Source organism: Bacillus sp. EB106-04-02-XG92 (assembly GCF_058791995.1).
Map to the genome: position 1 here is coordinate 115344 of NZ_JBYTEA010000009.1, position 48954 is coordinate 164297.

The 48954-nt window shown below is 31.9% G+C and carries 33 protein-coding genes and 10 pseudogenes; 25 read left to right on the forward strand and 18 right to left on the reverse strand.

Going from position 1 to position 48954, the window contains the following annotated elements; genetic code table 11:
- Positions 1–197 precede the first annotated feature (197 nt).
- Positions 198–1142, reverse strand: coding sequence for an acetyl-CoA carboxylase carboxyltransferase subunit alpha (locus tag AC3WVA_RS20900; protein WP_000050726.1), 945 nt, complete (start codon positions 1140–1142; stop codon positions 198–200).
- A gap of 32 nt (positions 1143–1174) precedes the next feature.
- On the reverse strand, positions 1175–1621 hold the full coding sequence (locus AC3WVA_RS20905; RefSeq protein ID WP_429604145.1) for a MarR family winged helix-turn-helix transcriptional regulator: 447 nt from the start codon (positions 1619–1621) through the stop codon (positions 1175–1177).
- 616 nt (positions 1622–2237) lie between these two features.
- Here AC3WVA_RS20905 and AC3WVA_RS20910 point away from each other — a divergent pair.
- From AC3WVA_RS20910 to AC3WVA_RS20935, 6 genes are all read left to right on the forward strand, one after another.
- Positions 2238–2447, forward strand: a complete 210-nt coding sequence (locus AC3WVA_RS20910) for a hypothetical protein (RefSeq protein ID WP_306174536.1) — start codon at positions 2238–2240, stop codon at positions 2445–2447.
- Positions 2448–2774: 327 nt separating this feature from the next.
- Complete coding sequence (locus AC3WVA_RS20915) at positions 2775–4121, forward strand: FAD-binding oxidoreductase (RefSeq protein WP_429604146.1); 1347 nt, start codon at positions 2775–2777, stop codon at positions 4119–4121.
- A 710-nt stretch (positions 4122–4831) separates the two neighbouring features.
- Positions 4832–5599 carry an ABC transporter ATP-binding protein gene (locus AC3WVA_RS20920; protein WP_429604147.1) on the forward strand — a complete coding sequence of 256 codons (768 nt, stop codon included), beginning with the start codon at positions 4832–4834 and terminating at the stop codon, positions 5597–5599.
- A complete protein-coding gene (locus AC3WVA_RS20925; protein ID WP_492322152.1) occupies positions 5589–7577 on the forward strand; it encodes an FtsX-like permease family protein in 1989 nt (662 codons plus the stop codon). The genes AC3WVA_RS20920 and AC3WVA_RS20925 overlap by 11 nt, the downstream gene beginning before the upstream one ends.
- Before the next feature lie 81 nt (positions 7578–7658).
- Positions 7659–8330, forward strand: a complete 672-nt coding sequence (locus tag AC3WVA_RS20930) for a response regulator transcription factor (protein WP_098096903.1) — start codon at positions 7659–7661, stop codon at positions 8328–8330.
- Positions 8327–9349 carry a sensor histidine kinase gene (locus tag AC3WVA_RS20935; protein WP_429604149.1) on the forward strand — a complete coding sequence of 341 codons (1023 nt, stop codon included), beginning with the start codon at positions 8327–8329 and terminating at the stop codon, positions 9347–9349. The genes AC3WVA_RS20930 and AC3WVA_RS20935 overlap by 4 nt, the downstream gene beginning before the upstream one ends.
- A gap of 353 nt (positions 9350–9702) precedes the next feature.
- Here the strand turns inward: AC3WVA_RS20935 and AC3WVA_RS20940 are convergent, their stop codons facing one another.
- Both AC3WVA_RS20940 and AC3WVA_RS20945 read right to left on the reverse strand, forming a co-directional pair.
- On the reverse strand, positions 9703–10653 hold the full coding sequence (locus AC3WVA_RS20940) for a nucleoside hydrolase (RefSeq protein ID WP_429604150.1): 951 nt from the start codon (positions 10651–10653) through the stop codon (positions 9703–9705).
- Positions 10654–11036: 383 nt separating this feature from the next.
- Positions 11037–12254, reverse strand: coding sequence for a macrolide family glycosyltransferase (locus tag AC3WVA_RS20945; protein ID WP_429604151.1), 1218 nt, complete (start codon positions 12252–12254; stop codon positions 11037–11039).
- 447 nt (positions 12255–12701) lie between these two features.
- Between AC3WVA_RS20945 and AC3WVA_RS20950 the strand changes: the two genes are divergently transcribed.
- The 5 genes and pseudogenes from AC3WVA_RS20950 (at position 12702) to AC3WVA_RS20970 (ending at position 19301) form a co-directional block, all read left to right on the forward strand.
- Positions 12702–14078 carry an alpha/beta hydrolase gene (locus AC3WVA_RS20950; protein ID WP_492322153.1) on the forward strand — a complete coding sequence of 459 codons (1377 nt, stop codon included), beginning with the start codon at positions 12702–12704 and terminating at the stop codon, positions 14076–14078.
- Positions 14079–14367: 289 nt separating this feature from the next.
- Complete coding sequence (locus AC3WVA_RS20955) at positions 14368–16584, forward strand: binary toxin-like calcium binding domain-containing protein (RefSeq protein WP_492322154.1); 2217 nt, start codon at positions 14368–14370, stop codon at positions 16582–16584.
- Between the two features lie 352 nt (positions 16585–16936).
- Positions 16937–17650: a response regulator transcription factor gene (locus AC3WVA_RS20960; RefSeq protein ID WP_098520987.1), complete on the forward strand. Its 714-nt coding sequence runs from the start codon at positions 16937–16939 to the stop codon at positions 17648–17650.
- Positions 17647–18727: pseudogene (locus AC3WVA_RS20965) on the forward strand (sensor histidine kinase). Before AC3WVA_RS20960 ends, AC3WVA_RS20965 begins: the two are co-directional and overlap by 4 nt.
- Positions 18728–18803: 76 nt before the next feature.
- A complete protein-coding gene (locus AC3WVA_RS20970) occupies positions 18804–19301 on the forward strand; it encodes a DM13 domain-containing protein (protein WP_097842119.1) in 498 nt (165 codons plus the stop codon).
- Between the two features lie 368 nt (positions 19302–19669).
- Here the strand turns inward: AC3WVA_RS20970 and AC3WVA_RS20975 are convergent.
- Positions 19670–19840 (reverse strand): annotated as a pseudogene (locus AC3WVA_RS20975) (IS4 family transposase); the annotation flags it as partial.
- 246 nt (positions 19841–20086) lie between these two features.
- Here AC3WVA_RS20975 and AC3WVA_RS20980 point away from each other — a divergent pair.
- From AC3WVA_RS20980 to AC3WVA_RS20990, 3 genes and pseudogenes are all read left to right on the forward strand, one after another.
- Positions 20087–20641 (forward strand): annotated as a pseudogene (locus AC3WVA_RS20980) (hypothetical protein); the annotation flags it as partial.
- Positions 20642–20818: 177 nt separating this feature from the next.
- Entirely contained in the window at positions 20819–21217 is a 399-nt protein-coding gene (gene tnpA / locus AC3WVA_RS20985) for an IS200/IS605 family transposase (RefSeq protein WP_492322155.1), read from the forward strand.
- 5 nt (positions 21218–21222) lie between these two features.
- A pseudogene (locus AC3WVA_RS20990) lies at positions 21223–21483 on the forward strand (RNA-guided endonuclease TnpB family protein); the annotation flags it as partial.
- On the opposite strand, the pseudogene AC3WVA_RS20995 reads toward AC3WVA_RS20990, so the two are convergent.
- Together AC3WVA_RS20995 and AC3WVA_RS21000 are read right to left on the reverse strand one after the other, a co-directional pair.
- Positions 21443–21541 (reverse strand): annotated as a pseudogene (locus AC3WVA_RS20995) (DUF5065 family protein); the annotation flags it as partial. The pseudogenes AC3WVA_RS20990 and AC3WVA_RS20995 sit on opposite strands and share 41 nt — an antisense overlap.
- Positions 21542–21696: 155 nt before the next feature.
- The gene (locus tag AC3WVA_RS21000) at positions 21697–22641 is read right to left on the reverse strand and encodes a nucleoside hydrolase (protein ID WP_097841950.1); all 945 of its coding nucleotides are present in this window, start codon (positions 22639–22641) and stop codon (positions 21697–21699) included.
- A 375-nt stretch (positions 22642–23016) separates the two neighbouring features.
- Between AC3WVA_RS21000 and AC3WVA_RS21005 the strand changes: the two are divergent.
- The 3 genes and pseudogenes from AC3WVA_RS21005 to AC3WVA_RS21015 form a co-directional block, all read left to right on the forward strand.
- Positions 23017–23184 (forward strand): annotated as a pseudogene (locus tag AC3WVA_RS21005) (DUF1963 domain-containing protein); the annotation flags it as partial.
- Between the two features lie 437 nt (positions 23185–23621).
- Positions 23622–25022 (forward strand): zinc dependent phospholipase C family protein, encoded by a 1401-nt coding sequence (locus tag AC3WVA_RS21010; RefSeq protein WP_098520983.1) that lies wholly within the window; start codon positions 23622–23624, stop codon positions 25020–25022.
- Positions 25023–25582: 560 nt separating this feature from the next.
- Positions 25583–27397 (forward strand): acyltransferase family protein, encoded by a 1815-nt coding sequence (locus AC3WVA_RS21015; protein WP_492322156.1) that lies wholly within the window; start codon positions 25583–25585, stop codon positions 27395–27397.
- A gap of 1293 nt (positions 27398–28690) precedes the next feature.
- On the opposite strand, the gene AC3WVA_RS21020 is transcribed toward AC3WVA_RS21015, so the two are convergent.
- The 4 genes and pseudogenes from AC3WVA_RS21020 to AC3WVA_RS21035 all read right to left on the reverse strand — a co-directional run.
- The gene (locus tag AC3WVA_RS21020) at positions 28691–29323 is read right to left on the reverse strand and encodes a sterol desaturase family protein (RefSeq protein WP_048528524.1); all 633 of its coding nucleotides are present in this window, start codon (positions 29321–29323) and stop codon (positions 28691–28693) included.
- A gap of 21 nt (positions 29324–29344) precedes the next feature.
- On the reverse strand, positions 29345–30028 hold the full coding sequence (locus tag AC3WVA_RS21025) for a GntR family transcriptional regulator (RefSeq protein ID WP_429604160.1): 684 nt from the start codon (positions 30026–30028) through the stop codon (positions 29345–29347).
- A gap of 157 nt (positions 30029–30185) precedes the next feature.
- Positions 30186–30384: pseudogene (locus AC3WVA_RS21030) on the reverse strand (DDE-type integrase/transposase/recombinase); the annotation flags it as partial.
- A 223-nt stretch (positions 30385–30607) separates the two neighbouring features.
- A pseudogene (locus AC3WVA_RS21035) lies at positions 30608–31275 on the reverse strand (transposase); the annotation flags it as partial.
- An 804-nt stretch (positions 31276–32079) separates the two neighbouring features.
- On the opposite strand from AC3WVA_RS21035, the gene nheA reads away from it, so the two are divergent.
- From nheA to nheC, 3 genes are all read left to right on the forward strand, one after another.
- Positions 32080–33240, forward strand: a complete 1161-nt coding sequence (gene nheA / locus AC3WVA_RS21040; protein WP_492322157.1) for a non-hemolytic enterotoxin subunit A — start codon at positions 32080–32082, stop codon at positions 33238–33240.
- Positions 33241–33299: 59 nt separating this feature from the next.
- Entirely contained in the window at positions 33300–34430 is a 1131-nt protein-coding gene (gene nheB / locus AC3WVA_RS21045; protein ID WP_492322171.1) for a non-hemolytic enterotoxin subunit B, read from the forward strand.
- A 273-nt stretch (positions 34431–34703) separates the two neighbouring features.
- Entirely contained in the window at positions 34704–35798 is a 1095-nt protein-coding gene (gene nheC / locus AC3WVA_RS21050) for a non-hemolytic enterotoxin subunit C (RefSeq protein WP_492322158.1), read from the forward strand.
- A 303-nt stretch (positions 35799–36101) separates the two neighbouring features.
- On the opposite strand, the gene AC3WVA_RS21055 is transcribed toward nheC, so the two are convergent.
- Positions 36102–37577 (reverse strand): FAD-dependent oxidoreductase, encoded by a 1476-nt coding sequence (locus AC3WVA_RS21055; protein WP_492322159.1) that lies wholly within the window; start codon positions 37575–37577, stop codon positions 36102–36104.
- Positions 37578–38189: 612 nt separating this feature from the next.
- On the opposite strand from AC3WVA_RS21055, the gene AC3WVA_RS21060 reads away from it, so the two are divergent.
- The gene (locus AC3WVA_RS21060; protein ID WP_341014097.1) at positions 38190–38768 is read left to right on the forward strand and encodes a GNAT family N-acetyltransferase; all 579 of its coding nucleotides are present in this window, start codon (positions 38190–38192) and stop codon (positions 38766–38768) included.
- A 301-nt stretch (positions 38769–39069) separates the two neighbouring features.
- Here the strand turns inward: AC3WVA_RS21060 and AC3WVA_RS21065 are convergent, their stop codons facing one another.
- On the reverse strand, positions 39070–39387 hold the full coding sequence (locus tag AC3WVA_RS21065; protein WP_341014098.1) for a hypothetical protein: 318 nt from the start codon (positions 39385–39387) through the stop codon (positions 39070–39072).
- A 278-nt stretch (positions 39388–39665) separates the two neighbouring features.
- Between AC3WVA_RS21065 and AC3WVA_RS21070 the strand changes: the two are divergent.
- Both AC3WVA_RS21070 and AC3WVA_RS21075 read left to right on the forward strand, forming a co-directional pair.
- A pseudogene (locus AC3WVA_RS21070) lies at positions 39666–40043 on the forward strand (transposase); the annotation flags it as partial.
- A 378-nt stretch (positions 40044–40421) separates the two neighbouring features.
- Entirely contained in the window at positions 40422–40994 is a 573-nt protein-coding gene (locus tag AC3WVA_RS21075) for a TetR/AcrR family transcriptional regulator (protein WP_098520981.1), read from the forward strand.
- Between the two features lie 1137 nt (positions 40995–42131).
- Here AC3WVA_RS21075 and AC3WVA_RS21080 read toward each other — a convergent pair.
- A complete protein-coding gene (locus tag AC3WVA_RS21080) occupies positions 42132–43205 on the reverse strand; it encodes a DUF5105 domain-containing protein (RefSeq protein WP_492322160.1) in 1074 nt (357 codons plus the stop codon).
- A gap of 640 nt (positions 43206–43845) precedes the next feature.
- On the reverse strand, positions 43846–44019 hold the full coding sequence (locus AC3WVA_RS21085) for a hypothetical protein (protein WP_000395068.1): 174 nt from the start codon (positions 44017–44019) through the stop codon (positions 43846–43848).
- Between the two features lie 224 nt (positions 44020–44243).
- Here AC3WVA_RS21085 and AC3WVA_RS21090 point away from each other — a divergent pair.
- A pseudogene (locus AC3WVA_RS21090) lies at positions 44244–44411 on the forward strand (WD40/YVTN/BNR-like repeat-containing protein); the annotation flags it as partial.
- Between the two features lie 574 nt (positions 44412–44985).
- On the opposite strand, the gene AC3WVA_RS21095 reads toward AC3WVA_RS21090, so the two are convergent.
- The 3 genes from AC3WVA_RS21095 to AC3WVA_RS21105 form a co-directional block, all read right to left on the reverse strand.
- Complete coding sequence (locus AC3WVA_RS21095; protein WP_097841937.1) at positions 44986–45795, reverse strand: lipid II flippase family protein; 810 nt, start codon at positions 45793–45795, stop codon at positions 44986–44988.
- Positions 45796–46490: 695 nt separating this feature from the next.
- Positions 46491–47432, reverse strand: a complete 942-nt coding sequence (locus AC3WVA_RS21100) for an ABC transporter permease (RefSeq protein WP_492322161.1) — start codon at positions 47430–47432, stop codon at positions 46491–46493.
- Positions 47413–48318, reverse strand: a complete 906-nt coding sequence (locus AC3WVA_RS21105) for an ABC transporter permease subunit (protein ID WP_098520975.1) — start codon at positions 48316–48318, stop codon at positions 47413–47415. The genes AC3WVA_RS21100 and AC3WVA_RS21105 overlap by 20 nt, the downstream gene beginning before the upstream one ends.
- Before the next feature lie 231 nt (positions 48319–48549).
- Here AC3WVA_RS21105 and AC3WVA_RS21110 point away from each other — a divergent pair, with 231 nt between their 5' ends.
- The gene (locus AC3WVA_RS21110; RefSeq protein ID WP_492322162.1) at positions 48550–48738 is read left to right on the forward strand and encodes a hypothetical protein; all 189 of its coding nucleotides are present in this window, start codon (positions 48550–48552) and stop codon (positions 48736–48738) included.
- Positions 48739–48954: the final 216 nt, after the last annotated feature.

Sequence of the window (48954 nt, forward strand, 5' to 3'; positions counted from 1 at the left end):
TTGGGGAACAATCAATTTCTTAAGTTGATGGGTATGTGATAATGCTTCCATTTAAACAAATTTTCCTTTTCCATACCGATCACACACCTTTTGTAGAGTAATAGTATCAACATATCCCAGTTTAAGAGGTTACTTACAAAATATTTGGAATTTTTTTGTGAGAATCCTCCGAAATGTAATACGGACTTTAAATATTTTCATTTATAATTCTCTATTTGTCTATACTTTTCATACCGCTGTTGTATAAGCTCTTCCGAGGATAATAGTATCAATTTTTTTAGAGATGATTCGATTACAGATTCAATCACTTTTGCCTGTGATTTTATATCATTTTGTGCTCCACCTTTAATTTCAGGAATGATTTCATCAATAATTCCTAAATGTTTTAAATCTTTTGCTGAAATTTTCATATGTTCAGCAGCTTCTGGAGCATACTTAGCGTCCTTCCATAGGATAGATGCTGCTCCTTCTGGCGAAATTACCGAGTACCATGAATACTCTAACATATGGATATGGTTACCGACACTAATGCCAAGAGCTCCACCACTTGATGCCTCTCCAATTACAATACAAACAATTGGCACTTTAAGTGTAGCCATTTCAAATAGATTTCGAGCTATCGCTTCAGAAATTCCACGTTCTTCAGACCCTTTCCCTGGATAGGCGCCTATTGTATCAATAAATGTAATAATAGGGCGATTAAATTTATCAGCTTGTTTCATAAGTCTTAGCGCTTTTCTATAACCTTCTGGATGTGCCATTCCAAAATTTCTTTCTATATTTTCCTTTGTATTTCTACCTCTTTGATGACCAATAACCGTAACGGGCATCCCTTTAAATTTTGCAATACCACCTATCATTGCTTTATCATCACCATATAATCGATCGCCATGAAGTTCGAGAAAGTTTGTAAACAATAAAGGTATATAGTCCAATGTCGTGGGCCGGTTACGTAGCCTTGCAATTTGAACTCGTTGAAAAGGTGTAATATTAGAATAAATTTTATCTTGCATTTTATTTAAACGTTTTTCTAATACATGAATTTCTGGCGATAAATCTACATTATTTTCTTTCATAATTTTCTTTAATTCATCAAATTTCTCTTTTAATTCAATAATAGGACGTTCAAAATCCAAACTCATTTTACCCTCCAAATGTTATGATTTACCTCACTCTAATCAAAAGGCTTAGAAATAGAATCAATAAATAATTCAAAACCATCCAAAACTATTTTTTGTTCTGATTCTGATAAATTATTGAGAATACTTTGATAAAATGTAATGGATTGCTCTCTTAAGCAATTAACAGTTATGTGACCTTTTTCTGTGAGGTGCAGAAAAAGTTCTCTTCTATTTTTTTCATTTACTTCACGATAAATAAGCCCCTTTTTTACTAACTTATCTACCAATCTACTTACAGTTGAAGTCTCTAATCTAAGTTTATTGGATAGTTGCCAAACAGTTAATTTTTCCACCTCTAGTTCCTCTAACGCCATCATTTGAGAAGTTGGTAAAGGTTTTTCAAATGGTCCATTGGGCAAATTTTGAGATTCAAAAACCCCAGTTATTATAATCATTTTCTTAATATCTGTTCTTAGTTTTAAGGCATCTTCTCTTTTCAAATAGGTCACCCTCCTACAACTAATGTATCATACATCAATTGTATTATACATGAATATGTTTTTTCACAAGCTTAACGTAAGCCAATATTACAACATGGAAGAGATATTTCTTCTTGTTAAAATGGTATAAGTGGATTGTTTTCTACAAATGGCAGAACATCAATTATGTATCGGGGGCCTTTATGGGGTACCGCTCATCGCAATCAAGCTAAGAAAATACAAATACCCAAAAAACGATAATTTTCTGATAACTTGTAACGAAAAACTCATAATTTTTGGGGGGAGTTCTAAATTCTTAAGTTTATGGGCATGGGGTACAGCCAGTATTTCGGAAAAATCTAAGCTAAGAACATGCAAGATTTTATACAATTATTCGGATAATCCAGTAACAAAAGAAAACCTTAAAATCGCGCCAGGATAGGAATGTATAAATAAATGAATAGAGTCATAGAAAAATATAAAGGTGTATTCCTTGTGAAAGTAGTATTCTGCCTTTTTCTTTCTATCGATAATGTTACGTTATGTTAACCCAACATGTATATCATATATAACAAAAATCACACAATGTATTACTCTTACCTAGTGGTATAATAAGGAAAAAACGGAGGGGATTTCAATGAATTTCATACAAGTTTTTGATGCTATATTCAGTATACTGCATGACTTTTTCTCAAAGGGAATTTGGGTAGTTCTGTTCTTTTTTTTCTTGAATAAGCTGTACGAGAGCCAAAGATTGGCAGCAACATCACGTATAATTACTGCCGTTCTTCTTGGACTTTATCTCTTATACATCATTATTTTAAGACCACTATACTACTCTTTCTGATAGGGAGGGATTCGCAATAACCATAAGTATGTAAAAAAGCTGTCTATATGGGCGGCTTTTTGTATTTTTTTGGCTTAGCGTGGTTTTCAAAATGCTGGTGGTACCAAAACGCCAACAAGTGAAAATTTTATATTACTCTTAGAACGACCTTTTTGGGTATTTCTGAATTCTTAGTTTGATAGGAATGCGTCACTAGTCTATATATTAAAAATAGAGGCTCAAAAATGGATTTTGTCGATTTAAAAGCTGAACGGAATTATTTTTTTTTACATACATACTATTCATATTATAGCATTAAAATTCTTGCACGGAGAGTGAGGTTTCTATATGCACTATGATGAAAATATAAGTTTAACAGGGCGTATTGTGTCACCTGGTGAAGCACAATATGATTCAGCACGTCAATCGTTTAACACATTTTTTAATAGATTTCCTTTTGTTATTGTTTTTGCACAAAATACTCAAGACGTTGTGAAAGCAGTACGATGGTCATTACATTATAACGTACCTATGCGAGTACGTTCAGGAGGTCACAATTATGAAGGCTTGTCAGTTTTAGATGGTGGTATTGTAATTGATGTCAGTGAAATAAATCAAATAATAATAGATCCAACATCAAAAACTGTTACAGTAGGAGCTGGTTGTAAAAATCTCCAATTAGCTGAGTTTCTTGGGAAAGAAGGATTAGCTATTCCTAATGGGGTTTGTCCTAAACCAGCTATCTCAGGAATAGCTTTAGGTGGCGGGCAAGGTGTTCTTTCTAGACCATTAGGACTACTACTTGATCATGTAGTAGAAATAGAAATGGTTGATGCTAACGGCTGTGTATTGCAGGTTAATGATCAGAAGCATCCTGATTTATTTTGGGCTTTACGTGGTGGAGGCGGAAGTTTCGGTATTTGTACATCTTTTCGCTTTCGTACTCATGAAATTAAGACAGTTGGTTTTGCTGAAGTTAGTTGGGGGCACCAGGATTTAAAAGCCGTTATACAGGAATGGCAAAAGTATACTCTACCTACTTCTGATAAACGCTTTACCCCTACATTATTATTGTCGTCAGAAAAGACAGCCCCCTTGTTGATGCATGGGATTTTTCATGGATCAGTTACAGACTTACAGAAATTGATACAACCACTTCTCCAAATTGGATCACCTATAAAGGTAGATATAAAAGAACTGTCTTATTTAGAAGCTATAACGTTAATTTCCAATTATCAGCCTGCAACTCCTTTTCCATTTAAAAGCGTAGCACCTTTTATGGACACTTTATTACCTGAAGAAGGTATTGCTACGATTCAACATTTTATAAATCAAGCTCCATCTAATTTTACTGTTTCTGTATTTTTCCAGGGGTTAGGTGGGACTGTTTCTGAAGTATCCGAGGAAGCTACTGCTTATTTTTACCGAAAAGCTCTAATGAATATGGTGTTATTTTCCACTTGGGACAAACCTGAGGGAGCTGCACAAGGGATTCGCTGGGTAGAAGATTTTCGTCACGCATTGATTCCTTTTACAAAAGGAGTCTACGTTAACACACCAGATCTTTTAATGAAAGATTGGTCAGATTTATATTATGGTGAAAACTTCAAACGATTGACTCAATTGAAAGCTAAATACGATCCAGAAGATGTTTTCAATTTTCCACAAAGCATTCCACCTGTTCATAAAAAATAGTATTCCTTTACCGTTATTAAATTTTGCAATTTATAAAAAACACGTTCTAGTTTAAAAAGTATTCAGTTTCATGTCTTTCTTCAAAATTTCTATATTATTAAACAAGATTGATTTAGTTATATAAAACTGTATCTTAAACTTTTTGTCTAAATAGTTAGTCATTCATCGTCCTTGTTGGTGCTACCCCTTGTTGTAGAAAGACGTGAAAGTAGGAACTAATTTTATAGTTTAAAATGCCGAATTTCCGACGGAGACTCTCCATTTAGTACCCATTTCCTTGTCCTCATATGGAGACAAGGGAATGGGTACTTTTTAAACGGAGACAACAAAGTGGATATTTTTTAAAACGTCTTTATCATGCATGAAAATACTAGTGTAAAAAATAATTTCTATTGAAATGACTATGAATCCATGTCTTTTAAATAGAGCTGTTGTTACGCTGTAACCAGTTTGTTTATTTCTATTAATTACATAATTCTTATCGTTTTTGCACCAAAATCGATACCCCTACATTTTTTTGCTTCTTTGGTAAAGCACCGAATAATCCTTACTTATACCATCGCGATTTCTCATAACTTACATGGAGAGGTATCACTCAATATAACAAAAATGTAATGTTAATGAAATGTAATTCCACCGATACTAGTAATGAAATTATATAAAATGAAGGGGAGTTAAAGAATTTTTATAATGAAAAAGGAGAAGTATTAATGCGAAATATATTAAGTGTAGAAAAAATTGAAAAATATTATGGTAATAAAGATAACGTAACAAAGGCTATAGATAATATTAGTTTTAAGGTAGATGAGGGGGAATTTGTTGGGATAATGGGGCCCTCAGGAAGTGGAAAAACTACACTACTTAACTGTATATCAACGATTGATCATGTTACGACGGGAAAAATAATAATCAATAATAGTGACATTACTCGGTTAAAATCAAAGTCACTAGATAAGTTTAGAAAAAATGAATTAGGGTTTGTATTTCAGGATTTTAATTTATTAGATACTCTTACTGCTTATGAAAATATCGCCCTAGCGTTAACTATAAAAGGTGAGGAAAGTTCAAAAATTGATGGCAAAATACAAGCGGTTGCAAAATATTTAGACATTGAAGAAGTATTAAGCAAATACCCTTATCAAATATCGGGCGGACAAAAACAAAGGGTTGCTTCGGCAAGAGCTATCGTAACAGATCCATCTTTGGTACTTGCAGATGAACCAACAGGATCGTTAGATTCTAAATCAGCTAGATTATTACTCGAAAGATTTGAAAGGCTTAATAAGGATTTAAAAGCTACCATACTTATGGTTACTCATGATGCATTTACAGCAAGCTATGCTCGTAGAATTCTTTTTATTAATGATGGCAAAATATTTATCGAGTTGGTAAGAGGAAATGATTCCAGAAAAGAATTCTTTACTAAAATTATTGAAGTTATAACTCTTCTTGGAGGTGACGATAATAATGTACTCTAAGCTTGCTATTGGGAATGTAAAGAAAAGTTTTAAAGATTATGCAATATATTTCTTAACACTAACACTGGCTGTTTGTATATTTTATAGCTTTAACTCAATAGAATCACAAAAGGCACTTATGGAAATTAACGCTTCAGATAGAAAGTATGTGCCTACAGTAATAAACGCTATCTCAGATGTGTCAGTATTTGTAACCGTAATATTAGGTGGTTTAATATTGTATGCAAATAATTTCTTAATTAAAAAACGTAAAAAAGAATTAGGGATATACATGACTTTAGGGATGGGAAGAAGAAACATATCTAGAATATTAGTAGCAGAGACATTTCTAGTTGGTGTTATCTCTTTAGTGAGTGGACTTATAATAGGTATTGGAGTATCGCAGGGATTATCGACATTTGCATTAAAGTTATTTGAATTGCCCATCAATAAATATAAATTTATAATTTCAATAAGTGCTATAGGTAAAAGCGTATTGTACTTTGGAATCATGTTTTTTCTTGTTATGTTATTTAATGTATATGTTGTTTCTAAATACAAAATAATTGATTTGTTAACAGCAGGTAGAAAAAATGAAGATGTAAAATTTAGAAATCCTCTTATCTATGTAATCACATTTATTATGTGTGTAGCATCACTTGGATATGCATATGTGACTGTACTAAGAATTGGATTGAATTATCAAAATCCTATGCTCGTGGTATCAATCCTTCTTGGCATATTAGGTACATTTCTGTTTTTCTTTAGTTTATCTGGATTTATATTATATGTTGTAAAGAAGAATAAAAAAGTCTATTTTAAGGGTTTAAATATATTTATCATCAAACAAATAAATAGTAAGGTTAATACAAATTTTATATCCATGTCTGTAATCTGTTTAATGTTATTCCTTACAATGGTGACTTTATCTACAGGAATTAGCTTTAACAGAATGATGGGCGCAACAATAAAAGAAACAACACCATTTGATGCCAGTATTGTGTTGGTGAATAGGGATGAAAGTTACGCTATAGAAGATGTATTAAATAAATCAAATTTTAAACTAAGTAATAACGAAAAATATGTATCTTATAATGTATATTCCACAGAGATGAAAGTGGGGGACTTAATACCAGAAGCATTTAAAGATTATAGGGATAGCGGTGTGAATATCATTAAAGTATCTGATTATAATAAAATTTTAAATCTCAAAGGTGAAAAGAAAATTACTTTAAATAACAATGAAGTTGTACTTTTATCAAATATTAACCGGTTGGTTAATCCGATAAATAAAAGATTAAAAAATAGTAATAAAGTGAATATTAAAGAAAAAGAATATCTGGTAAAAAACACTAAAGTTATACAAGAGAATCTTTACACTTCTGATGCGCAACTTAATTTCTTCGCAATCGTTATAAATGATGAGTTTGTATCAGACCACAAAATTAGTACATCCGTACTTAATGTAAATTATATAGATGGAAATAGGGAAGAATATAATAAAAAATATGATAACGTTGCAAAGGGCTTTTTTGACGAAAATGGCCCGAAATTAAATATTGTATATATATCAGGCAAATCAAAGGATGAAGTTCGTGCAGAAAGTAAGGGGTTAAAAACGATCATAATGTTTATTGGGATATATATAGGAATTGTATTTCTAATAACGAGTATGGCTGTATTAGCTCTTCAACAATTATCAGAAGCCAGTGATAGCATAGGTCGATATAAATCTTTGAAGAGAATTGGTTCAAACGGAACCATGATTGACAAAACGATTTTTATTCAAACTTTCGTATACTTTAGTCTACCAGTTATTCTTGCCCTAATTCATTCTATAGTTGGAATTTATGTAATCAATAATTTTATTAACGCAATTCAACCAACAGACATTACTTTACCAGCATTGATGACTGGCTTAGTATTTCTTGTAGTTTATGTAGGATACTTCTACACGACATATGTCGGGTATAAAAATATTGTAAAAAGTAATACTTGATTTTATAATGCTCATTAGGGCTATTACACCTTGTTTCTCAAGATGTAATAGCCTTATATTCTGTATAGGGAGGGAAAAGTCATGAAAAAGATCATTCTGATTGAAGATGATGAAATCATCAGAGAAGAATTACAACATTTTTTTATAAAGTATGGATATGAAGTAAATGCTCCCACAGATTTTAATCATATTATCGAATATATAGAAAGTGAGAATGCAGACCTTATATTACTAGACATAAATCTTCCTGTGTTCGATGGCTATTATATATGCAGAGAAATACGTAAAACTTCAGATGTTCCAATTTTCATGGTTACAAGCAGAGATAGTGATGTAGATGAACTAATAAGTATGAATTTAGGAGCAGACGATTTTATAACAAAGCCGTATAATACAGAAATACTATTAGCAAGAGTAACAAACATTTTAAGAAGAACTTCTGGAGATTTCAAGACGAATCATATCTTAATTTATAGAGATTTTAATTTAAATCTTTCAAATGCAACAGTTACTTATCAAGACAAGTCGGTAGAGTTAACTAAAAATGAAGTGAAAATTCTCTCATGCTTAATAAATAATCGCGGAAATATTGTAAAAAGAGATTCACTCATAGAAACCTTATGGAAATCTGATTATTTTGTGGATGATAGCACTTTAACTGTTAATATAAATAGATTAAGAAAAAAGCTTGAAGAGATAGGTATAGAAAATCCCATTGCAACAAGAAGAAGTTTAGGGTATATAATGCCATGAATATAGGTGAATTTATTAAAGATAAAATAGTAGTAATACTATCTAATGTACTAGTATTTATTTTATTAGCAGGTATATTGCTGACTGCAAATGTTCAGTTCATTATAATATTCTTTGTCTTTTGCATTTGGTTTTTTCCATTGATATCATATATGGCTATAGAATTTATAAAATGTAAAAATTATTATAATGAGATTAATGGCATATTAGAAAACTTGGAGAAAAAATATCTACTTCCAGAGGTAGTAAAGGAAGCAACCTTTATACATGGGGAAAAGCTTAACGCTATACTGAAAGAAGTAAGTAGAGATATGCATGAAAATGTAAAGTATTATAGAGATATGCAATTGGATTACAGAGAATATATAGAGACATGGGTGCATGAAATTAAGACACCAATAGCTTCTACAAAGCTTATAATTGAAAATAATCAAAATGAAGTAACTAATAAAATTGACTCTCAAATGGATCGGATTGATGGGTTTGTAGAACAGGTTCTGTATTATTCTCGAAGTAGTAACGTTAATAAAGATTACATTATCAAGCCAATCAACCTTGATAATGTAGTAAGGAATGTAATTAAAAGAAACTATAGGGATTTTATTCATAAGAAAATAAAATTAGATATACAGGATATTGATGAAATCGTATATAGTGATGGGAAATGGGTTGAATTTATTATTAATCAAATAATAGGAAATTCTATAAAATACTCAAATAATAAAGAACAAATGATACGTATATACTCAATTAAGAAAACTAACTCAGTAATACTAACTATAGAGGATAATGGAGTAGGGATACTAACTAAAGATATAAATAGAGTTTTTGAGAAAGGGTTTACTGGAGAGAATGGAAGAAGATTTAGCAAAAGTACAGGAATGGGCTTGTATCTATGTGAAAAACTGTGTTCAAAATTAGGATTGAAAATTGGCATTGAATCTGAAATGGATAAAGGAACTAGAGTTACATTAATATTTCCTTTATCAGGTATGGTAACTTTTGAGTCTTACTTATAAAAGAAATGCTACATCTTCCCACAACATAAGGGGTAGCACCACATCGCTATCAAGCTAATATTTTAAAGCACTCCCAAAATAAAATTGTTATCTCTCTACAGTTATTTATGTGAATTCAGCTCGTTTTTTTGTTTTGAGTGAAAAATATTTTTTAACTTGATGGCAATGTGGTGCTCCCCCCATGCGAATGAATTTAAGAATTCTCACTATCTCCAAGTAAAAAAAACGTTATTCTTTCTAAACCAGCTACATTATGTTTCATAAAACCCAAAGTATTACAACAACTTTAACAATCCTTTCAGAAGTACTGAAGGGACTTCCCATTCAAATAAACTGTATTATCTGAAGTTATGTTACACTCTCTTATTTAAGAACGTTTCCATAATATCCTTTTTGAATCTTTCATAATCAAACTGAAAAGCTACATTATGCATTTTATAGCCTGGATTAGTTGCAAAACGAAAATCTGCAATGCTTTGACCAAATCCTTCTCCTTGATCAGGAATTACTTTAATGGGTACTCTTGAAAGGCTAACAGCTTCTTGATTCAGCAAATACCACACTGTTACAAAATCATGCATAGGACTTCCGCTTATACCCGGATTAGACTTGGAGTAGAAATTATAATAATAGTCTAACATAGGTTTGATGATGAGCCCTGCAAGATCCTGTGTATTCCGATGAAATGCATCGATTTGCTGGACCATTTCGGGTGTAACAATTGCATGTTGAGTTATATTTAATGGAATAATTGTCAAGTTCTTTGCATGCTGCAAAATTAAGTTTGCTGCATAAGGGTCTGCGTAAAAGTTAGCTTCAGCTACGGCAGTCACGTTACCTGGATAGAAAAAAGCTCCCCCCATGCAAATACATTCTCTTACGCTTCGCATTGTTTCTAAATTCAATACAAAAGTCGTAGCTAGCGAAGAAAGTCTTCCTAAATTGATAATTGTAAGATCTTCTAGATTTGAATGTATAATTTGATAAATATCATTTAAGGGGTAAACTGGATAAGAAATCTCAGGTGGAATAATAGGTCCTAATCCGACTTTCCCATGTACCTCAGGGAAATACTGAACCAATATCCCTGTTAACGGTACAGAAGCCCCAAGGAATACAGGTATCTCTTTTTTTCCCGCAATGTACTTCAAATAGTTAATATTTCTGATAACATTCTCTCTTGATACATTTCCATAATCGGCGACAATGCCTACAAGTTGAATATCTTTACGAAAAAAGGTATACAGAATAGCAAACGCATCATCAATTCCCAAATCTGTAAACAGGAGCACTTTTTTCGACATATATCTTCCTCCAAAATATTTTCACTAAGGATGTAGTGAGTAGGCTACTAAGCTTGTACGTATATATTTTATATATTCCTAAAAAGTGAATTCTATTCATATGTAGTTATCATAAAAAAACTTAATACTATAAAAATGTAACTTACATATCAATCATTATCATAGTAGACAAAAAAGCTCACTTCTTATCTTTTTAAAATAAGAAGCGAGCTTTGTCGTTTTGGGGATGACTTGATTTTTTAAGTTGGTGGATGTGGGGTATTTAATTTCTTAGCTTGATGAGTATGGAATACTGCCAGCATTTCTTCTATCTTCTATATTCTTGTTGTAGGGTGTTATAAAATTCTTAAGTTAATAGGCCTTGAGTGGCATACATAGCAGAATTAACGAGTAAATGTAATAATCTCATTAACAGCTTTGATATAACCACCTGCCTCACGGAATGATTGACTAATTTTTTTTGCATTCTCTTTGTAAATCGAGTGCTGTAACACTTCATTAACGGCATGTTTTAAATCCTCGGCCGATAATTGCTGGGTATTTAACATAAATCCTGCGCCAAGTTCGTATACTCGCTCAGCAATCGTATGCTGATCATTTATAAATGGGAGCATAACTAGAGGTACTTCAAAATAAAGTGATTCACTTGTGCTATTCATTCCACAATGACTAATAAATACATCCGCTTGACGCAGTATATCTAATTGTGGAAGATAGTTACCAACAATAAAATTATCAGGTATATCTCCTAGCTGCTCCACTGTTAATTGTTTGCCTATACTAAGTACTACTTTCGCATTGAGATCTTTTAGACCGACGAAACATTTTTGATAGAATTCAGGTTGATTATTAATTATGGTTCCCATAGAAATATAAATCACACGATCTCCTTTTAATTCATCAACCGAAAAATCATTTAGAGTTTCATTTTCAGCAATGGAAGGACCGATAAAAATATAGCCATCCTTAAAATCCTTGCTGTTTCTTTGGAAATAACGGGAAGTAAAGACAATATTCAAATCACCTGAACCCGGACAAAGTAAAAAATTATCAGATAGGGATACTTCATATTTTCCTTCTAAATATTGTTTCATTTTTGCTATTTCTTCTAATTGCAAAAATGCTTGTAGCATGGCTAAACGTTCCTGTTTTTGTTCTATGTTTCTTGTTCCTGTCAGGTTCATATTTTCTTTTTGTTCTTGTGAAAAAGCAAACGTGGTCCAAGTTGCAATAGATGCTAAACCTCTATGGTGAGCGATCCATTTTCCAGGTAAAGACTGTGCATCGTAGAGGATGTAATCGTATGTTTCTTTAGAGATTTCTTCAAAAATGGAATCAGTAATTCTTTCCATAGCATGAAGGAAGTGTAATAAGTACTCTTGAGGATGGGAAGTCATAAGATTCATATTTTCCGAAAGCTCTCTTTGTGCCTCTTGATTGATGGGACGGAATTGTGCACCTGCTTTTTTGATTTTTTCTTTAAAATCATTTGATGAATAATAGACGATGTTGTCTCCACGTTGTACTAAATCCTGTACTAATCCTAACGTTGGATTTAAGTGTCCTTCTCCACCTATATTGATGTAAAGTGCTTTTTTCATCTTTATCCCCTCCAGTAAATTTGATATCGTTAAATGAAAAATATAAACGTTTTTTTATTTTGTTTGAATTATAACAAACAAATTTAATAAATGTCTATTTATATTTTTAGGTGTTCTTAACTTTTAGAGGGTGTTTTATTTAGATAACTTGATGGATATGGGGTACAGACCCATATCCATCAAGCTAAGGTTTTTAACACTTAAGGAATTTGTAAGTATCAAGTAAGAAAAACGAGAGCTTTGTTTCTTATGCTTAAAATATAAAGTGAAGGAAGGTTGTTTCTGGGGTTAATATGCATGTGGAAAAAGGAGAAATCTATGGTTTTTTAGAGTAATAATATCAGTATGTCAAAGTTTTGGAGATTACTTGCAAATATTTTGAAGTTTTTGCACCAGAACCCTAATTACCATACCTGTTTTTTACCATCACATATTGGAGGTTAAAACATGAATAAAAAAAAGAAAATACAAAAATCAGTATTTACCTTTACCCTACTCTTTTCTTTAGGTGTTTCATCTTTCCCGCTTACAACAGTTATTCACGCAGATACACGTGAGGAGAAATCTGCAGAAAAGAAACAAATCTCTTTAACGGAGCGTACATCATTATTTTTTGAATATCTTCAGCAAGGTAAGTATGCAGAGGCACTTCAGTTGACGTCTGCTGCTTTTCAATCCAAGTTTACAGCAAACACATTACAAAACTGGTGGACACAAAGTGGGATAAAAATCATGGGAACACCTGTAATAAAAGAACGAAACTTGGTCCATCAGACGGTGGAAATTCCAGGAGCTATTGAAGGAACTACCATACCGCTACTCATTAAATTCACACCTGGCGGGAAAGTAGATGAAGTTGGGGAAAGGCCGCCCCAGGAATCTTACATTCCGCATCCTAGATATGACCAACCTGCTTCCTATCAAGAACGTGAAATCGTCATTGGAAATTCTACTTATCCGTTACCAGCCACATTAACAGTTCCGAAACATAAGCCTGGTGAAAAGGTACCCGTCGTTGTTCTTGTTCATGGTGCTGGCATCCATGATCGCGATGCTACCTATTTGGGAACAAAAATCTTACGAGACCTTGCGGTGGGGCTTTCATCCAACGGAATTGCAGTGTTGCGCTATGAAAAACGTACCTTAGAACATGCATTAAAGATGAGTGCAGAACCTGTTACATTAGACCGTGATACTACAGAGGATGCCATATATGCAGCAAAGTCAGCAGCGCAGCAGGAAGGCATTGATCCAAATAATATTTTCATTCTCGGACATAGCCAAGGAGCTGGCGCAATGCCGCGTATACTGAGCAAAGCGCCTTCCTCACTTGTTCGAGGAAGTATCTTACTCGCACCACCTGCACGCCCTTTGACTGACACTGCCATTGATGTGAGTCAATACCTTGGGGCGCCAAAGGAAGTAATCGATGAACTAAAAAGACAGTTCGCTTTTATCCTTGATCCCACTTTCAATCCTGACCATCCGCCAGCTGGCTACAATTTTCCGTTTCCGTCTCCTCATTTTATGTATGATGTTACTAGGTGGCGTCCAGTTGAGGAGGCAAAATCACGAAAAGAGCCTTTACTGATTCTGCAAGGGGCACGCGATTATCAAGTAACAGTAAAAAATGACTATACAAAATGGCAGGAAGGACTTTCAAACAGCGGGAATGTTCAGTTCAAAGAATATCCGAAATTGAATCATTTCTTCACGGAGGGTGACGGGGAATTGAGTCTTCCAAGTGAGTACGAAATCCCTGCAAATGTTCCCGAGTACGTCATCCAGGACATTATTACATGGGTCAATGAGACAAAAAAATAAGAAAATATCAAAAGCCTTCATGCAATCATCATTGCGTGAAGGCTTTTTTGAAACTGGTGATTTCATCCAAGTGATTCAGACATATCTATTATTTTCACTATTTTACTGCTTTTTGATGATTCATATATAGATTTTATAGCTTTTAAAAACTCTGTAAGTGTTTTGTAATATTTACGAGAGACTTTTTTAACAGTTATGAGAGAGAAAAGAAAGGTTTGTTATATATGATGAAATTAATCTTATTAGTAGGTGTTCTAATTGACCTAGAAACCAAGGAGGAAAAATAACAATGAAACAATTAAAGCCAGCAATTAGTGTATTAGGTAGTGTATCGATGGCACTGACTCTAGCATCTCCTGCTTTAGCAGATGTAACACAACCGAATCCAGGACGTACAGTTGAAATATTCAAAGAGAATGCAAATGCAAAAAAAGAAGATAAGAATTTCACGCTCGGATCTGATGGGGAGATAGGTTCGCTCATTACACAAAACATTGAAATGGCAAACAATGATTGGGACAAAGATGGTATTTCTAACGACTTAGAGATTAATGGATATAAAATTGAATTCAATTCACAAACTGGAAAAAATGAAGCGAAAGCATGGGATCCTGAGAAGGATAAAGGGAAACCAAAATTTATATCGAATCCTATGAATGCAAATACGGATGGTGATCCTTTTACTGATATGTATGAGGTTGAGAATTATAACAACGATTCTGATACTAATTTCAATCCGATAGTTGCCAACATGCCGAATTTGCAAATTGGTGTCAAACGAATTGAGGTAATTCCTATTGCAACCATTACGGATAATAATGGCGGATCAGTTAGCAGAGGATGGGAAAAAAGTGTATCTACACAACATTCATTTAATGTAGGTTTAAGTGGTTCAGGTGGTGTAGAAGGCTCAGCAGCCGGTCCTGTTCCTTCCGGAAGTGTTACAGCAAATGTGGGATACGGATATTCAAAAACAACTACGGAAACGGAGAGTTATACAAATAATTTTGATTGGTCTACTGCAACAACTGTTGATACAGCGAACGCAGCAAAATTACGGGTACATTTGGAATATAAGAATGTAGGAACAGCATCCGCTGAAAATGTTTCACCACATTTTAATATTCGTTTAGGAAACAAAATTATTAATACTGTAAAGGCAACACAAGATCGTTATAAAGCAAACTATTTAAGTACAGAAAAAGGTGGACGGAATAAAACAGAAGTAGTAATTGACAGTTTAGAAGGACAAGCAGATGCAAATATTGTCTTATCTTTGGATGAATTGAAAGCTGTTGAACAAGGGGAGCTTCTTTCGATTGAAGTTTTACCTACAAGTACAATGGATTTATCTATTGAAAAAGGTGAAGAAATTATGCATTTGGGGGATTCAGGGAGATATGAGTCTAGAGTGAATGCAGCTACTGAACAATTAGAAACAGATATAGGAAATATACCAAAGTTTAGGGTATATACTCCTAAAGACAAATCCCTTGCTGATAAGCCAGTTTTATCCTATAACGAAGTTTTTCAACATGTAAATATAGATACGAAAAAAGTAAATCATATTGTAAACAAGGCTAAAAGTACTAATAACGTATCAGTGGTTTCAGCTAATAATGGAACTGATGCATTAAACGATTTAAAAGTGGGCCAGGGAGATCGCGGTTATTTACATAAAGACTCTGTACATGGTGCTTTTGCAAAACTACAGCAACCAACATTAGTAGAAAGCAGTTATGATTCTGTGACGCAAAAGATTAGGGCATCAATCTTACCGGGTTTATTTGGAGTGAGTAAAGAGATTCCTACTACTTATAGCAAGAAATGGAATGCTCCGTCACAAACAGTAAAACTAGTTAAACGTGAGAATGGATTTACATATGAATCTAGAGAAAATATACACCCTATTAAATCTGAAATTGCTGCGCACAGAAAAGTTATATTTGAAATCAATGACGCACACAATCTAACGCCTACACAAAAGATTGATACTGAAGTTAAAGCTAATAAAGAATTTGAAGATTATGTAGTAGATAATTCAGGTGAAGTTGTTACAGAAGGAGTTCCTTATACCGTGGCTTCATATGGAAATACAGCTTATTGGGGAAGTCATCATGCCGGGAATAAATGGGAGTATCTTTGGTCTGAAAAATCTAGCGATGAAAAAGTAAATATAATTATTGAAAGAGTAGGTCAACCTAAACCTGGAAAACCAATTAAAAAGGATGAAGAGGTATTAATTAAATTTCAAAATCCTATTTATTCAGATTATGCATATTTAAAACTTCAAGATAGTTATATCCATTTAGATCAAAAACAGAACGCAAGTACTTTTAAATTTAATCATGCATATCCAAAGAATTTCACTGGACACCATAAGCAATGGAACATACTATCGAATGGTAACAAGTTAAAGGTAGGATATTTAATCGATTATATGAAATATGGTAATGGGGAGAATGGAACTGATACTATAGCATGGAATCTATCAAGAGTTCAGTAATAGGTAACAGTTCTGTTGCTAAGATTGAAAAAAAGCGGTAATAAACTGAATATGAAAAGTTAAATACAAAAATTTAGACTACTAATAGGGAATGAGTTTGATGTTGAATCGGACTCATTCCTTTTAATTTATACGATTTAGACACTACTATTTTTAATGCTTATCTAGGCATATAAGTAATCAAATGTTAAGATTACTATCTGGATTACATAAATAGTATTCTGAGTTTTTATTTGTTTGGATGTTGAAATGAGGAATTTTGATTTGTTGATACAATCAGTTTATATATATTTATTCGAGAATAGAAAAAATATATATTTTTGTTATTGATGAAAAAAAGTGAGGATAGTATATGAAGAAAAGAATTTTAATCGTAGAAGATGAAGAAAATATTCGAGAAGTATGCAAACGTTATTTAGAAAGAGAAGAATATGAAGTTTATATAGCTGTAAATGGTAAAGAAGGTTGGGATTTATTTCTTACACATCAACCAGATTTAATTATATTAGATTTAATGATGCCCAAAAAAGATGGATGGGAATTATGTGAGGAAATTCGTCAACAATCAAATGTCCCTATTATTATGTTAACTGCTAAGGGAGAGGAAAGAGATCGAATTTTAGGCTTAACAATGGGGGCAGATGATTATTTAACAAAGCCATTTTCGCCTCGTGAATTAGTATTAAGGGTTCAAATTATACTAAGAAGAGGAAGCAATGTACCAATACAATCCAAAGAATCTCAATTGGAAGTGATAGAGTTTCCAGATTTAAAAATATATCCAAAGACAAGATATGTACTTGTTTGTGATAAGGAAGTAGAGTTAACGGTGAAAGAGTTTGAGGTACTTTATCTCATGGCAAAGCATCCAAAACAAGTATATTCTCGCTCGCAGCTTCTTGAATTAATTTGGGATTTTGGACATGAAGGGGCATCAAACACAGTCACCGTATTAGTGAGTCGTTTACGTGAAAAGCTCGAGAAGCATACGATAAAGAATCGTTGGATTCATACCGTTTGGGGTATAGGATATCGCTTTGAGCCAAATGGAGGAAATGAAACATGAGATTACGTATTCAATTGTTACTCATGAATCTATTAAGTACCGGTATTATGGTAATTGCTATATGGTATAGTGAAACGAAAATGTTACTTGAACCGGAACAAACACGGTTATTAACAGTAATTGCATTTGTGGCATTTATTATTTCAACGTTTATTTATTGGTTAATGACACGTCCTATCATGAGATCTATACAAAATTTAATAAAATTGACGAAACAATTTAGTGATAGACACTTTGAAACAATGTATATAATTGGGCAAGAACCACGTGAGTTTAAAGAATTAGCAACAGCCTTTCAACAGATGGCAAAAAAACTAGAAGAAGGGTTTACTAAGTTAGAGCAACAGGAAAACTCTCGTAAGGAGCTAATTACCAATATCTCACATGACTTACGAACACCTATGGCTAGCATGCAAATGATGATAGAAGCATTACAAGATAACCTGATTGAAGATCCTGAAATGAAAAAGCAATACTTAGCGACGATTTTAAAAGAAATAGAAAGATTAAGTGGATTAATTAACGACTTATTTGATCTTTCGAAATTAGAATTTGAGCAAGTAGATTTTCACCCAAGTTTCACACATTTAGATAAAGTTCTATTAGATGTATTAGAGTCGCATTCTGTCTTATTGGAAGATAAACAAATCAATGTGCAATTGGTTGTTCCAGATACATTACCTAGACTTTTAATTATGCCTTGTAAAATAGAAAGGGTCATAGGAAATTTATTACATAATGCAATACGATATTCTCCTATCTTTGGAACAATTGAATTGACTGTAGTGGAAAATAAACTAACTCAACAGGTCCAATTCACTTTGCGGGATGAAGGAATAGGAATTTCTCCAAATGATCAATTACGTGTATTTGAACGTTTTTTTAGAACAGATCGATCAAGAAGTTCACAATCTGGAGGTTCCGGACTTGGATTAGCTATTGCAAAATCATTAATTGAAATGCACAAAGGGGAAATTGGTGTAAGGAATCGCGCAGATGGTAAGCAGGGAAGTGAATTTTGGTTCACTCTTCCCATCACATCGGTAAAAAAATAAGATGGTTGAAAGACTTTTGTAACATTTACGTTAGAAAAATGAAAGACCTTCTTGTTAACATACTACTACACAGTATGTTACAGGAGGTTTTTTACTTTATGAAAAGAAAATATGTATGGTTTATAGGTGGTTTGATAATTGTATTGGGGATTTTATGGTCATTGTTCCGACCAGAGAAATTATTTATTGATAAGCACGTAAATGAATCATTGCCACAAGCAGAGATACAATCAACTGAAGTAAAGCAGCAAAGTGATCGAGTAATAAGGGAAGGTCAGTTTCAAAACGGTGTCCATGAAACAACCGGAACGGCAAAAATTTACCAATTAGCCGATGGAAAACGTGTTTTACGACTTTCTAATTTTGCAACATCTAATGGGCCAGATGTACGAGTTGTATTAGTTCCTACAAATCGTTTGAAAAATAATGAAGACGTGAAAAACTATCAGTATATTGAATTAGGAAAATTGAAGGGTAATAAAGGAGACCAAAACTACGAAATTCCTGAAGGGATAGATGTAAGTGAATATGGTTCGGTTTCAGTTTGGTGTAAAAGATTTAATGAAAACTTTGGTGCGGTTTATTTTAATAATTAAATATGAACCTAAAATTTCCTCTTACAGGTGAATTTTATATGAGATATGGTAATAGCTGCAGCGGACTTAGTTGCTAAGAAAGGCACTCATAAGAGTGTCTTTTTCATATTTCCCAATTTTGGTATATTTTAAAGTTATTGGACGTTTACGGAGAGATTTTATTCGTGCACAAAAAATTTTAAGAGTATGTCAGGAAATCTTTGATTTATAAAAAAATATATTTTAAGTGTATTATATACAGAAGCCACTTGAGGGGAGGAGTGTTAAATTACAAAACGTATCATAATGTAAGGGGAAGATTTTAGTGAAAGTTTAATGATATGATGGTCACTACACTTTAATTAGGAAGGAAAGAACATGAAATTTCTGTCTCGTTTCTTCTTGATGAGGAAGTAATTGATGCATTTGAAACATGATGGAGGGACAGAAAGAATGCTAATTAGTATTTCATATAAATGACACTCTAACCATTCTAATTTCACAGAATTACAGTGATGAATACGAAAAAATGATTTCCATGTTTTAAAGATAAATTCAATGAAATAACCCGCATAGCCATCAAGATGAAATAGTAGATATATAATAAAAAAGCATCCAGAGGGGTGCTTTTTCTATTGGAATAGAAATCCCCTTGTTGACTATACTTTTAAAAATAATTAAAAATTAAAGTACGTGAAATTTTATAAAGTGGGGTGATATAAGATTACATTTAATAAAAGTAGGGGAGACTAGAATGTAAGAGTATGAGTCAAATGTATTTACTATTATAAAAATGGAGGGATGTTATGAACGCTGTTTTTAGAAAGTGGAAACTGTCTTTAAACACGTTAAATGCTGCCAACACATATTTAGATTGCTTAGTACAAACTAAAACGTATCTGCAGTTTTTAATACTTGTCATATTTTGTATTATTACAGTTTACATACCTTTCCCTTCATTTACACTTAATTATATAAATGAATTAGATCTACTAATGCAATACATAATTAAATCCGTTTATTTTTCTTTTCCTATTTCAATAGTTTTCCTATTTATAATGCGAAATCAAAAATCCTTGTTTTCTAAAAAAATCACTTTCCAGCAGCTAAAAATTTCTTTTTTCTGTGCTTTCATTATTTATGCTATTATGTTGTTATTTTTAGCCGTACTAATATCTTTTACAACATTCAAAGGAACATCTAATCCTATTAGGAATGAGGGGATTACTAATATGCTTCACAAAACGCCTGGGATTGCAATTCAATTAATCGGAGAAAACATTATGTTTGTATCTATATTGTTCTTTTGGCATAAGATCATACGCTCCTTCAAATTAAGCCCCATAGCTTCTATTACAGCCCTTCCCGAACGAGAAAGCCCCTCGCGTTTAGGCAGGGGATGAAAGGGAGGTTGGATAAGGAGTGCTACTAAAAACCGCAAGGTTTGTGGCACTCTAAGTATCCAAAATATTGGTATCTTTTATTTTTTTCTCTTTCGTGTTGCAGTTTCATAATCCAACTGATACAATGCAAACAGGATGAATGATTATAGAAGAACCAAAACAACCGTGTCATTAATTAACTATCATTTTGTGTTTTGTCCACGATACAGAAGAAAGATTTTTCTTAATACAAAAGTAGAAGAACGTTTCAAAGAGTTGGTTCAAGAAATATGCGGAGAATTGGATGTTTCTATTGTTGCAATGGAATGCGACAAAGACCACGTTCACTTGTTCTTAAATACACCACCAACACTTAGTCCTGCTGATACAATGGCAAAAATTAAAGGAGTGACATCAAAACGTTTGAGAGAAGAGTTTCCTCATCTTCAACACTTGCCGAGCCTATGGACGCGTTCTTATTTTGTTTCTACTGCTGGAAATTTATCAAGTGAGACAATAAAACATTATGTTGAAAATCAAAAAACGAGGGGGTGAAACTTGTGCCACAAACCATCACAGTTAAAGTTAAATTGCTTCCAACAAAACAACAAATCATGCTATTGGAACAAAGTAGCCACGAGTATATAAAAGTCATTAATGCCCTTGTATCTGAAATGGTTGAATCAAAGAAAAGCACGAAGAAAAGTACAAAGGATATTGAAGCCAATATCCCAAGTGCGGTGAAAAATCAAGCAATTAAAGATGCGAAAAGTGTGTTTTCTACAAAGGTGAAAAATATGATCCAGGGTTATAAACTGATGTAATTGGTGTTACAAATCTACCATAATTATGCGCAATATCAGAATCATAAAATGTTTTAGGAGTCTCAACAACATCACCATCAACTTAGTGGAATAAGTTACCCCCAAACATAATTAAATTCCAGGTCTATAAAAACAACAAATTTCCAATTAGAGGATACTTTAAAATCTTAGCTTGATAGCAAAACATATCCTTATATATAAGGGTTTTACCTAAAATAGTTCGCCAGTCATTACAGTCATAAACTCCTTAAAAAACTGTTCATAATTCATTTGTATTGCAATCCTATGTTTTGGACGATTACCGAATGTTTCTGGTTCAAAGGTAGATCTAAAATCTCCTATACTTTGTCCTCTTACAGTATCAAGTACATTAACTGTGACTGCTGATTGATGGTAGGTAAAAATGTCATCACGATTAATCGCAATTAAAGTAAGCGCATCATGAACCGGGCTACCTTGTATTCCAGGAACCTTTTTTTGATAAAATTGATAATAGTAATAGTCTAAAAGGGGCTTTAAAAATTTAGTTTTTCCTTTAGAGTGGATATAATTAACCATTTCTGGTGTTACAATAGCCGATTGCGTGACATTCAACGGATAAATTGATAGATTCTTTGCGTATCTCATTACAATATTAGCCGATCCAGGATCGCCATAAAAGTTAGCTTCAGCAATGGGAGTAACATTTCCTGGATATAGAAAAGCTCCTCCCATAATATAATAAGAATGTACATATTCCATCACATCTCCATAAAGGAGAAATAAAGTTGCAAGTGAAGTTAGCCTTCCGGTATTCACGATAATAAGTTCATTTTTATACTGCTTAATAAGTGTAAGCACCTCAAAAAAATTCTCAAATGTCTGAATCTCTAATCCTGTGTAAATGGGTCCTATCCCAAATTTGCCGTGAACTTCTGGGTAAAAAGTTTCAGCTTCTGAAGACATGGAATGCTCCGCCCCACCAAAAACTTTTATATATTCTTTTCCTACACTTTTAAGTAAAAAGCGAACATTTCGAACAACTTCGGCTTTAGGTACGTTCCCATAGTCTGCAACAATTCCTATAACATCAATTTTGTCTGTCAAATGCGCGTATATTATAGCTACCGTATCGTCAATTCCGAAATCCCCAAAAAACAGTACTTTTTTCCCCATACAATGTTGCTCCTTAATTTTACTAATTTTTAAAACGGATCATAATTATGTATCGTAGGATCAGATTGTTCTCATGTTTTTTTTGTAATACGGTATATGAATGAATTCATCTAGTTAATATACACTTTCGTTAATAATGAGCAAATTCCTTTTGTATGAAATGAAATAGTATGGAATTACTAATCTTAACAAGTTTTTTCTGATACCCTATACTCATTATGTAGTCCTCAAAATGATTAAAATACGTTATCTTTTTCTATAATTTTACAGAAAGAATAGCGTATTTTTTCATTATTGATACAATATAATTACCTATTAAAATTAGGAGAAAACAGAATACACATTTAGGCGGAAAAAGACCCGATTTATCTATAAATGAAAGTTATGGCAGTATTTCTTTCTCCAAACTTTGCTAAAGACTTGTCCAGCTTATCAGAAAATTTTCGTATTAGAGAATATGGTTCTTTAGAGGTACTAGTACCAAATGAGATGTCACTTACGTTTCCAAATCTAAAATCTTTTCCCTTAATACCTAGATTACTTTTTGGGAATATAGAAAAGCAAACAAAACAACACTTCAAAAAGTTCATTTTTCATTTTGGGGTAATTCTAAATTCTTTAGTTGATGGATATAGATTATTAACTTAAAACAACATAATTTCAATTATCTAGAGACAACGGTCTTTCATTAATATAATAAATGGAAGGTTATTCAATTCCCTATTTTTGGATATGTAAAATTACATAAAAAAACATGTTTAAATAAGACGCGCTTTTATATATAACTAGAGGTAGAGAAGAAAAACTATTGTTTAGGATTAATTTAAAATTTTTAATTTAATCGATGTTTGTTGGTATTCCATTAAGAGAGAAATTAAGCAATTAGCCTTTGCTAATCGCTCTTTTATTAGAGCTATTTAACTTTCTTGAATAAGATGAATATCCGCATAAGAATCTTTATATTTAGAAAGGGATAAAAAATGAAAAAAATCGTATCAACACTATGTATAGCTGGAGTGACTTTAACTATTTTAGGAGTATGTCCTCAAAGTAGTTATGCTCATCTCGATCAAATTGATTTAAATGAGAATGATCCTATTACTGCAAGATGGTCTGCAGAAGCTCCGTATCATTCTGATAAAAGTACACATTTATGGATTGCAAAACAAGCTATTGAAATTATGAAAACAGAATCTAATATTGAAGCAAATAAGCAGGCTGTGGACTTTTTAAATTATCCACAATATAATGATTTATTTTCTAAAGGATTATATGATGCAGATTATAATGCAGAGTTTAACGATGGTGGTACAGGAATAGGTGGCGTTTTTAAAGGCGGATGGAAATCTCACTTTTATGATCCTGATACTAAAGAAAATTATAGAGGAGAAACAAATCCAACGGCTCTTACACAAGGTAAGAAATACTTTTATGAATCTGGAGAATATTTACGAAATAAGGACTATGAAAAAGCTTTCTATTACTTAGGAGTAGCTACCCACTACTTTACAGATGCTACTCAACCTATGCATGCAGCAAATTTTACTGCAATTGATACGAGAGCTATAAAATATCATAGCTACTTTGAAAATTATGTTACAACCATTCAAAAGCAATTTGCAGTCAATACTGGAGGGAACTATAATAATTCTCTATCCACACCTGAAGAATGGATTGATTATGCGGCTCGAGTAGCTAAACCTGAAATCCAAAATATTACTAATGATAAAACATTTAAGTATTATAATAGTGGTAAGGCACAATTGTGGCAAGAAATGGTTACCCCAGCTGTGCAGCGAAGCTTAGGAGAAGCTCAGCGCAATACAGCAGGTTTCTTAAATCTGTGGTTTAAAACTTTTACTGAAAATGTGAAAGCTCCAAGTATAGAGACTGCATTAATCTATGATATAGAAGGAAGCGTCATAGAAGCAGGGAAAAATTATTATATCGTACCAAGTGAATCTCCTTATCAAGGTTTAACATTTGAATGGTATTTAGCAAATCGTTACGATTATGTCACACTTGCAAATAAAGAAAACAATGGTTTATCTGGTACACCTATGGAATTTGAATTCTACAAAGAAAATGATGCAAAGCTACACCACGGGGAGAGTATATACCTTCGCATGAAGCACTCAAATTACGACCAATTCCAATATTTAAATTGGTCTAATTATTCTAGTTGGATTCACCTTGCTCAAAAATCTGATAGTTTAGCTGATTTTAAAATTAAAATTAACCTGGATAATCCTACAGAATATAATATTTTTACAGATGACTATCCATTAAATTATGAGAATATAAATGCAAAGAAAAATTGGATTGTACTAGGTGAAAAAAAACAAAAACCTAGCTCGTGGAAGTTTATCCCTGTTAGATAACCTAAAAAGAAAACACTCGTTCTTAATCAGAATGAGTGTTTTTTATCATTTTAACCAAGAAGGCTCTTTCCTCAAGGTACGCGAAGAAGAAAAAAGAAAAGTTCAATCAATATACTATAGATTATAATAAGGAGAAATTAAGTTTCTATAAAGGCGCGAAGATAGAAATAAAAGAGCAAAAGCCAGAGAAATAATTATGAATTTAAGTATCTTGAAATTCTTCTATCTACGGACAAATCAAAGTTCTACATCGAGCTTCTTATATAGAAAATCTGTAAAAAGGATAAATTGGGATTGTGAAATATTACAAGGAGATATTCAAGTACTAGTTAATTAAATGATATATTGTAAAAGTCGAAAAAGCATTTTATAATGTTCTTTCGACTTTTTGGCTTGGTAACAAAGAACATAATTACAAATTAAGAAATTGCTATATAAAAGTTTCGTTGTATAGATGTACTTTTCCTTATATTCATAGAGTTTTCATTTGTTTTCTGTTGATGATCACTTATGAGAAAAAGTAACCAAACATATCAGCAAAGTTTAAGGGAGGATTATATATGCTCACACCATTAAAGAAAAATAATCGTTATATGGTCGGATTAGATAGTTTAAGAGGGCTGGCTATACTGGGCGTCGTGTTATATCATGTCAACTATAAGTGGATACCTGGAGGATTCCTGGGCGTTACAGTTTTCTTTGTACTCTCGGGTTATTTAATTACCGATCTACTTGCTACTGAGTGGGAGAAATATAAAAGAATTGATTTAAAAAATTTCTGGATACGTAGGGCAAGAAGATTACTTCCAGGAATGTTTGTTATGCTCATTATTGTGTTTGCATGGGTGACGTTATTTCATAACTCCTTATTAGGAAAAATGCGGGGAGATTCGTTAGCAGCAGTACTATATATTAGTAACTGGTGGTACATTTATCATAAGTTATCATATTTTGATAACTTTGGCCAACCTACTCCTTTAAATCATTTTTGGTCGTTGGCTGTTGAAGAGCAATTTTATGTAGTCTGGCCATTCATACTTAGTTTAGGATTCTACTACATAAAAAAACGATCACGTATGCCACTATTTATTTTTTTAGGAGCAATTGCTTCAGCAATTGCAATGGCTGTACTGTATGAGCCAGGAAGTGATCCAAGTAGAGTTTATTATGGTACCGATACAAGAGCGTTTTCTCTATTAATAGGGGCAGTACTCGCTCTACTTTGGCCAAGTAATAGACTTTCTAATAAAATTATTCCGTCAGCCCGTCTAGTGTTAGATGTAGTTGGGGGAATCGCTTTAATTATTATTTTAATTATGTTTTGGGAGACAAATCAATATGACTCATTCCTATATTGTGGAGGAATGTTATTTTTATCAGTTGTTACTGCTTTATTAGTAGCCAACCTTGCTCATCCAACTAGCAGAATTAGTGTGCTTTTAAGGTTTAAACCATTACGTTGGATTGGTATTCGGTCCTATGGAATATACCTTTGGCATTATCCGATTATCACATTGACAAGCTCGCAAGCTAGTACAGAAGAACCTCATCTTACTAAAGCTATTTTTCAAGTTTTTTTGATTCTACTTATGGCACATCTTTCGTGGAAGTTTATTGAAAATCCAATTCGGCAAGGTGCATTGAAGAATCTTCGTTTAAAGGACTTGAAAATAAGAGACTTATCATTCGTTAATAGAGTTGCTTTAGCATGTACAATATTCCTCTCCATAACAGTTATCTTTGGTTTCTCAACAGCCGGCAAAGTAAAAGACAATTCTAAACAAGTTAGGACAGAGGCGGTACAAGTGAAAAAAAATGAGGAACCAGCTCATCCAGTTATTAAGGAAGAGAAACCGGTTGATAAAACATTAGAGGACGAAAATAAAGATCCCTCTAAACAAATTAAACAACCTAAAACTGTTACAGCCATTGGTGATTCAATTATGATCGATGTCTCTCCGTATTTAAAAGATGCTTTTCCTAATATTACTATTGATGCGAAAATTGGAAGACAGATGTCTCAAGCATTGGAGATAGTAGAGGGAATGAAAAAGGAAGGCAATTTAGGAAGTCATGTTATTATTGGATTAGGTACAAATGGAGCATTTACTACCCAGCAACTAGAATCGTTAATTCAGTTAATAGGTGATGAACGTGAAATTGTATTAGTTAATACTAGAATACCTCGTCCGTGGGAGGCCGTAGTTAATGAGAAATTAAAAGAAGTCTCTTCCAAATTTCCAAATACTGTGCTAGTTGATTGGTATGCAGCAAGTGCTGGAAATCAATCATATTTCGAACCAGATGGAATTCATTTAAATCCAACAGGAGCAAAAGAATACGCTTCACTTGTTGTTCAGCATATTGATAAGTAATTTGATTCTCGTCTAGATAATTTACCATTCATTTTATTTTTAAAGTAGAGGTAGTCAAAACGTCTTTTTGTTATATCTATCAGTAGGATTTAGCTATAAGACAAGTTATTTAACTCGATAATTAAGTAAACTCAAGGGATGTTATAATAAAGAACATAAGAATGTTATTAGTTTAGAATAGAATTTAATCAGAAAAATTTATATTCCTTGATTTTACGTCAAACAAAAAGACTTCATTTTGAAAAAGATTAATCAAAATGGAGTCTTTTTTTGCTAATCAGTATATACATCAGAACAATTTTGTTATATCCGTATTCTTTTAAGTCTATATTTTCTGTTTCTATATAATAATGATAAAACTTTATTTGTAACCATTTGTTACTTCTAAATAAAATAGTGATAAATTCTTACTGTATGCCTAAATAGCAGGATACTGCGCTCTAAAATCTTTGTTAATAACTAAAGGAGTTAAAACTTTAGAGGCAATTCTTCTAAAGATCTCATTAGATAATTTTCTTTCCTTGAACTACTCACCACTTAACGTCCTTACGGACTGTTTGAAGTGGGAGATTCCTGCGAACACCGGTGTATCCACCGGTTATCTTAGCAGGCTCTATCCGTAGTCCCTACGGTGAAAACATAAGTATCTTGTACGTTGACTCACCACACTACCACTTTAGCTTGGTTTTCGCAACTTCGGCAAGTATGGGGCGAAAGAACGTTGAAGATTTTACGGTTGCAACGTTTTTCTGCAACCAACCTCATATCTTCAGTTTTCAAAGAGCAATCTGTACAAGTAAATGATAGCAAACATGTTGGCTTATGCCAACCGACATTCATCTCCCACCTAAAATTGGTGTTTCACACCTTCACATTTTTGAGGAAGGAGTCTTCTGTCGGAAAACGATAAAAAAAGAAAACAACTTGGATAGGAACAAATTGTTTTCTTATGAAGGGTACAACAAAGATAGAGTAGGGAAAGAATACACAAACATGCCAATCTAACAGAGTGGAGTAAAAAAAGATTGAAAAATCAGAAAATTTATAAAGCGAAGTTTCCTATTTAATCTCTTTTTTGTAAGTATAAGTTTAACATCAATAACAAGATAAAACAACAAAAAAATACAATGATAAATTAGACATTAAATTAACTGCTAAATAAATCCTTTACGTTAATATGTGAAAAGTTTCTTAACGTACTATTTAATAGGGAAAATACCTGTCACTCCCTGGGAAATGTCGAAACTGCAAAATTCTTTCGACATTTCTGGGGTTATGACAATGGATTATTTTTTATAATTCTATTTTCTGGTCACCACGTTTTTCTAGATTTTTAGCAGTTTTACTTTGGACAACATCTTTTTGGTCTTTAAAGGTTCCCATGAGAAAATCATAGGCTGGATTTGTAACACCATACCAGTAATTTTCATTTTTGAAGTGATGCCATAAATGAACTTTTTTCATCCATCGCCCCCATGGTGATATTGGTTGAAGGGGGCGATGCGCGATATAATGCTTCCACTCATAAAATAATAAAAAGAGCATAATACCTGCAATAAATGCGTTTGTCATGACAAAGCTGGATGAAAGAAAATAAAAAATGGCTCCTGAAATTGCAATGTTTGGCACACTATACCATAAGGGTAAAAATAATAAATGCAATTCATTCGGATTTGTATGATGGTCATAATGTAGGCGCTTAAGCATTTTTAATAAAAATGCATTCTTTGGTGGCTTTAGATGAAAAATAAACCTGTGAGTAGCGTACTCAGCTAAGGAATACATAATCATTCCCAAAATAAAAGCACCCCAAATTTCGATAGAGGTTAAATGTAAAATCATAAATCCAAAGCTAGTGAGGAAAAGACAGCTCATAATCAAAATATCAGGATAGGAAAAATATTCTTTAAAATATTTTAGTTTCATTTATCACGCCTCCAGCTTTCTTTATTTTTTTCTATCTTTCCAAAGAGCCAAGCTTTTTTCCAAAGTTGTTTTACACAATCTTTCTGCTTCAATCGCATCTCCTTTTAATGCAGCTTTTAATAAATCGTGATAATAGTTGAAGGATAACTCACGATGATCTTTTACAGAAAAATACCTTTTTGCCATATCTACATAAATGGAATCAAAGCTATTTAAAATGAGTAGAAAGATCGGATTGGCAGCAAGCACAGCACACCTTTTTTGCAAATCCCAATCAAATGCTGCATAGCTTTCTGCACTATCTTCAAGTTGCTCAAGATTAGCCAGGAGAGCAACCACTTTAGGTTGATTAAACGTAACAGCATTACGAATATAAGTCGGAGTCAACGAACTTCTAAATTCTAATAAATACATAATAAATTCATCTGTAATGGTATGATGATTCTCAACAATATTAATAAGTGTCGTTAGATTACCATTGCTCCAATAATCATTAATAATCGATGGCATTCCTTTTCTCCCTGTTATCCATCCACTCCTTCCTAAACGTTGAAGCGCCTCACGAATAGTTGGGCGACCGACACCAAATTCTTTCGCAAGCTCTCTTTCCGGTGGTAAAGTACTTCCTACAGAATAAACACCACCCAATATGGATCTAATTAATTCATTCTCAATTTTATCTGAGGTGCTTTCCTTTTCTTTCAAGCCATCTTCCCCTTTATTTTCATGGTAATACATGTTAAGTATATTGGTAATACCAAAAATTATATAATGAATTTGAATTTTCCGTCAATAATAAAGATGCGAATTTTTATCAGGATGTATTAAGTTAATTTAATCAAAATTTTTTCAAGAGCTACAAATCAATCGTGTTTCCTTCTGAATCGATGGCACGATATAAATACATCCATTGTCTTTTTACTTTAATATAGGTTTTATCGGCTTTCCATGAGTTATTTGTTGATTTAAGATGTTACCATACTTTCTCTAACAAATGAATGAACCCAGCTCATAATCGTTGTATGAGCAACAGATAATCCTCTTTTCTCCATCATTTTCACCTGGAGATGTCAATTTTCTCGTTCTGGGGTATTTATTTTTCTTAGGTTGATGGCGATGGGGTAGCATCACACATCCATCAACTTAAGGTATATTTTTATACAAAATGCGTTCTTTCCATATAGTTTTTTATTATCTTTTATGAATTTTATAAAAGTTGGTATATCAAATAAACCCTGATGGGCTTCAATTTTTTTACTATGTTACCTGATGAGTAGAAGTGGTCTACTCATATATAACACCCAAAATATCAAAGACTGTCTTTTTCTCATATCGATGAGATTTTCGTCCGTTGCGCTGTAGGAGGTTGAATAGACGAAGGAGAACCTTTGGTGATTCTTGGGTGTTTTTGTGTAATGCTTGTTAAAAAAGTAAAAATAATTCTTAATTATGTACATCGCTTTATATTCACTTAGCTCTTTTGGTTTCTTATGTAACAGGATTTCTCGCATTTTAAACATAGTAGAAGAACATAATAGAATACTAATGAGTTGCCCATAAAGGTGACATTCTAATCATTCTTGTTTAATAGATTTACAACGATGAATTTGAAACCAAGATTTCCATATTTTAAATAACAGTTCAATTTGCCAACGTAGTGAATATAGAACATAAATTTTCTCTTTTGGTACCCATTCCGTAGGAATGTTTGTCATATATCTCGTAATGCCTTGTAAAAGTTTTGTACGCTCTGTATATGTAATTACATTTTTTTTTTCGCGAATAGCTCGATCACGTAGGCGTTTCTGTTTTTGCTCCTCGGTACATCTATAAACCACAATGCGATTAGGCAGTTTGTCTTTACTCTCCACATATACATCATGTAATTCATACACTTGACCAGGTTGTAATTGCTTCATAATGTCTTTCAAATGAATTTGTATATATACCGGTTAGTTCAGAAAAAATGGTCTTAGCAATGTGGTACCCCACATATGTTTCATTGACTCTATAGGGGGGCATTTAGTTGTTTTAGAACATGTCGGATTCTTTTGTCCAAGACTGATGAATCCAACGCATAATTGTTATAGAAGTCATGGAAACTTAATATTAATGTAGCGGTAGTACATAATAGTTATTTGTAGAATTACCACTTATGACTATGTATATATAATAGTTAACTTTCCTCTATATGGATATGCAATTTTACATATCCATATAGAGGAAGAAATAAGTGAAGAGTACTGAAAAATTATACTAAAATATTGTTTTGAAAATAAAAATTCACCTAGTTAAATTAAATCAGGTATCTTTTTATCGGTATTATTAAATTATAATTATTTTAATTATAGGAGTGAAGTTCTATAGCAATTTTAGAAGTATAGTATTTTAATGTGTACACATATTACATAATTAAGATAAAAAAACAAAAAAAGGACAAAATTATACAAAAAACTACAAAATTTTACTATATACGCACTGAAAATTTGATGTTTTAATAAGGGCACAAGGTGTTAGTTACATTTTAAGACATATAAAATCAAGATCATCTTCGTATATGTCTTTTATGTAATGACTTAGGGAATAAGTTTATAGTAGGGCATTATGTACAAATGTTTACAATCTATATTTATATTCCTTAAAATCCATCCTTAAATTAATCTATATAGATTAATTGTTATAGTGTTGGATTTCAAATTAATTAAAATTTAGTCCAACTATTTTATCAAAAGACACCAATAAATGGGGGGATCACTATGAAAAAAGCGTTAGTCGCAGGGTTATTAGTTACAGCAGTATCTACAAGTTGCTTCTCACCTGTAAATACTTTTGCAGAAAGTAATACGACTTATTTACAACCAAGCAGTGTACTTGGATCCGCTATGGATAGGTTATCAAATTCGATTACGAAATTAGGATCACAGACGCCATTAATTCAAGGATATGGGCTAATCATATTACAGCAACCAGACCTTGATGTAAATACTATATATGGAATAACAACTGATCAAGGTACTGCAAGAAACCATGTTCGAGACTGGCTGGATGTATATAATCCCAAATTATTCAAAGTAAATCAAGACATACAGAGTTTCGGAATAAGATTTACAAATTATTATAATACACTGGTTGAACTAGCTGGAAAAATGAATGAAGATCCGCAAGCAAAAGCATCATTTATACGTATTTTTAATTTACTTCAAGGTGACGTGCAAACAATTCAGTATAATATAAAAATAAATTCAGAAGACTTAAATAATTTTAAAGACGATTTGGTTGAAGATAGTAATAAATTTTCTATTAAAGTTACCAGAGCGTTTGAATCTTATAAGAGTTCAAACGGAGACATTGAAAAATTAAGAACAGAAATGGGACAACTTAATGCAGGCATTCAAGAAGATTTTGAAAAACTTCTAGCTCTACCAAAAGAAAATCTAGACGGTTCTTTAAATATTACAAAGTCGGTTATTAATATTTTGAAAGACGGAGTTAAGGATAAAACTGTAGACGTGTCTAATTTGGAAGCGATTTATAACCAATATGGACAACTTACAAATGATAAAGTAACAGAACTGAATAAAGCTATTGCTCAAAAACAACAGAAACTAATTCAATTGGTGCAAAATTTATCGAATATTGAAGTGCAAGCAACTCAAATGACACTTATTGAGCAGCAATTAAATAACTTTACAAGAACAGTTAAAAATCAAACTCAGAGTTTTGACAATCTAGTAAGTAGTTGGGACACCTTTAATAACATAATGATTCAAACGGGGACAAGTCTTAATGCTGATACGAAAATAGATTCCAATTCATTACAAGCACGTTTAAAAGAGCTTAAACAGTTTACGGATGAATTGAAAAAACAAACAACGGAATATCAAGAGAGTGTTACAAAAATAAAAGTAACAGGTTGAGATTTGTAGAATTCAGAACAATAATTCTTAATAATATAATGTAAGGAGAGAAAAATGTGATGAAAAAACCTTATAAAGTAATGGCCTTATCTACATTAATAGCAACAATCGTAGCGGGTGGCATTATACCATCATATGCCTCAGCAGAGGAACCAGCACCTATTCATGCAAATCAAGACCTTAAATACCCTAGTTATTACCTTGGACCAACAGGGCTTGATAATGCGATGAAGGATACTAAATCCAATATGTTGGTAATGGACCTGTATGCTTTAACTATACTTAAACAAGCAGATATTAATTTGGATGGTTTACCTTCAGTTGGCGATGATTTAAAAACAGACATTAAAGCCAACCAAAATATTACTAGAGAAAATGCAACATACTGGTTAAATAATTTAAAATCAGGAATAATTACGACGAATCAAAATATTATCAGTTATGATACAACATTCCAAAATTATTCTCGTTATTTATTACAATATAAAAATGATCCAGTCAAACTAACAGCTTTGCTTACAAAGTTGAATGGTGAAATTTCACAGAATAAAGCTCAAGTTACCAAATTAGTGGATGATTTGAGAAGCTTTCGCGGCAAATTAGAAACAGATACACAAAAATTAAAAGGGAATGCTGAAAAAATCGTAAATATTTTAACTGGTGAAGAAGCTGGAATTCCACTGTTCCAGCAACAAATCGAAGCGAATAAAGCATTAATTGATGAAAATAATAAAATTTATATTGGATCGTCGGTTGCAACTGCTTTTAGTGTATACTTAATTCTTTCTCCTTTTGCGCCTCTTGGTGCAGCTGGATTAGGAGGCTCTATATTCGGAGTTGTTTCATCGCAGCAGCAGATAATCAAGGCACAAGAAGAAATTATAAAGCTAACACAAAATATTTCAATGGCGAAACTACAGTCAGGTAGGTTAACGATAGTACAAGGTGATATTAAAAATTTAACAGATACAATTGATAAAGCTATTGTTTCTCTTGAAAATATAAAGACTACGTGGGATGTAATGGGTACAAAATATGACGCATTGATTGATAAAGCTAAAAAGGTTGACCCAGAATTCCTTGCTATGGATATAACAGCAGATCTGGATACAGCGAAGGAACATTGGGAGCAGATTAGAAAGTATGCTGAAAATATTCAAAGTAGTGAGATTTCATTCTTGAACAAATAATATTACATCAAGAAATTGCCGAAGTAATGAAAAATATAATATACTAAGTTTCCCTTTTGAAGAACACATAATATGAGTCTCCTGTTCAAGTTTGAGCAGGAGACTTCCTATATAGTTATGAAACTTAATAAAGATTATAGAATAAGAAAGTAAGAGTATCTCTATTTTAATATGTTGTTTTATTTGCAATAATCTTAATTCATTTGAAGTAAAGAATAGAAGCTTATGAATTTAATAAAATATGTGATGCATGTAAAAGAGTAGGTGAAAAAGATGAATAAGAATTTATATAAGAAAATTATTTTGTCAACAATCATTACGGGAATGGCAGCGAATAATGTAATTCCACTTCATACTTTAGCAGCAGAACCAACTGTGTCCCAACAGCAAGAAAGTTTGAAGAACTATTCTCTTGCCCTTGGTCCTGGTGAATTTAAAGAAGTAATGGGAAAAATGGTGGCAAATATCCTTACAATGGATTCATATGCCAATACAATCAGTAATCAACAGTTAACAGATTTAAGTAAAATAAGTTCTATAAATGGTGATTTACAAGCAAACATGATTAAGCATCAACGGGATGCAATAGAGAATGCCGACTTTTGGTTCATGTATTTTAAAACTCGTATTATGTACACGCATCAGAATATTGTAAGTTATAATGATACGTTTCAAGCAAGTTATAAGCTTTTACTAACTGCTATAGAGCAAAAAGATACAGAGAAATTAAAATATGAACTAGAAAATTTGCACAATAGTATTTTGTACAATAGTCAAAAATTAGATGTACTGTTAGAAAAATTGAAAAACTTTCAAGGTGAAATAGCAGAAGATACAAGAAATTTCAAAGAAGATTTCAATCAATTGGAGAATATTCTAGAAAGTACGAACACTGGTATTCCGCTCCTACAACAACGAATTGAGAATTGTAATAATACCATTAAAGAAAACTATGATAAACGTGGTGGCTATATAGCTTTATCTGTATTTATGCCTCCGGTTGGTATACCATTGATTGTCACTGCTGACAAGAATATCGCATCTGCACAACAAGAAATTGAACAATTAAAGTCTAGAATTTCTGGAGCAGAAGCAGAAGTAGTTATTTTGACTGATGCCAAAAATAAAATGGAACATATGGCTGCAACAGTTGGTACAGCTGTTACTGCTCTTGAAAATATAAAGACTCAGTGGGGGACAGTGGAGAAAAAATATAAATCATTGATTGACAGTGTTGACAACATTAGCCTAGACTTGTTTGATGAGATTATAATAGCAGATCTGAATACAGCGAAGGATAATTGGCAGGACCTTAAAAATTATACGGATAAATTATTTGAAGGTGCTAAGATTGCACAAAATAAATAGATTGTACAAATAGGAAAACCGCAAATAGGACCGGATTACAACTAAATACGTGTAAAATAACAAAATTAAAATTAAATAATAAAAGCTTATCGTAAACTAAAAGAAGCATAAGATGGACAAAATGGTCAGCTTATGCTTCTTGTTACAGCAATATTCTCGTACCTCAACAGATTATTGACTCGTGCAACTTCAATATATTATTCATATAATTTGTTTGAGGATTTATTCCATGATTTTATAATTTTAAAGCTGCCATCTTAATAATAATTTCCCCCGAGTTTCATAACCGCTACATAAATTTAGTTAGTAACCAGAGTCTTCTGAAGTAAGATTATCTATCATTTTATAATCATATTTTTGCAATGGTTTTTCAGCAGGCCCTTCAAGTACTTCTCCTGTATACGAGAATCGCGAACCATGGCATGGGCAATCCCAAGAGTGTTCACCATTGTTCCATTCAACTTCGCATCCGATATGAGTACAAGTTGTATCTACAATATAAAGTTTCCCTTCTGCGTTTCTATAAGCTCCTTTTCTATGTCCATCAATGTCAACGACGGCTCCTTCATCGTTAGATAAATCACGAATACATTTTTGAGGAATCTCTAACTTTCCTTTAATTAAGTGTCCAACAACATTGGCATTTTCGACTAAGAAATTCTTTAAACTAGGATTCATGTGGAAGCGAGAGGGAGTATATAATTCCCGATACTTGGTCTTTTCTTTTAATATGATGTTTCGAAATAAAAGCGCCGCTGCGGTTCCGTTTGTCATACCCCATTTTCTGTATCCAGTAGCAATTAATATATTTTTTTGATCGGAGGTAATTTCACCGATATAAGGAATCTTGTCTAGTGTAATTAAATCTTGTGCTGACCAACGATATGGGATATTTTCAAGGCCAAAAACTTGTTGCCCGAATATTTCTAGTGCTTCATAATGTTTTAGTGTTTCTCCGCCTTGTCCCGTTTTATGACTTTCTCCAGAGATAAGAATAAATTTTTCTCCATTAATTGTTGTAGAACGGAGGGAGCGGGTTGCTTCATCTACACTAATATACATACCACCTGGATAATCTGTTTTTGTCTTAGCGGCAATTATATAGGATCGGTCTGCATGCATTCTTGTAGAGTAAAGTCCTGCGCCTTCATAAAAAGGGAAATGAGAACAAGAGAGAATATACTTGCCTGCAATTTGAGCTCCTCCACGGGTAAAAACTACAGGTTGTTCGCCTGTTTTTATATTTACTGCTGTGGTATTTTCAAAGATGTATCCATCTTTTTCTGTAATTATATTTGAAAGATGAGCTAAATACTTAAGGGGATGGAATTGTGCTTGATTTCTCATAACAAGTGCATTATGTATTTTTAAATCAATAGGAAGTTTGTTTACAAGTTCGCCTTCAATACGAAGCTCTTTATAAGCTTCTGCTTCTTTTTCTAACTTAAATGCATATTCTTCTGTTGTGGCATACAAATAAGCATCTTGTTGAATAAAATCGCAATCAATGTGATGTTTATTAATTGTGGCTTGAATGAATTTTAAAGCATCTATGTTTGCTTCATAATACAATCTTGAGGTAGTTTTTCCAGTATATCTGATAAGCTCGTCATAAATCATGTCATGTTGAGCCGTAATTTTAGCTGTCGTATGTCCAGTCGTTCCATTTAATAACTTGTCTGCCTCTATGACAGCGACTTTTAGACCTTCATTTACTAAAAGATAGGCAGAAGTAATGCCAGTAATTCCTCCTCCTATAATAATAACATCGACCTGCATGTCATTTTCTAAGGAAGGGTAGTCTGGTAAATGAATACTGCTCGTCCAATAAGATTCCTCTAGGTTGGGAACATATTAATTTACTTGGAGAATACCATTTTAATTCAGAAAAAATGATCTCATTAGATTCTTTAAGACCATTGAAACTTTCTTAACGTCGTTAAAAATGGGGGAATCGGCTTGAAAATGGGCTTAGCGTTGTAAATCCGCATTTTCCTGACGGTACCCCATGCCCATCAACTTAAGAATTTTATAACACTCTAAACAAAAAAATGTACATTTTCTCCTGGATATGTACATTTTTTTGTTTCGGGATATTTGCTTTTCTTAGCTTGATAGCGATGGGGTACAGCCAACAAAAGTTATGATGTTTATAAAAAACCTGTAGGAATGGTGTGTAAAACCATACCACTAGTTAAAGAAAATATATATATGGTGGACCTTTTGAAATAGATATAATTACGTGAAAATTATATTAAGAAGGGCAAGGAAGTGTTTAATGATTTTAAGTTTGTAGACAATCCTCCGGTTTATATCCAATTAAAGGATCATTTGAAAAAATGATTATGAAATGCCAACTATTGGAGCATCTATAGAAAAGGAGAATAGTTTATGAAAATAGTAAATGATAGAGCCATGTTACGATTAATGCATGTAAATGATGTCAAAAGTTTATTTACCATTGTGGAAGGAAATAAAGAAATATGGACGTATTTAATATCTAAAATGGATAGTTATCAAGATATGGAGCAGTATGTTCAAGTAGCAATAAAAGGTTTTAAAGGGGAAACTGATCTACCATTTGTTGTTGTAGATCAAAAAACGAATGAAATTGTAGGTAGTACACGTTTGTACAGTATTTCAAATGATAACAAAACGGTTGAACTTGGGCAAACGTGGTATCATCCAAGTGTACATCGTACAAGTATAAATACTGAGTGTAAGTATATGTTATTACAATATGCTTTTGAAGAATTACATATGTTACGTGTGCAAATAAAAACTGATTTACGAAATGAAAAAGCACAGCGCGCAATTGAAAGGCTTGGTGCTGTAAAAGAAGGTGTATTGCGAAACGAGAGACAATTGCCAAACGGTTATGTACGAGATGCAGTTGTATATAGTATTATTGCAAGCGAATGGCCGGTTGTAAAAGAGAAACTATTACAAAAACTAGCTATATATAAATAAGGAATCATGGTTAAATATATAAAAAGATTTTAATTAAATTTTTTTCCAAACCAACAAAACACGGATTTAGCCTTAGCGTACAATTTTCCCGAAATGGTATGGTGACCCCATGCCCATCAACTTAAAAAATTCATTGTTCCCCAAAACGAAAAAAATGAACTGAATTCTTATAAACAGACAACAGTGATGAGATAAAATTTTTGTTTTGGGGATACTCTAAAATATTAGCTTGTTAGCGATGTGGCGGTACCCCTAATAAACATTAATCAAAAAACCTTCAGTAAACCTGAAGGTTTTTTGATTAATATTTATTTTTCGGTTCATATAAGTAAAAATTGTCTTCTCCAGGAAACTTTATAACAATAACTTTTCTATTTTCTTTTTCAAATACAGTAGTAGCTCCTTCTTCATGCGTTTTTTTCCACCCTTTAGCTCTTATAGACATTAAAGGTAAATATCCAAAAGTATATTGATAATCTGCTGGCTTATCATCTTCAACATGGTTAGAAAAAATAAACACAGGAAAATCTTTAATTTTTGACTCTTTCGTCATTAAGAATGTAGAGAGAATCAGTAGTAATAAGACCCCTAGAATTATCTTTGATTTTTTAAACTTCACAATTTATCACTCCTATTGATATTGTACTAAATATCATAATAGAAAAATATAAAAATTAGTTCATTTGGCGAGATAAACAAAAAAAGTAATATGTGTTGATGTGTAGAGATAATAAAATCATATAATTTCGAACGTAGAAATAAAGTAACCATCTATCGGTTAAATAGATGGTTATGGAGTGCTGACGCATCGCCATAAAGCTAAAGTTTTACACTATCCATTATGTAAAATAGACGTTATTCTTTTTGTAGAAATATACAGAAAGGATGGCGTTTTGTATGAATCTATCGATTCAGGATGAGTTTCATTTGTTCGCTAAAGAACTACAGCGATATCTATCTCCACATATTCTTCAACAACTTGCACAAGAGACAGGTTTTGTAAAACGTAAAAGTAAGTATGGTGCACGAGATTTGGCTCCTATTTATCCTGGTTCAGGAGGATGTGCACAAACAGCCGGTATTAAGATTCAGCTAGAGTATGATTTACATAGCGGGAAATTCCTGAATTTTCAAATGGAACCAGGTAAAAATAATGATAAAACCTTTGGTACACAGTGTTTAGATACCTTACGCCCAGGAGATTTATGTATTCGAGATTTAGGATATTTTTCTCTAAAAGATTTAGACCAGACGGATCAACGGGGAGTATTCTATTAATCAAGCGGCTTAAATAAAAAAAATGAAACCCTTTAGGGTTTATTTCGTATGCAACTCTTTAATTTCCCTCACATGTAGCCTTTAGAAAAAAAACAACGTCAACTATAATTGACGTTGTATGGGCTTAACTTGATAGCGATGGATACCGCCCACATTTTAACGAAAATATACGTTAAGTAAAATTCGACATATAATGTTTATGTGATGTTAGAGGTATACTACTATTTGAACTACCACCAATCTCACTTCGTTTAGAAGGAGAATTTTAATGATTAAAAGTAAATTGTTTTAAGAAGAAAGTTCACGTTATTGACTTTCCATTATTTTCAATATAGCATATAGACCATTCGTTATAATTAAAGGGGGAGATAAATATTGGAAAAACAAGAAACTAAGTTAAAAATATTAGCAGTAGCATCAAAACTGTTTCAAAAACAAGGCTACCATGCAACAGGTATAAATCAAATTATTAAAGAATCGGGTTGTCCAAAGGGCTCCATATATCACTATTTTCCTAAGGGAAAAGAACAATTAGCCATTGAGGCTATTAATAGAATAAAAGATCTTGCAACTGAGCACCTAAGATTATTATTCTCTCAGCATGATGATGTAATAAAAGCTCTTGATGAATTTTTAAATCAATTTTTAAAATTTGATTCAAAGGCTACACATGATGGGATACCATTAGCATTAATTTCCCTAGAAACTTCGCATATGAGCGAACAACTCCGCTTGGCATGTAGAGATGCTTATGATGCACTTGTAAACATATTAAAAGAGAAATTTATTGAGTCAAATTGGTCCCGCACGGCAGCAGAAGAAAATGCATATTTATTCTTTAGCATGATAGAAGGTGCTAGTATTTACGCATTAACGTACCAATCAAAAGAACCCTTGAAAATAATAAGTAAAGCAACTATGGAAATTATCAGGAGAAGGTCAAAATAAAGGGAAAAAGCGAATAGGGGGTTGATTATGCCATTAGATAATATCTCAAGTAACCAATATTATACAAACTAAGAGGTGTTTGAGATTTGTTGAAATCATATATCTATTCATTTTTTAATACTAGAGAAGAAATGTTTAGTTAAAATATCTTTATAGGTTATCAAGAGAACCCAAATATATAAAAAATCATTTGGAAAAACATATTAACAGAACCGGTTGCTCCCAAAATGATAAAAATGAACTTCATTGCTATAAAAGACTCTGATTTTCGTTTTAGGGCAAATATTACATAAAAGGATATCTAAATTAATAGATATGTATGAAGCACTAGTTGCTATTGTTTTGTTAATCGGGGTCCCGCCAACCAAATGACATAAAACCCACTCTAAGACATTTTCTGGAAGATGAAGGTTGGTTTTTCTTACGCTAAAGGAATTCTAACCTATAATCATCAGATTAATGACTTATAGCCCACAATAGCAAAAATAAGAAGTGTAACAAAAAATGAAAAAAACCAACATACACCCTACAGTGTTATATTGGTTTTAAAACATTATATGTTTAGGCAATAACATCTTGGTTAGGGTTTTTATTTCCACAAACAATCTTTTAGACGAAATTACTCTATACTCATCAAACTAATATTTTGAGACTCACCATAACGAAAAGTTTGTTTCCATTATAAAGATACTATCGAATACGTTCGAAATAAAGAGTGGATTAATATTATTTTAGATTCTTTTATGGCTCTATTGATAGTTATGGTAGGAACAATACTATATACAATTTTATATCTAGTAATTTCAAAACAAAAAAACAAGTAAACTTTAAATTTTGAATGAAAAGGGGATCTAAATAAAATGCTCTCTTTTTTTAGTTTTCAGCAAAACCTAATTAAAAGTGAAGTTAATATTCAATTCTAGATAAATAGGGGTTTCATCACATTGTTATCAAGCTAATCTCATACAAAATCAATTATAGTAGAATTAAATATATAAAATTAATATGAATTTAAGGGGAATAATTTAGATTATAAGTGATGGAATTAATATGAAACTTCTAATAGTTGTTGTAAGTTAATATAAATTGAAAAAACGAAGTTTGTTTGTTACAAACTTCGTTTTCGTTCATATCTTTCTATTGTTTTAAAAATTCTCCCATTATTTCCATTACGTCCTCTGAATCATTTACTTTATCTTTTGAAAAACGCCATTGTTCTTTTCCGTATCTCTCCATCTCAACCTTTATTACTTTTTCTTTATCTGAAACTTTTGCTTCTGGCAAAATAGATATGAAGTAACTAAACGATTGGCTAAATAATTTGGACTGTTCGATTCCTGGAGTTTCTTTTAGCAATCTTTCATTTTCCTTATTTAATTTTGGTTGCAATTCACTTAATAATAATGGTTTCACTTTTAATTCTACTTCAACTTTATCTTCCTCAGGAGAAGAACCTACTGATTTTACTTTAAATGTAACTTTTTCCTGAAGTACAGATTTCAACTTTTTGTAATAACTTTCAAATTCCTGATCACTAATTCCATTATGCGTACTAGACATTGCGTCTTTTTTAAATTCTTGTTGTATATTTTGAGTAAATTGTTTTCCGTCTTCACCGGATAATTTATTAATTATGTCTATATCTTTATCATAATAAACAGCATTTATATAGGCTTTTAGAACTTCAGCTGGTTTGTTTAAGTCTTTTGTATTCTTTTCTATTTCTTGCGTATCAATTTTGAAAGAAACTTTTTCTGTTTCCTCGTCTCTTTTTTTTGTTTCTTCATTGGAATAAACGAGCTCATATGATGAGGCTTTATTCACTTCATAGTAGAGAATCCCCGATGTTTTTTTACCAGGTTCTAATTCTATTAAACGTAATTTATCTGAATCAGCCTTATCATATTTCTTCATTTTTTCATCACCTTGATATAGTGTAAAGAGATAAGGTGATATCTCTAACATTTTATCCCCTTTATTTTTCAAACTCACTTTGAATTTCAATACTTTATCTTTATTTATCCCTCCCATTGACCCATTTAATGGTAATACGTATTCAGCATTTTCAACTTCAATTTCCACATTCTTTGAAGACGAAGATGCCTTTCCATTTTTTACAGTTGTGGAAGTTTGTGAAGAACTACAACCAGTCACAATAGTTAATGTAAATATAAACAAAAAACAAAACATAAAAATATTTCTAAGTTTCACTTAAAAACCCTCCATCCCCTTATTTAAAAATATTTACTATTTTACCATGAAATTCTATGTATATGTCTATTGAGCGACAAAATAGCAAAACTTAGAGATAGAAGAACTAGAGATCCTCCAAGCCATGCTGGTGACATTGTGCACTTGTTACCTTCGACTGCAGAACAAAGTGAAATTGTTAAAACTTTACTTTATGTCTGATGTGTTCGAATCAGTTTGAATTAAATAATTTTGCTGAAGTAGTGCAAGTTACCAACTCAATGCATCCCAACTTATCATAAAGGGAATAAAAAGATAAAAAGGACAATCCTGTATATAGAAGAAGGTAGTTGATAAATCTGATTTAAAAATTAATGAGGAAACACTAAAAGACATGTATAAAAAGAAAGAAGTAATTGAAAAAAGTTCACCAAAATAATAAGTTATTAAGCAGTATCAATCATTATTTCATAATAAAAAATACCAAACAAGATGATATTGTTTTCCAATGAGATAAAATGTATAATGAGAGTGTAGAGATAAACCTTTTATTAAAGGTTTTAACTCACTAACTATGTGCATAATAATAAAAGACGAGATGCTGGTAACATCCCGTCTAATTTGTAACTGCTGCCGTTAGGTGGTAGATTGCAAAGTTTAATTATTTTTTCTTTGAACCACCTTTCTTACGTTTGGCAGACGTCTGGGTGGTTCTTTTACTTTTATTATTACGTTTTGCTACTAACTTGTTAGCACAAGCAGTTGCAAAAGTTGTTATGAACACTGTTACGAATAGTTTCGTAGCGTCCTGTAATAATTGTTGTAAAAATTCCATATCGGTTACACCTCCTTTCCCTCTAAATTAAGAGAAAGAAAGGCTGCAACCTCCCACCACACGCCTTCAGTTACTAGCTATATTATATCATAATTAAAATCCGTTATAGTTCATATGTTGTTTTAAAATTTATTATTGCAGAGTGTATTGAAGATAAATATCTTTAACGCTTTTTTATTAAATTTAACCTTTCTATTACCTAATTAGATCATACCCAGTCCACAATAAGTCCTTTTGATTCTCCCAGTATGCCATATGAGAGAGCGGGGGTTTTTAATATGTTAGTTGGACAAGGGGCAGATGGAGACTACAATGGCGATAGTAGTGCACTTTATCAATCAAAAGATAACGGAGAGACATGGGAATTTGTAGAAGAAGTGAAAAAGAAATAACTATTCGTTAAAAGTATATTTTATGTAAACAGCAAGTGTAGGAATCTACAATTATTATAGGGTTCAAAGGGAACAGATACATAAAATAAATAAAGAGAATAATTTAATTATATAAGAAACTTGTTACTGTAATATTGAGAAAGTGTAAAACCTTAATTAAATATTTTCGTTTGAAAAATGATGTGATTACTATTTTAAAATTAAGAAAAGGTTTAGTAGAGAAAGCAGTTAAACTAACTCATATCAAAGCAGACACCAATGTTAGTAAAGAGGTAGTGAATATTGCATTTAATTTATATGAAGAATTACAAAAAATAGATGAACCTAAGAAATTTAAATTTTATCATTGTAGCCAAGAAGACTCCTTTTTGATGAACCCATTCATTCGTCTAAGAAGTACGACAACGATACGTATATTGATCCACCATATCTATAAAAAATAGAATTTTGTAATCTTTTTTACTTTTATTTCATCAAAATACTCTATTTTGATGAAATAAGTGATTTTTTGTTGTTTTTTAATGGGCGACGATTAATGTGAAATCGCCGCCCATTCTGTTCTCATATAGAACTTTCAAGAAATAAATTTAGCAAACCATGCTATATAATATGCACCTGGAACTAATATAATCTGAGCAACTAATGTACCTAAAAATCTCGAAATTAATATCATGAATGTGAAATTCTTTAGTTCCCAATAATTATGATTGTCTTGCACAACTTTATCAGTTAAAAAAGACAATTTAGGATCAATAAGCAGTGTTAATAGAATCGTAGCTACTCCAGTAATAATATTGGATGAAGACATCGCTGCTTTATCATAATCAGGAATTAGTAGGGTTGCATACAATGCAGACATAACACCTACTGTAAATACGGCAGAAACAATTGTATTAATAACAAATAATTTAATTGGTATATTTCTAAAATTTACCCCTTCTAGATTATTTTTATTTATTAAAACAAAATAGTTTTTCATTCTTTTCAAATTAGTACTATTTATTAATTTGAACATGTTTAAAAACGAACCATCTTTTGATAATGGTATTAGCGCTTTAGAAAAAACTTTCATAAAAAATGGTACTAATAATCCTCCGAGTAGTACTCCCATCGTAGAACCTAATAACAAAAATCTGAATTGTTTAATTAGTAATTCTAATCCACCATTTTTTGCTGCACTATCAACCAAAGAAGCAGTAAATGGTTGTTGAAACATATTAGAAAATCGGGCAATTAAAGACATAATATTATATATAGCAAAAGCCGATGCAACTAAAGCTAATTTAGCCCCAACAAGTCGAACTCCATATCCTAAAACTTCAATTGAAGTCATAAGCATTAAAAATAAAAAAATACAAATTACTTTAAAAGTAATAAACTCCATAACCATACCCCTTAAGTTTCTATAAATACATAACTTAATAATTATATTACTAGCATTCAATATTTTCACTATAACATAAATCGATTTCTATTTTTTAATCACATACTATACTCCTTTAATTTGAATGGTGGCAGTACTTTTTAATAGAAATGCCACCTTGTTTTAACAAAACCTTTTTTTGTAAATAATATATTTGTTAAAACATTAATTAAGGGGGACTATTATGAAAATTTTGGGATGTTTCTGATTCTGAGGCCGTCATTGGCCCATAGAAGGGTAGTCCCTGCATTATCATTTTTACAGAATAGGTTTGGCTCGAAGCTGGCTTTCTGACACGTCTCACGGATTCAGCTGTTTGAATCGGCGATAAATGATCAAAAGGCATTCGTGCAGCTCTTCGATACGATTTCCATCCCGGCCGCTGCTCCAAACCAGATCCGGGGTCATCACCGCCTCGCAAATTTGAAAAGGTATTATAAGATTAAAATCCTGTACATTATTTCTTTGATTTTTTTTGAAAACTTGATGTTTTCATATACAAGCATTTTTCTAGGCTAAGGTTAATTACATTTATATTCTCCTATGAACTTTCAACAATAATCTCTAATACTTTTTTATTCTCTTTTGCTTACAATTAAGGTGTTAATCTTGGTATATCTCATTTTTTAAGTGGAAAATAAATATTAATGTACTAATTATAATTTTATTGAAATCCATTGTTTAAATTTTTGTAAATATATCTTCCATTTCTCATGCTTTACTTGCTCTATTTTATTTAGTAGAAGAGAAGATTCGTGAAATGCATCATTGCCTTTTAGTGTGCTTTGTAAACCTGATAGCAAGGCATTAATAGATAAAATAACAATGGTAAAGAAAATAACAGGCCCCATCGCTAACCAAGGATAATTTATTAGCTTTTGACTTGTGTCATTAATTAATAAAAGGCTGCCTCCAACATTTAAGGAAATTGTTTCAAATAATGCTAAATGCATCATTAATATCATTATTTGCAGTATTTGTTGTTGGAACCAAATAAATAATTTAGGAAGTAAATAGGGCTTAATATGAACTTTATATATGTGATAAGTATGTCCACCAAGTAGCTTCGATGTTAAAACGTATTCACGATGTAGAAGTAATCTAACTTCATTACTAATGAGTTGTGTTAAATTTGGTATGCCAATAAGAGTAAGAACTACAATTGTATAACATATCCATTTAGTTTCATGGATATTATCCATACTTGAAATTGTAGGACTAAGTAGTAAAATTGCTAACAATACAGTAGGTGTAAATTGGAAAATATCAAACACCCAATTAATATATTTGGTCCAAGTATAAAAATAAGCATGTAATACTCCAAATAAAAGTGAAAAAGTAAGTCGAAAAATACAGATGATTAAAGCAAAAAAAATTGGTGTTTTTGCAAAAATAAGAACTTGTTGTAAAACATCAACTCCATATTCCCCAGTACCTAATGGGTGTGTTAAAGAGGGGGCAGTTGGTTTAGATTGAATATTAAAATCTTTAGAAGTATATTCAATGAAATACTCAAAAACATAGCTAGCGATAATAATGCTGAATAGAATTAAAAATCCTATTAAGAATTGTTTGTTTTTATATAATCTTCTTATCATATAAATGCCTTCTTTCTACTATAATCAATTTTATGATTTCAAATAAAAAATATAACGGAATCATCAAAAGCAGAATACCAATGGAGATAATTTCAGGATTTTGATGGCTAATTAAAAATCTAAATAATCCAAAAGAATTAAATAAAAATTCAAGAATAATCGAATTGGAAATTATTAATAACATGATAGATTTTGCATTATAAAAAATTGAAATTAAAGCATTACGCAAAACATGGTGTTTTAGTATATAAAAATGTTTCAATCCTTTAGCAATTGCTAGATCTATATAACTATTTGACATTTCATTTTTATAGTTAAGTAAATTTATCTTAAATAGATAAATCGTTGGCAAAATTGAAAGAGTTGCAATAGGTAAAAAGTATGTTTTATTAGTTATTGTAGAAAAGGGGATAGTAATAAGCCAATTTGTATTTTTATATATTGAAATAATGATTAATTGTACAGATATTATTAAAAATAAGTCAGGTATAGCTTCTATGGTGCTCAAACTTTTTGAAATTATAGATTGGATTCTTTTTGGTAAATAGAATGTTAAATTCGCTAAAACTATTGATAAAAATACAGCAATAAAAAAAGCTGAAATTATAATAGTTAAGGTATAAAAATATGACTCTAGTAAATTGGGTAGTAATAAGCGTTTAATCCCGTAAATTTCATATGTTAAATGAAATGGATCTAGTAGGGAATGAATCACTTTTTTTATATAGTCAATATACCCTAACCAATTTAATTCTAATATAATTAAGTCCCCTTTATTTTGAGATGTAGTCAAAAACAATTTTGGTAGACAGCAAAGAAAAACAATTCCTAAAGCAATTAAAATAATTTGTAGAAAAATTAATATAATCTTTTTTGCAAAGTACATAAAATATATCTCCTTAAAATGGTTTTATTTACATTGTTTTCAACTACTGCTATCAAATTCCCTTTTTAATTATAAAAATATTGATTTAATTTTCGTTTTTTATAAAACGCTATCAGTCCTATATTCTGAACATTTGAATATTCTTAAAATTTCTTATATTGGTGTTGACATCTGAAAAATAGTAATTTATTGTAATTACTGTAATAAAAAAACTTTAAGTGAGGGATACAGATGAACAAATTTATACGTGAACTAAAAACAGAAGAGCTAACAAAGCATGTTGGAGGAATTAATCCTACAAATGAAACAGTAATCCATGATGGCGGAGGAGTAGGACCGAATTGTAAGATGCTATTACTAGGATGTCAAATGAAGTATATATCTCAATGTAATTTATGGACTCAGTTTTGTAGAAGTTAATTTATGTATTTAGCAAATTAAAAAAGGAGGAATACAAGTGAACAAATTTATACGTGAACTAAAAACAGAAGAACTAACAGAGCATGTTGGAGGAATTAATCCTACCAATGAAACAGTAATCCATGATGGCGGAGGAGTAGGACCGAATTGTAAGATGCTATTACTAGGATGTCAAATGAAGTATATATCTCAATGTAATTTATGGACTCAGTTTTG

Coding starts and splice junctions, on each gene's coding strand:
- AC3WVA_RS20930 (WP_098096903.1), top strand. CDS start 7,659: ATGAAAAAGATCATTCTGATTGAAGATGATGAAATCATCAGAGAAGAA.
- AC3WVA_RS20920 (WP_429604147.1), top strand. CDS start 4,832: ATGCGAAATATATTAAGTGTAGAAAAAATTGAAAAATATTATGGTAAT.
- AC3WVA_RS21085 (WP_000395068.1), bottom strand. CDS start 44,019: ATGGAATTTTTACAACAATTATTACAGGACGCTACGAAACTATTCGTA.
- AC3WVA_RS20960 (WP_098520987.1), top strand. CDS start 16,937: ATGAAGAAAAGAATTTTAATCGTAGAAGATGAAGAAAATATTCGAGAA.
- AC3WVA_RS21105 (WP_098520975.1), bottom strand. CDS start 48,318: ATGTACTTTGCAAAAAAGATTATATTAATTTTTCTACAAATTATTTTA.
- AC3WVA_RS20940 (WP_429604150.1), bottom strand. CDS start 10,653: ATGTCGAAAAAAGTGCTCCTGTTTACAGATTTGGGAATTGATGATGCG.
- AC3WVA_RS21010 (WP_098520983.1), top strand. CDS start 23,622: ATGAAAAAAATCGTATCAACACTATGTATAGCTGGAGTGACTTTAACT.
- AC3WVA_RS21000 (WP_097841950.1), bottom strand. CDS start 22,641: ATGGGGAAAAAAGTACTGTTTTTTGGGGATTTCGGAATTGACGATACG.
- tnpA (WP_492322155.1), top strand. CDS start 20,819: ATGAATGATTATAGAAGAACCAAAACAACCGTGTCATTAATTAACTAT.
- AC3WVA_RS21060 (WP_341014097.1), top strand. CDS start 38,190: ATGAAAATAGTAAATGATAGAGCCATGTTACGATTAATGCATGTAAAT.
- AC3WVA_RS20910 (WP_306174536.1), top strand. CDS start 2,238: ATGAATTTCATACAAGTTTTTGATGCTATATTCAGTATACTGCATGAC.
- AC3WVA_RS21095 (WP_097841937.1), bottom strand. CDS start 45,795: ATGGAGTTTATTACTTTTAAAGTAATTTGTATTTTTTTATTTTTAATG.
- AC3WVA_RS20935 (WP_429604149.1), top strand. CDS start 8,327: ATGAATATAGGTGAATTTATTAAAGATAAAATAGTAGTAATACTATCT.
- AC3WVA_RS20955 (WP_492322154.1), top strand. CDS start 14,368: ATGAAACAATTAAAGCCAGCAATTAGTGTATTAGGTAGTGTATCGATG.
- nheC (WP_492322158.1), top strand. CDS start 34,704: ATGAATAAGAATTTATATAAGAAAATTATTTTGTCAACAATCATTACG.
- AC3WVA_RS21015 (WP_492322156.1), top strand. CDS start 25,583: ATGCTCACACCATTAAAGAAAAATAATCGTTATATGGTCGGATTAGAT.
- nheA (WP_492322157.1), top strand. CDS start 32,080: ATGAAAAAAGCGTTAGTCGCAGGGTTATTAGTTACAGCAGTATCTACA.
- AC3WVA_RS20925 (WP_492322152.1), top strand. CDS start 5,589: ATGTACTCTAAGCTTGCTATTGGGAATGTAAAGAAAAGTTTTAAAGAT.
- AC3WVA_RS20945 (WP_429604151.1), bottom strand. CDS start 12,254: ATGAAAAAAGCACTTTACATCAATATAGGTGGAGAAGGACACTTAAAT.
- AC3WVA_RS21100 (WP_492322161.1), bottom strand. CDS start 47,432: ATGATAAGAAGATTATATAAAAACAAACAATTCTTAATAGGATTTTTA.
- AC3WVA_RS20900 (WP_000050726.1), bottom strand. CDS start 1,142: ATGAGTTTGGATTTTGAACGTCCTATTATTGAATTAAAAGAGAAATTT.
- AC3WVA_RS21055 (WP_492322159.1), bottom strand. CDS start 37,577: ATGCAGGTCGATGTTATTATTATAGGAGGAGGAATTACTGGCATTACT.
- AC3WVA_RS21110 (WP_492322162.1), top strand. CDS start 48,550: ATGAACAAATTTATACGTGAACTAAAAACAGAAGAGCTAACAAAGCAT.
- AC3WVA_RS20950 (WP_492322153.1), top strand. CDS start 12,702: ATGAATAAAAAAAAGAAAATACAAAAATCAGTATTTACCTTTACCCTA.
- nheB (WP_492322171.1), top strand. CDS start 33,300: ATGAAAAAACCTTATAAAGTAATGGCCTTATCTACATTAATAGCAACA.
- AC3WVA_RS21020 (WP_048528524.1), bottom strand. CDS start 29,323: ATGAAACTAAAATATTTTAAAGAATATTTTTCCTATCCTGATATTTTG.
- AC3WVA_RS20915 (WP_429604146.1), top strand. CDS start 2,775: ATGCACTATGATGAAAATATAAGTTTAACAGGGCGTATTGTGTCACCT.
- AC3WVA_RS20970 (WP_097842119.1), top strand. CDS start 18,804: ATGAAAAGAAAATATGTATGGTTTATAGGTGGTTTGATAATTGTATTG.